Here is a 56,648-nt window from a genome sequence, read left to right as displayed (position 1 = left end):
GGTCCAGCGGGCCCAGGATGCTCAGCACGAATCCGCTGCCGGTCATCAGGGCCACCACCGTGTTGATGGCGCGCTGGTCACGGAACCGCGCCGCCAGGGCCGGGGCGAACAGGGAACCCAGCATCTGCAGCACGATGCAGACGGCAACGATGAGGCCCGCCGTCGCGCCGTCAACACCCCGCTCGCGAAGGATGGGCGCCAGCCACGCGAAACCGCTGAAGGACATCATGGCCTGCAGCACCATGAAAATGGTTACCTGCCAGGCAACCGATGAACGCCACACATTGACCCCGTCCCGGACCGCCTGGTGCCGGACACTCCCCTGCCGGACAGCCACGGGAAGGAACAGGAGAAGGACGACGGCGGCGGGCACCGCCCAGACCCACAGCGCCTTGGTCCACTCCCCCGTCGCCGTGTAGACCGGGTAGGTAAAGCCGGCACCGAGCGCGGCGGAGGCGCAGATGGCGGTGGTGTAGAGGCCGCCCATGAGTCCCAGCCGGTGCGGGAAATCGCGCTTCACCAGGCCCGGAAGAAGCACGTTGCACAGTGCGATGGCGGCGCCGCAGGCTGCGGTGCCAACCAGGAGGGCAGGCAGGTGGCCGGCACTCTGGCCGGAACCGATGTCAACCGGGCGCAGCAGCAGCCCCGCGGTCAGCAGCGCCATGGCGCCCAGCAGCACCCGCTCCGCACCGAACCGGCGGGCCAGGACCGGGGCGAGCGGCGCGAACACACCCAGCAGCGTGACGGGGACGGTGGTCAGCACCACCACGGACCAGCCGGGCAGCGCTGCCTGGGAGGTAACCTCCGGGAGGACTGCGGAAAGGCTGGAAAAGACGCTGCGCAGGTTCAGCCCGATCAGGACAAGGCACACGCCCAGGTAGGCAAGGGCGCGGCGGCTGCCCACCCGGGTGGGTTCCGCCGGCGGCAGCTCATCGATTTCGGCATCCACCAGGGTGCCGGCTTCCACCAGGCTGCTGCCCGTCCGGGACCGTCCCTGCCCGTCCCCGGAGGCAGCTCCCCGCCGCCGCTTCACCGCTTCGGCATTCGTTGCGTCCGTCATGCGCCCATTCTTGCAGGAGAGCACCGCCGGCCTTGTGGGAGGGCACGGCCGGGACGTTTTCCACATACGGAACAGAGTGCCTTCCGCGCCCTCCCGCAGCTTCGTAGGTTGTAAGCAGCCGCCGCCCGGCAGAGGGCCGCACCAACCCACGGGAGCACCATGGAAACCACACCGCCGCCGGACTCACGCCCCGCGCCGCCGCAAACCAATTCCAGGAACGCACCCCCGGCCGGGACCAGCCCGCCTTCGGCCCTGCAGGGGCACCGTGACCAACCGCCCCCGGGCGCGCCCGGCAGCAACCTGCCCGGCAACAACCTACCCGGCAATAATCTGCCTGACAACGATGGGCCCGGGAACAAAGGAACAAACAGCCTGGTCCTGGCGATCCTTGCCCCGGCAAGCATGATCCTCACCGCACCTGCTTCCATGTTCGCCATGTTGATGACGTACTCAGATGACGGCTCCTCGAGCCGGCAATGGGTGACTCCCCTGGTGCTGTTCAGCCTGCCTCTTCTCTTCGCGTCGCTCTCCCTGCGGCAGGCAATCCCTGCACTGAAGCTCTCACCGCGGAGATCAGGCAACTGGACGGCGGCAGCGGTCGCCCTCTGTATCTGCGGCCTGGTCTTCGCCCTGGCGCTGGGTCCGGCGCTGGACAACGTGGGGGTGTTCTGACCCTTCCAGTCCCGGACTGGCCCCGCGGCGCTATTCTGGATGGGATGAGCGAATCCCCTGAAAACCCCCAGCAGCCGCATGTTCCCAGGCCTGTCACGCCCGGCACCCAGGCGTCCTTCGGCACCTACGGCGGCCGTCCTGTCAGCTTCGTGCGCCGCGGCACCCGGCTGCAGGGCCGGCGGCAGGCCGCCTGGGCCGAGCACGCCGAACGGTGGGCGGTCAACGTGCCACGGCACGTGGCCAACACCTCGGTCCACCCCGACTACACCTTCGACGCTACCGCGGAGTTCGGCCGCGAGGCTCCGCTCATCGTCGAGATCGGTTCGGGCCTTGGCGATGCCATCTGCCATGCGGCCGAACAGAATCCGGACACCAACTTCCTCGCAGTGGAGGTCTACACTCCGGGGTTGGCCAACACCATCATCAAGATCAACAGCCGGGGCTTGGACAATGTCCGCGTGGTGGAGGCAAATGCCCCGGAGGTACTGGCCACCATGCTGCCCGAAGGCTCGGTCAGCGAACTGTGGGTCTTTTTCCCCGATCCCTGGCACAAATCGCGGCACCATAAGCGCCGCCTCATCCAGCCAGAGTTCGCCGGGCTGGCGGCGCGCGCCCTGAAGCCGGGCGGCTTGTTCCGGATCGCCACCGACTGGTCCAACTATGCGGTCCACGTCCGGGACGTCATGGCGGGCTCACCCGACTTCGAAAACCTCCACACCGGCGAGCGCCGCGGGCCCGAAAGCCCGTTGACCCAGGTGTGGCAGTCCGGCGTCGAATCGGTGGTGGGCGGCGCCCCCGTCCGCGAGGGTCGTGCACCGGTGAGCACGGAGCATACCGGCCCCAACGAAGGCGTGGACGAAACGGGCGGCTGGGCTCCCCGCTTCGAGGGCAGGATCCGGACCAGCTTCGAGGCCAAGGCCCACGAGGCGGGCCGGTTCATCTTCGATCTCTGCTACCGCCGCCTCTGACCGCCGCCCCTGATGGGCCCCGCTGACCGGTGCCGCTGACCGGTGCCGCTCACGGGCGCCGGGCGGTGGGCGGTGGGGTCAGGCCACGCTGATTGAGGCAACAATCTCCTTGAGCATCTCCAGCCGGGGTTCCGCTTCGGGGTCCAGGTAGGGCCAGATGACCACCAGGCCAATGAACCGCCCGCTTTCCCACACGCCCACTGTGGCTGCCACCTGGGCCGGGCCGCCGTCGTCGCCATATCCCACCACCACCGCGTAGGCGGCCTTGCCGGGCAGGTTCAGCTCACCCTCCGCCAGGAGGGTGCCGCCGCGTTCCTCAAGGTAGAAGCCTGACATCAGGTGGGCCCAGCCATTGGCCTGCGGCGCATCCTGCACGGACGTGTCGTCCTTGATCACGGTCACCAGGACCCCGCCCAGCAGGCCGTACTGCTCGCTGTTAGGCCCGGCCGTGGAGTCCTCCAGGACCTGGGTGTGCTCGGGGAAGTCTGCAGTGAAGCCCAGCGGGGATTCGATGTGCACTGACATGGGTTTCAGAGCCTCTCGAGCTTGGTGTCGTTGGGGACTTTATAGTACGTGGACACATTGGTGGTGGCCTGGTTCTCAGTCTTGACCTCCACCTCACCCACCTTGACGTCGAACCCTGCCTCGTTCGTTGCGGTCACCACGGAGTTGACCTGGATGGTGGCCGAGCCGGCCTCGTACAGCCGGGCCGCGTCGCGGGTGGCGCCGGCCTCATTGCCCAGGGCAACATTGCGCAGGTAGCTGTCGATGACGGGCCGGTTTTCCGGTGAGTAGTCCACGTCGATCTTGACGGTGCCCTGGGTTCCGGCCGTTACGGTGGAATCGAACTTGGCGGCCTCGGATTTCACCCCCGAGGTCACGCCCTGGGCCACGGTGCCGTCCATGGAGACGGAGACGGAATCGATGTTGTTGCCCTTGTCCAGGTTGACCTGCAGACCACCCTTGCCGGAGGCTTCGAACACGCGGCCGTCCAGGTTGAGCTTGCCCTGGGCCGAGACCTCGCCGCTGGCTGTGGAGGTGCCGTCAGTGAGGTTCCGCTCGTAGGCAAGGTCAAGCTTGGCCCCGCCTGACGCGGTGCCGGACTCGGCCGAGGCATCGAGCGAGAACGTTCCCTTGGCTTTGTCCGCCTGCCCGGTAGCGCCATTGTCCTTCGCCGCATCGTTGATGGTGTCCAGGATGTACCCGGGCGGGTTGCCGGCCACGTCCTTGATTTCGCCGATGCTGTCCGGCGGAAGGTCGCGGTACATCTGTTCGCGCGCTGCCATGGCTTCTTCCACGCTGGCGAACGTGTACTCGCGGGAGACCTCGCCCGTCAGCGTGGCCCCGGCCGTTCCGGTGGTGTCGTTGACGCCCAGGCCCATGTTTCCGTACACCTTCATGGTGGCGGAGCCGTCAGCATTCTCCACCACTTCGGTCCCCACCTCGGCGCCGCCGTGGACCCAGGCGACCCGCGCCTCGATAGAGGCCTTGCCCGTCTCCGAATAAACCGGAATGTCAGCCCTGGCCAGTTCCTGCAGGTGCTGCTTGGCCAGTTGCTGCGCGGCCGCGGGAATGCCGCCATCCATGCGCATCAGGTCTTCGGCGAACGGGCCGTCGCTGCCCTCGCCTTCAATCAGGTATTTCCGGTCGGCATCGGACAGGCCAGCCCACCATTTTGCCTGTTCTTCCGGGGTGGCGTTAAGCATCCGGTCCAACCCGGACTCCAGCTCCCGGCGGTGTTCGGCGGCTGCCCGAGCTGCTTCGGCTTTTTCCGCGAACCACTCCCTGGCCTGGCCGGCCAGCGAGGTCAGCCCGTCCCAGGTGCTGCTGCCGGAACCGCCGGAACCGGCAGTGGACGCCTTTTCCTGTTCGTCGGCGTGCTTCAGCAGGATTTTTGAGTTCTCCCGCAGGCTGGCCACCACTTTGTCCAGGCTGGGCCGGTGGCTGGCGCTCCACTCCTGGCGGAAGCGTTCCCCGTCCCGGCCCTTCCACGGCGCCGACTGGATCTGGCTGTGCAGGGAGCCTGCCCGGCTGCTCAGCAGGGACGCTGCCTGGTCCGCCGCTTTGGCCAACGCCCGCAACTGGCTGACGTCTGCGCCGTAAAAAGTCATGGTGTCCCCCGGGAAAGAGTGCGATGCCTGTCAATCGCTGGTGCTTATGGTTGCACAGCTGATGGAACCCGGCCATGGGGATCCCTCCCCATAGCCGGCGACCGGTACCACGGGGCCCCGGCCGGGCATCCAGCGAAGCACCGCCGGCCCGGCTGTTCGGCACCCGGCCGGCGTGGGACGATTGCGGTGTACGAAGGGCACGCACAGCAGCGCACAACGCGCCTGTCCGAAGGAACGACAATTAAAGAAGAACTGAAACAGGCCGTTGACAAGGCCGAGGACGTCACCAATTCACGCGTCCTTGAGGTCTTTGCCCGGTCCGGATTCGCCGCCAGCGGCATCCTGCACCTGCTGGTGGGTGCCATTTCCATCCGCCTTGCCATGGGCGGCACGGGCCATGCCGATTTCAGTGGCGCGGTGGCGGAACTGGCCACCATGCCCGTTGGGCCCTTCCTGCTGTGGGGAAGCTTCGCGGCCTGCGCCGCGCTGTCGCTCTGGCAGGCGGGCGATGCCATCTTCGACTTCAACCATCAGGCCACCAAGAAGAAGCTCAAGAACAAGGCCAAGGCCGCGCTGCAGGCGATCGTCTACGCCGTCCTGGCCCTGACCCTGTGGCATTTCGCCATGGGCACCGGCTCGGGTGACGACAACCGAAAGGCCGCCAGCGACTTCACCATTTCCATGATGGAGGCCCCGGGCGGGGTGGCGCTGCTCGTCCTGATCGGAGTGGCAGTGGCAGTCACGGGCGTGGTGTACGGCATCCGGGGACCGAAGAAATCGTTCGAGAAGCAGTTGCGGATGCCTGCCCCCGGCCCGGCCCGGACAGCGGTAACAGCCCTGGGCGTAGCGGGCTATCTTGCCAAGGGAACAGTGCTGCTGCTGGCCGGGCTGCTCATCGCCATCGCCACACTCAAGGAACACCCGGAGGATTCCACCGGTCTGGACGGCGGTCTGCGGGCGCTTCGCGACCAGCCGCTGGGACCCTGGCTCCTGGCTGCGGTGGGCGCAGGCCTGATCTGTTACGGCGCCTACATGATCATGCGCGCGCGGCTGGCCAAAATGACCAGGTAACCTGCGGCAGCGTGGTTAGGTTGAACCATGCCCCAGGTACGTGCCGAACGTGTGATCCGCATCGACCCGGAGACGGCCTTTGCCTTCTCCCAGACCACCGGGAACTTCCGGCTCAAGTGGGACCCCTTCATTTCCGCCCAGGGCTTCCTTGACGGGGCGCAGGCGCCGGGAAAAGGCGTCCGCACCCGCACCAGGTCGCGGCTTGGCCTGGGCATGGTGAGCCAGTACGTCTCCTACGCACCGCCCCGCAACGTGGGCATGACCATGGTGTCCGGGCCGTGGTTCTTCACCACCTTCGGCGGCGGCTGGCGTTTCAGCGCGGACGACGCCGGCACCCGGGCAGTCTGGAAATACACCTTTTCATGCCGCCCGGCCGTGCTGCGCCCACTCATGGAGCGGATCGGCAGCCGGCTGCTGGGCTACGAGATCGAACGGCGGATCGAGGCCTTCGCCCGCGCCTGTGAGGACGAGGCCCTGGTGGCGGAGTTCAGGGCACTCAAACCCTAGGGAACCGTGATGACCGCTACGGAGCGCTGGGCGCCGTCGCGCAGTTCCACGCTGGAGATGCTGCCCAGCTGGAGGGGCGTCGCCCCGGTCACCTTGACCTTTCCGCTGGGTGTGGCCGTCCAGGCGCAGGCCCGGTCCTCTCCGCCGGCACGGTCGCGCACCCACAGGGAGAGAGTCCCTTCCGCGGGCAGGCTGCTGCCGCTCACCGCAAGCTCGGTTCCCCACGTCTTCCGGGCCATGTCGATGTTGACCTGCAGCCCTCCTCCTGACGCTACCGAGTAGGTGGCGTCCGGCTGGGGCGGCCTGGCGAGCAGGGGGCCGGCGGCCAGTCCCACGGCAAGGCACGCAGCGGCAAGGGCGCCTGCCAGCGCCGCCCACCGCCGTCGCAACGTCCTGCGCCGGCGGGCCAGTTCGTCAAAAAGACGGGCCGGGACGCTAAAGTCCGGGGCGTCGCTGCCGCCGGGAACGGCTGTAAGCGCCACAGCGTCAGGCACGGGAAGGGCGTCCAACAGCATGGGTATCTTCTCCAGCTCCGCCAGCTCCTTCCGGCAGGCGCCGCAGTCGTGGAGGTGCGCCTCGAACAGGGTGAGGTCGGCAGGATCCAGGCCGCCCAGAACGTATGCCCCCAACAGGTGGTGCGGGTTGGTGTTCACCGTTCCACCCCCATTTCATCGAGGATGGTGCGCAGTGCCCTCAGCGCGTAGAAGGCGCGGGATTTGACCGTTCCGCTGGGGATGTTGAGCTGGACGGCTGCCTCGTTGACCGTGAACCTGCGGTAATGCAGGGCCACCAGGACGTCCCGGTGTTCCTTGCTCAGCCGCAGCAGCGCCTCCTCCATCAGGACCCGGTTGAGCATCCCGTCAACGCGGCCCATCACCTCTGCGGGATCGGTCAGGCTGCTCTCCAGCGCCTCGGGCGGGCGGCGCTGGCTCCGGCGGTAGTTGTCGATCATGATGTTCCTGGCGGTGCGGTACAGATAACTGCGGAAGCTGCCGTTGATGTCAGGGGCATGCTGCCAGACGCGGAGCACGGTTTCCTGCACCACGTCCTCTGCCAGCTGCGGATCCCTGATGGCGCTGAGCACGAACCGCCGCAAGGCGCTCCCGTGGTCACGGTAGATGGCCTCCACCACGTCGTCGTCGAGCGGCATGCCACTCCTCCCGTCCTGGCCTTGCACAGCGTGGAACGCCACGGCGTCCTGCGCTCCCGGCTGTTACGACGTACGGAGGCAGGAAACGGTTCAATCGTGGAGTTCCACGGCGCACCTGTGAACCATTCTTCACCGGGAAGCGTCGTAGGGGTTAGCGTCCGGTGATTCGACGCCGGGTGCCCGCTCAAAGCATCAGCAAATACACCAACCGGGAAAGTTCAGCCAAGGAGCACACCATGAAACACCATGTCGGGCCAGGCCTTGCCATCCTGGCCCTCGCGGCAGCCCTCTCCGCCTGCGGCACCAGCACCGGCACCACCCCGGCGGCCACCAGCCCGGCCCCGGGTACCACCAGCACCGCCTCCGGCAGCGCATCCGGCGCGGCTTCTTCGTCCAGCACCGCTTCAGCCTCCGCGTCAGCAACGCAGCCAAGCGCCGCCGTCGACCTCAAAACAGCATCCTCATCAGCAGGCAACATTGTGGTGGATGCGAAGGGAATGAGCATCTACTTCTTCACCAAGGACACCAAGGACTCCGGCACCAGCGCCTGCACCGGCTCCTGCCTGGTCCAGTGGCCACCGCTGACCACCACCTCGGGTTCACCCGCGGCCGATGGGGTGACCGGGAAGCTGGGGACCATCACCACCCCTGACGGGAAGAAGCAGGTGACCTTGAACGGCATGCCCCTCTACTACTACGTGAAGGACACCAAGCCCGGAGACGTCCTGGGCCAGGGCGTCGGCGGCGTCTGGTACCTGTCGGATCCGTCCGGCGCGATGATCAAGCCGGCGGGCCAGGGCTACTAATTCCGGCTACTTTAGGGGAACGTCCGGCACCTTGCCGGGGAGCGGGACTTCCGTGGGCACGGAAACGGGCAGCTTGGAGCCTTGTTCCAGGCCCTTCCTGACGTCCTCCGGAACATTGGCGGGCAGTGACTGTTCGGCGGGTGCCTCCGCCGGTTTCCGGGCGGCGGCACCATGGCTGGGAGTGTTGCCCGGCGGCGCAGGAACGTCCGACGGCGCCGCTTCGGCGGGTGCTGAAGCCGGGGCGGGTGCCGCCGGGACGGCGTCCGGGTGGCGGGTTGCCGGCGGCTGCGGCGCCGCGGGCAGGGGCGCGGGCACCTGCGGGACCTCATGGCCGGTGCGCGCCGGACTGGATCCAGTCACGAACGAGGTGACGGCGTGGTTCAGCTGGCTGAAGGATTCGCGGAACCCCTGGTCGGAAGCGGCGGCAACAGCGCCGCCGGCCGCGAGCGACGCGGCTAGCGATAACGTGGTAAGCGTGACGCGGCGCTTGGCCTTGCGGCGTGCAGCGAGCTCATCGGCCGGACGGCCAGTGGGAAGCACGGTGGTGGCAGCGGGTCCTGCGTCGGGAAGCACTGCTGTGGAAGTCCCTGCCATCAACGCCGCGACTTCGGCGGAGGGCTCAGGGGTCTTTGCTGCCAGGGCACCCAGATTGGCCAGGGCGTGACGGAGCTGGCCGTCGTCGTCCATGCCTGCCTCCAGCAGGAGCTGGTCGATGGCCCCGTCATTGCGGGATCCTGCGGTGTCACCCATGATTCGCCTGGTTTCTTTTGAGTGTTTGGACCTTGAGGTTCTGCAGGGCGCGGCGCTGGAGCTGCTTGATGGCTCCGGCGCTCCTGCCCATGATGGCGGCCACCTGGTCAATCGACAGGTCCGCCACGACGCGCAGGGCCAGGACCTCCTGGTGTTCGTCGCTGAGGCCTTCGAGCATCGCCGCGGCGCCGCCGGTCAGTTCCACGGCGTGGTCCTCCGCGGACGGGGAGGTGCGGCCGTCCTGCTGGGGGTCGTACGGTGTCAGCTGCGGCCTGCGCTCCAGCCGGCGGTAGTGGTCCACCATCCGGGCGTGCGCGATGGAAAAGATCAGGGACTTCGCACCCGCCAGGCCTCCGGTGAGGGTGCCGATCCTGGGGTAGAACGCCAGGAAGACATCCTGGGTGACGGCTTCGGGGTCATCCAGTCCCCGTGCCCGGAGGTAGCCCTGCACGGGGCCCGCGAAGGTTCGATAGGCAGCGGCGAACAACACGGCCGGATCCGTTCCGGCTGCGTTGTCGAATATGTCGATCTCTTCTTGGGCCAAAGTGTCTAGCACCAGCGGCTCCTCCATCCCGGGATCCGGCCTGCGCCTTGTCCCGGTTTCCGGTGCGGACTGTCAGTCCCCGCGGTCTTCCAGCTGCCTCGTTGCATGCCTGGCAGGGGTGCACGCCCACTGGCGTGCCACCCCGGCCGGCTGCCTGGACTGCGGCCGCAGCCATAGCGGCGGCCGCAGTCCAGACTAGCCAATGTGCTTTAGCGGGTGGAAACCGACGGCGCGTGCACGGTGTTGCCGCCCGCGGCGGGAACGGCAGGAACGGCAGGAACGGCGGTCTCGCCGTCGACGCCCGGGACCGCCGGGACGGCGGGAACGGCGGGAGCGGACGGAACCTCAGGCTTTTCAACCGCAACGGCAGCCGAACCCTTGGTTTCGGTGCTGGCCTTGGCAGCGGCCTCGGCCTTGGCCACGACGTCGGCGCAGTAGCTCTCGATGTTCGCGTCACCCTGGGCTGCGATGGACAGCGAGGAGAACGCCTTGGAGGAGGCGTTCACGCCGCCGTGGGTGTAGGCAGTGCAGAGGCCCAGGGCTGCCGGACCGGCGGCGTCAACAGCGGTGTTGGCTGCCGCGGAGGCCGTTGCGTCGGCGGTGACCTTTTCGTCGGAGTCGTCAGCGGCGGCGGAAGCGGAGCCGGAGGCCTTGGCGGCGGCATCGGCGTCAGCGGTCTGCAGGGCGCCGGTCACGGCTTCGGTGGCGGTGGGGGCCGGGGTGGCCTGGGCGTCGGCGGCTGCTTCTGCTGCAAGCTTGGGGGCGGGAGCGCCGAAGAGTTCGTGGGCGGTCTGCTGGGCCTGGGCGGGAAGGACGCCCGAAACGGCTGCGGCGCCGGTTCCTCCTACGGCCAGGGTTCCGGCGGCCAGGACTCCGGCGGCGACTTTGCTGGTGGCGAGAACGGTGAACACAGACATCTAACTTCTCCAAACCTAGACAACACATCAGAGTGGGTCCGCCGTGCGGACCCATCACGGACTACATCGCCTGCGGTTGCGGAAAGGTTACGGGCGCCTGGATTTTTCTTTTTCTGCGCCCAAATCGCCGGAAACCCTTCGGGGTCGCCGGTCCGTTCCGGCTATTTCGCAGCGCTCCCGCGATCCGCGGAAGCAGCCGCGGAAGCAGCGGCGCCGGCGCGGGCCACCCGCCTGCCGGCCACGTCAGGAGCCAGTGCCGCCAGGCGCTGGATGTACGGCCCCACCTCCTCATCGTCCAGCACCAGCAGGTCCGGCTGGCCGCGCAGCCAGCGGGCGTTGAGGGCGGTGATGTTCTCGTGTTCCAGCAGCTCCTCGAACTCGCCGTCAAGCTCCTCCATCCGGAGGACGCCGTCGGGAACGGCTCCGCTGCCGACGGGCCCGTCCAGGTAGGCAGCAGCCGTTTCGGCGGTCAGTGCGTGGTAGGCGTCCACGGCGCGGTTGAACAGATCGAGGTGTGCGGCGGCGCCCATGCCCGCCATGCCCTCGCGGACCAGCGCGTCCGTGGCAGTGCGGGCGGCCGCCATGACGGCATACTGCGCGAACCCGCCCTCCAGCGCCTGGCAAAGGTAGAAGTCAACGAAGTAGCTGCGGACGGCCACCGACGACATGTGCTCGGCTCCCACCAGGGCGTTGTGCATGGCGTCGATGATGGCCACATTGGCCTCCACCACCTCCTCATCCCTGCCGTCGATGCTGCTGCTGGTCAGGACAACGGGCTGCTGGCTGGTGGTCATGGCACTCCTTGCTGGGGGGTGGCGGTACGCCGGACGGTTTCACGCTACGGCGGCCTGGTCACGGCAGCATGGGGCAGGAAATGAACGTCGCGCGAAGTTTTCGGGGCCAGCTGGGAGGGCACCCGGCATGGGCCTGCCGCCGGGCGAACTAAGATGGATCAGATAACCACCCACCGGACCCGGCCCCGCCGTGACCTGCCGAAAGTAGCGCGTACATGCCATCCCAACCGGACGAAAGTGCGGAACTGGCAATACAGACACCCGCCATCAATGACCGCTCGCTGGCGGCGGGCTTGGCGTATGCCATGGCCAGCAGGGTCTCAGGCATATCGTTCGACGGCGGCACCGGACTCATGCTGGGAAAGGTCCGGGGCGGCGCCGAGGCACCGTATTCCACCACGGCCAAGCTGGTCCGGAAGGGCGGCGGCTGGAGCTGCACGGTGGGTGTGTGCAGCTGCCCGGTCCGCAAGGACTGCAAGCACGTGGCGGCCCTGCTCTTCGCGGCCGAGGACAACCCGGCCATCCGGGTGCAGCTGCTGGCACCGTCCACCTCCACGCAGGTGTCCCGCGCCCCCTCGGCGGCACTCTCCGACTGGGAGCAGGCCCTCAGCCCGCTGATCTCCCAGCCCGGCTCCGCCCCGTCCACCAGCGGAGTTCCCCTGGCCCTGCAGTTCGAGGTGGAGGAACCGCCGCCGCATTTCTCCTACACCGGCCGCCGGGACCCGGTGCGCGGCGTGCGGCAGCTCAAGGTGCGGCCCGTGATCATGGGGGCCAAGGGCAAGTGGATCCGCGGCGATGTCTCCTGGAACACCCTGAGCTACCTGAACTTCCGGCGCGAATCGAACCAGGCGCACGTGGAATGGCTGCAGGAGTTCCTTGCCGGCCACTCTTCCTCCGCCAGCCGGATGCACAACTCCGCCGGCCTGTGGCTGGGCCTGAACTCCTATGCAGGCAGGAACCTGTGGAGCCTGCTGTCTGACGCCACGAAGATCGGGCTGGCCCTGGTCCACTCGCGCGGCACGGAGCCGGTCCGGTTTGTAGAGGCCCCTGCCGCCGTCGGGCTTTCCCTGAGCCGGTACGGCACGCCCGTGGGCGAACCTTCCGCGGCGGAGCCGGGCGCACAGGCCAGGGATGCAGAGTCCGACGGCGGCCTGGAGCTTTCGCCCACCATCACCGTGGAGGGGGCTGAGGTTGATCCGGCGTCCGTGGGCACCATCGGCAGGCCAGCGCACGGGCTGTTCTTTACCTCCGGCGAGGCCACGCTGCCCGGTGTTCCCGACCCCAACGGCACCATCACCCTGGCACCGCTGGAAAACGGGCTGAGCGAGGAACTGCTGGCGTTCGTCACGGCAGCCAGCACCCTGCACATTCCGGCCAGGGACGAGTCCCGGTTCCTCACCGGCTTCTACCCGAAGCTGAAGCAGACGGCCCGGGTCACGGCGCGCGATGAATCCGTGGAACTGCCCGAACTGGCCGTCCCCACCCTGTCGCTGCTGGCCAACTACGGGGCGGACCACCGGGTGCGGCTGCACTGGGAGTGGCACTACAAGACCGGCAAGCTGGTCACCGCGCAGCCGTTGTGGCGGCACCCCGGCGATGCCGGCTACCGCGACGACACCGCGGAATCCCGCATCCTCGAGGGCATTGGCCGGCCGTGGGACGTGGTGCCCGCGCTGGGCGAGTCCGCCACGGGCGGCTGGGGCACTCCCCGGCTGGCCGCCTCTGCCGAACTGACGGGCCTGGACACGCTGGCGTTCACGGAGGAAGTGCTGCCCCGGCTGCGCGAAGCCCCGGACGTGGACGTGGAGACGGTGGGCGACATTGCCGACTACCGCGAGGCCGAGGAGGCACCGGTGGTGTCCATCTCCACCAAGGCCACCGAACAGCGCGACTGGTTCGACCTGGGCATCCAGATTTCCCTGGAAGGCCAGCCCGTTTCCTTCGCCGCCGTGTTCTCCGCGCTCGCTGCCGGACAGACCAAGATGCTGCTGCCCAGCGGCGCCTACTTCTCCCTGGACCTGCCGGAGCTGCACCAGCTGCGGGCACTGATCGAGGAAGCCAGGTCGCTGCAGGACAACAAGGACGCGCCGCTGCAGATCAGCCGGTTCCAGGCCGGGCTGTGGGATGAGCTGGCGCAACTGGGAATTGTGGACGAACAGGCTGCGGCGTGGCGGTCCGCGGTGGGTGGCCTCCTGGAGGGCGGCACGGACGGGCTGCCGCTGCCGGCCTCACTCAACGCAGAGCTGCGCCCCTACCAGCTGGAGGGCTACAACTGGCTCAGCTTCCTCTATAAACACGGGTTGGGCGGGATCCTGGCCGACGACATGGGCCTGGGCAAGACCGTGCAGGCGCTGGCGCTGATGTGCGCCGCGAAGGAACTGGCTCTTGAAGCCGCAGCGGCACTGGAAAGGTCCGACGACGGTGCTGCCGCCGCCAGTGTTGTGGACGGCGCAAACCAGCCCGCCGCCGTCGCGCCTTTCCTGGTGGTGGCGCCCACCAGCGTGGTGGGAAACTGGGCCGCCGAAGCCTCGCGCTTTGCTCCTGGCCTTACCGTCAGGACGGTCGGCGAAACCTTTGCCAAGAGCGGCCAGGCGGTGGCGGAGGCGCTCGGCGGGGCCGACATCGTCATCACCTCCTATGCCTTGTTCCGCATCGATTACGAGTCCTATGCCTCCCGTACCTGGTCCGGGCTGGTGCTGGATGAGGCGCAGTTCGTGAAGAACCACCAGTCCAAGGCGTACCAGTGCGCGCGGAAGCTGCCGGCGGCGTTCAAACTGGCCATCACGGGTACTCCCCTGGAGAACAACCTCATGGAATTCTGGGCGCTGACGTCCATCGTGGCCCCCGGTCTGTTTTCCAGCCCGAAACGCTTCGCCGAGTACTACCAGAAGCCGGTGGAGAAGAACGGCGACAAGGGGCAGCTGGAGAAGCTCCGCCGCCGGGTGCGGCCGCTGATGATGCGGCGCACCAAGGACCAGGTGATCAAGGACCTGCCGCCCAAGCAGGAGCAGGTCCTGGAAGTGGTGCTGAACCCGCGGCACCAGAAGGTGTACCAGACGCACCTTCAGCGCGAGCGGCAGAAGATCCTGGGGCTGATCGAGGACGTCAACAAGAACCGGTTCACCATCTTCCAGTCGCTGACGCTACTGCGGCAGCTGAGCCTGGACGTGTCCCTGGTGGATCCGGCACTGTCCGCCGTTCGGTCCAGCAAGCTGGACGTGCTGTTCGAACAGCTCGAGGACCTGGTGGCCGAGGGGCACCGTGCCCTGATCTTCAGCCAGTTCACCGGATTCCTGGGCAAGGTCCGGGAGCGGCTCGACGAGGAGGACATCGAGTACTGCTACCTCGACGGCAGCACCCGCAACCGGGCCGACGTGGTCAGCGAATTCAAGAACGGCAGCGCACCGGTCTTCCTGATCTCGTTGAAAGCCGGCGGGTTCGGGCTCAACCTCACGGAGGCCGACTACGTGTTCCTGCTCGACCCCTGGTGGAACCCGGCGTCCGAAGCGCAGGCCGTGGACCGCACGCACCGGATCGGCCAGGCCCGGAACGTCATGGTCTACCGGCTGGTGGCCAAGGACACCATCGAGGAAAAGGTCATGGCGCTGAAGACCCGGAAGTCGCAGCTCTTCGCGGACGTCATGGAAGGCGACGCCCTGGCCGGTGGTGCCATCACGGCCGAGGACCTGGCAGGGCTGTTTAAGGAGTAGGCTCCCCCCGTTTGGACCTATGCTGGTCTCCAACACGAAACTACAACGTTGGAGAAGAGATGACGCGACAGGCCGCCGATGCGGTTTTTGAAACTTCAGCCCCGCCCGCACTTGCTCCCCTGCGCCCGGACGCCTTCACCGTTCCCTACCGGGATCCCGTGTGGGACGGCCCCACCGATCCCGTCCTCGTCGCCGACCACCTCAAGGGCGAGTGGGTCCTGTTCTACACCCAGCGCCGCGCCACCGCACCGGGACTGACGGGGGTCGAATGGGTGCACGGAACCGGCATCGGCGTCGCCAGGTCTTCCGACGGCGGCGCCACCTGGCGCTACCAAGGCACGGTGGATGGACTCATCCCGCCGGGAACGGAACTGCCCGCAACCCTCTGGGCGCCCGACGTCGTACGCATTGGAGACCGTTGGATCATGTACCTCACGGTCCTGGGTGGCCGGCGGACGGACTGGACCGGCACGGCGGAAATCGTCCAGTTCGCCAGCCGTGACCTTGAGGCGTGGGAGTACCTGGGCCGCATCAACCTGGACTCGCCGCGGGTGATCGATGCCGCCGTGGCCAGCTGCGGGGACGGCCGGTACCGGCTCTGGTACAAGGACGAAGCCCGCGGATCGAACACCTGCAGCGCGGTCAGCGACAGGCCGGACGATCCGTCGTCGTGGCTGCTGGAAGGCGTTGCCATCCCGGGCCGGCCGCACGAAGGACCCAAGGTCTTCCGGCTCGGCGGCAGCTTCTGGATGATCGTGGACGAGTGGCGCGGCCAGGCCGTCTACCGCTCCCCCGACGCAACGGGCAACTGGGTCCGGCAGGAGCAGCGTGGCGGGCTGATACTCACGGCGCCGGAATCCGTGAACGGAAGGCCCGTCGTCGGGCGCCATGCTGACGTGGTGCCCCTTCCGGACACGGGGGCCGGTGAAATGTCCGACGGCGGCACGCAGCGTGCGCTGCTGGTCTACTTCACGCATCCGTACTGGGGCGGCGAGGACATCGACACGATGGCGCCGGACCCGCGCACCCGCCTCAGTCATGTGCGCGCCGCGGTACTGGAAGTGCGCGATGGGAACCTGGTCTGCACGGAACATTAGCCGGACACTGGGCCCTGCCCGGGCACGACGAAGGGCCAAACCCCGGAACTATAAGCCGGCTGATGCCGGCACCGGTCCGAGGTTTGGCCCTGATTCATGCGCTGCAGCTAGACCCGCTGCGGCGAGCCCAGTTCCACCGGATCCTCGTCCGTCAGGTAGGCCAGCTCGGAGTGGGCGGCGAGGTCGATGCCGCGCAGTTCGTCCTCGGGCTTGATGCGCAGGCCGATGGTCTTGTCCAGGATCTTTGCCAGGACCCAGGTGATGCCGAAGGAGTAGACCAGCACCGTAATGGTGGCCAGCGCCTGGACGCCCAGCAGTTCGAAGCCGCCCCCGTAGAAGAGGCCGGTAACGGCGTTGGGTGCTGCGTCCGTGGCGAAGAGTCCGATGAGCAGGGTGCCCAGGATGCCGCCCACGAGGTGGACACCGACGACGTCGAGGGAATCGTCGAAGCCCAGCCGGAACTTCAGTTCAATGGCCAGGGAGCAGACGGCCCCAGCGATGGCGCCGATCGCCACGGCGCCCAGCGGGCTGACGGCACCGCAGGCGGGCGTGATGGCCACGAGTGCGGAGATCAGGCCGGATGCGGCGCCCATGCTGGTGGCAGCGCCGTGGCGGACCCGCTCCACCAGGGCCCAGGCGAGCAGGCCGGCGGATGCGGCTACGGCGGTGTTGAGGAACACCACCGACGCCGACTGGCCGGCGGAGAGTGCGGAACCGGCGTTGAAGCCGAACCAGCCGACCCACAGCAGGCCTGCGCCCACCAGGACCAGCGGCCGACTGTGCGGCTTGGCATGTTCCACTTTGGGCCAGCCGGAGCTCTTGCCCAGGACCAGGGCCAGGGCAAGGGCGGCCGCGCCGGCATTCATGTGGACCGCGGTGCCGCCGGCGAAGTCGATGGCCTTGATGCCGTTGGCGATCCAGCCGCCCATCGTGCTGCCGTCAGCGGAGTCGAACGCGAACACCCAGTGCGCGATGGGGAAGTACACGACCGTGGCCCAAATGCCGGCGAACAGCATCCAGGCGCCGAACTTCATCCGCCCGGCCGCTGCACCGGCCACCAGTGCCGTGGTGACGCAGGCGAAGAACAGCTGGAACGCGGCGAACAGGATGACCGGGATGGACGCCGAATCGTCGGCGGCGAGCAGCTGGCCCATGCCGGGGAACTCGGTCACGTCACCAATCAGCCCCAGCCCCCCAACCGAGTTGCCGAACGCCATCGAGTACCCGAACAGTGCCCACAGGACAGCCACCAGGCTGGCGCCGCCGAAGCACATCATCATCATGTTCAGAATCCGCCGCGACCCCACCATGCCCCCGTAAAACAGGGCCAGGGCGGGGATCATCATGCAAACCAGCGCCGAGCTGGCCAAAATCCAAGCGACATTTCCCGAATCCATGGGAAACCCCTTTCAAGATGCGAAGAGAGAACGGTGGGTTGCCGTTAGAGCCGCTCCGTGGGAGGGACGTGGACGGAGGGGCCACGTTCAGCGGAGAGGCGGCCGGCGCCCTCTGGTTCCAACTGTATGGCCGCTGTTTTGGGGTGGGTTTCCGCTGTGTTAAATGATCGTTTCGGTCATCCGCCACCGAGTTTCAGGCGTCCCACTGCACCCAGATACAGGAGCGCGTCACGCCCAGCATGCTTTCAGGGAGCGGCCGACGGCGGGAGGCCGGGTTTCCGCGGCACCGCGCACCAAGGTGGGTCGAAAGCGTGCCCTGCGTGACGCCGTCGAGCGGTTGTTCCGCCTTGCAGCACCTATCTGGAGGCTAAGCTGAAAAGCCGGTGGAGGGCAGCTTTGGCCAGTGGCCGCGGAAGGACAAACGAAAATGGCTCGAGCAACCGTGCAGGACGTCGCCAAAACGGCGGGAGTGTCCGTCGGCACGGTGTCGCGTGTCCTGAACGGCAGCCCGGCGGTGAGCGCGTCGAGCAGGGAAAAGGTGGCGGGCGCCATCCGGCAACTCAACTACCGGCCACTCGCGTCCGCCCGCGATCTTCGCCGTGACCGCACCATGCGCGTCCTGGCCCTCTCCAAGAACCTTGACTCCCCCGTCATCAGCGAGGCCTTCCGGGGCTTCGGGGATGCGGCCGCAGAAGCCGGCTATGTCAGCCTCATCGCCCCCACATCCGGAGACCTTGAGCGTGAACAGCAACTGGTGGACATGCTGCGCAACGGATCGGTGGACGGGCTGATCCTGTTTTCGCCCACCATGCCCGATGAAGATGTTGAAGCGCTGGCCGAGCAGCTGAGCGTTGTCCAGGTCTGCGAAATCGTCGATTCCGAAGCAGCATTCGGCGTATCCATCGACGACCGGCAGGCCGCGTACGACATCACGCGGCACCTCATCCGGACCGGCGCCCGGCGGCTGGCCATGATCGGCAACCAGGCCGCCCGCTCCGGCCGCCTGCGCGAACAGGGGTTCCGCGAGGCCCTGTCCGAGGCCGGCCTCACCGCGGAACAGACCCTGTTCGCCACCGGCACTTTCGACTTCCACGCAGGCCGGCGCCTCGCCCGGGAACTGCTCGCCATGGACCGGCTGCCCGATGCCGTGTTCTGCGGCAGCGACACGGTGGCGGCGGGGTGCGTCCGGGAACTCACCGACGCAGGCTTGCGCGTGCCGGACGATCTTGCCGTTGCCGGTTTTGACGATTCCATCCAGGCAGAGATGTGCGTCCCGGAACTCACCACCATCCGGCAGCCCGCCTACGACATGGGCCGGGTGGCCTTTCAGGCACTCTTGGAACGGATGACCGGACCGGGGGCGCACCGCCGCGGCCGGACCTTCCTCCCTCACGAGCTCGTCATCCGGGATTCCACAAAGATCGAATAAGGGGTTGACGTCCCCCAGGCATGCCTGAAATGATTTTGGAATCGATTCCAAAGCTCCGAGCACATTGTCTCCCGCCGTCAATGGAATCGATTCCAGCAGACCTCTACCCGGACCCCCACATGGAAAAGGAAGCACCCCTTTGAACAACGAGCAGCCCATCGCCCGGCAGGCACCCACGCCCGCAGACAAGCCCCGGGAACTGCGGGTGGGCGTGGTCGGCATCGGCTGGGCCGGCCAGCAGCACCTGAAAGCCTATTCCGAGCTGGACGGCGTCCGCATCGTGTCGGTGGCAGGAATGGAACAGGAACTCCGTGACTCGCTGGAGGCCGAGTTTTCCATTCCCCACGGCTTTGCCGGTTGGGAAGAGATGCTGGACCACGGCGGCCTGGACGCCATCAGCGTGGCAGTGCCCACCTTCCTCCACGCCCCCATCGCCATCGCCGCTTTAGAGCGGGGAATCCACGTGCTGAGCGAGAAGCCCATCGCGCGCAACGCTGTCGAGGGCCAGGCCATGGTGGACGCAGCCCGGAAGGCCGGACGCGTCCTGGACGTCGCCTTCAACCACCGGCGCCGCGGCGACATCCAGGCCCTCAAGGAAGTGATCGACGACGGCGGGCTGGGCCGGCCCTACTATGCCAAGGCGTCCTGGCTGCGCCGCTCCGGCATCCCCACCCTGGGCAGCTGGTTCACCAACCCGGAACTCGCCGGCGGCGGACCGCTGGCGGACATTGGCGTGCACGCGCTGGACTACGCCCTGCACCTCCTCGGCGAACCGAAGGTGGTGGCGGTCTCCGCCGCGACGCACTCGGAGCTGGGCCCGCAGGGCAGGGGCGGCGGAAACCGGTACTCGGCGCAGGCCACCAGCCACGCGTTCGAGGTGGAGGACTTTGCCTCAGCGTTCCTCCGGCTTGAAGGCGGCGGGACACTGCTCATCGAGGCAGGCTGGGCCACCTACCGGGAGACGGATGACCTGCTCGATTTCACCGTTTACGGCACCGACGGCGGTGCAGAACTCAAGGTGAAGGGCGCACCGTTCCCGCCGGTAGGCCAGCTAAGGGTCTTCACCGATAAGGAGGGCGAATCCGCCGATTACGTGCCAACCGTGCTGCCGGGCCGCGCCCATGACGCAGTGGTGGAAGACTTCGTAACGGCGGTGCGCGGCGGCGAAACAGTGTGGGCCGGGCACGACGGCTCCCTGGCCCTGTACCGTGCACAGATCATTGACGCGTGCTACCAGTCCGCGCTGGAGCAGAGGGAGGTTCGACTTTAATGAACGGCAAACTGAGGATCCGGGTGTGGAACGAGGGCGTCCACGAGGCCATCAACGAGCCCTCCCACATCGGGGAGATCTACCCGGAAGGCATCCACGGCGCCATCGCCGCAGGCCTTCGTTCCTACCTTCCGGATGCAGAGATCACGACGGCGGTCCTGGCCACCGACGACGAGCACGGCCTTGACGAGGAGGTGCTCGCTGAGACGGACGTCCTGCTCTGGTGGGGCCACATGGCCCACGCCGAGGTGAGCGACGCCGTCGTCGAACGCGTCCACCGGCACGTGCTCGGCGGAATGGGGCTGATCGTGCTCCATTCCGGACACTTCGCGAAGATCTTCACCAAACTCCTGGGCACCAGCTGCTCCCTGGCCTGGCGCAATGACGGCGAGCGCGAGCTGGTGTGGACCGTCAAGCCATCGCACCCCATCGCCGAGGGCGTGGACAGCCCCATCGTCATCCCCGAGCAGGAGATGTATGGGGAACTGTTCGACATCCCGGATCCGGACGACCTGATCTTCATCAGCTCCTTTGCCGGCGGCGAGGTGTTCCGCTCCGGCGTCACCTTCACCCGCGGCAAGGGCCGCATTTTCTACTTCAGCCCGGGTGACCAGGAGTACCCCGTGTACCACCACCCGCAGATCCAGCGGGTGCTGGCCAACGGGGTGAAGTGGGCGGCGCAGCCGGATCTGGACCGTTCAGTCCCCGAAGTGACCAACCCTGCCCGGGAGTGGTTCCAGGAGCAAATGCATCATTGACATCGGGTCCGGCCGGGAGCACATTGAGAGCGTCGCGCACGCGGTTCGGCAGGTTCTGGACGGGCACACCCTCCCTGGCGGACTACCTCCCGGCGCCGCCCCGGCCCGCCGGATGAATTAACAACCACTCCTTACCGGGAGCCAGAAATGCCTGCAGTAACGGTCACGAACCTCGAATCCAAATCCTTCAACGAACCCGATGAGAAGCGCCGCCCGCCCAAGACCGAGGTGGATGTGGTCAACATTGGCGGCGCCACCCTGGGCCGCTTCACCTTTGAGCCCGGCTGGCGCTGGTCTGAAACCGTCAAGACCGTGGTCCACACGGACAGCTGCCAGAACAACCACCTGGGCTTCTGCACGTCCGGCACCCTGACAGTGCAGCTCAATGATGGAACGCGGAAGACCATCCATGCCGGCGACGCCTATTCCATCCCGGCCGGGCACGACGCCTGGGTAGAAAACGACGAAACGTTCGTTGGCTATGAAGTCATGAGTGCAGCCGAGTACGCCAAGCCCGCCTGATCACGCAGAAGACCAAGGCGAACCAGCAGGAAAGGGAGGCCCGCCAGGACCTCCCTTTCCTGTGCCGGCGGCCCTACGGTTGAGGGAACACAACGATCGGAGAGCAATGAAAGTCACCGTCATCGGCGGCAGCGGCCACATCGGTTCGTTCCTGGTCCCGAGGCTGGTCCGGGCAGGCCACGAGGTCACCTCCATCAGTCGCGGCACCAGCAAGCCCTACATCGACTCGCCCGAATGGCAGCAGGTCCACCAGGTCACCGCGGACCGGCAGGCGGAAGACCGGGACGGAACGTTCGGGGACCGGGTGGCCGGGCTGAAGCCGGACGCGGTGGTGGACCTGGTCTGCTTCACCCTCGAATCTGCGGCGTCACTGGTGCACCGCTTGCGCGGGGAGGTGGGGCACCTGTTGCACTGCGGCTCCATCTGGCGCTACGGGCAAAGCCTTAAGCTGCCCATCCGGGAAGGCTCTGATTCAGCGGCCGAGCCCTTTGGTGAGTACGGCGTCCAGAAGAACCGCATCGCGGTGATGCTGCAGGAGGAGACCGCCAGCGGTGGCCTTGCAACCACCTCGCTGCATCCCGGCCACATCGTCGGACCGGGATGGCACCCGGTCGGCCCGCTCGGAAACCTGGACCCCGCCGTCTGGCAGGCACTCTCCGCCGGCCAACCCCTTCGGATCCCCGGCAGCGGCGCGGAACTGATGCACCACGTGCACGCCGACGACGTCGCCCAGGCTTTCGAAAAGGCCCTCACACACCGCGAGGCAGCCGCCGGCGAGGACTTCAACATCGTTGCCCCCACGGCGCTGACCGTCCGCGGGTACGCCGACATCGCGGCCGCCTGGTTCGGGCACGCCGCCGTCCTGGAGACGGTGACCTGGGACCGCTTCCGCGAAAACACCTCCCGCGAGTATGCCGACTCCAGCTGGGAGCACCTCTACCGCAGCCACTGCTTCAGCATTGAGAAGGCCGCGTCCGTGCTGGGGTACGCGCCGCGGTACGAACCGGAGCAGGCCGTCTTCGAATCCATCCAGTGGCTTGTGGAGCATGAGCGGCTGCACGTCGCGCGGCCCCTGGGAGTCTCCGCGGGGTGAGGTCGCCTAGGCTGGCCCACGCCGCAGCCGTGACAGCAGCGAGGCGGCCAGCAGGGCAGTAACCAGTTCCAGCGCGATGACCAGCAGCAGTTCCGGGGCGCCGTTTGCACCGGCAGCGGACGACGGCGGCCGCGCACCATGTGCGTGCCCGGCACCGCCGGCGCCGAGCAGGAGGGCGGCATGCACGACAGCCATGCCCACGGCAGCAACCGTGACCTGGTGCAGGGCGCCCACACGGCTGTGTCGCCAGATGTGCACCGCGCAGGGCAGGCAGACGGCGGCAAGCGCCAGCATGAGCACGCTCAGCCAAACGCCGTGGCGCCCGGCTGCGCCCAGCCACAGGTGCGCAGCGCAGCCCGCGGCGGTGACCACGGCGACCAGCCGGGAATGCAGGACCGGCCCCTTGGCACCGGGCCGTCCTGCCGCCGTCGTACTCCCTGCCCTGTCCCGGGCGAGGCTAGTGGCAGGAGCCACCGCTGCCACCCTCGGTATGGCAGGCCGCGGCCTGCTTGTTGGGATTGGCCGGAACATCCAGGACCGGGCTGCGGTCGAAGAAGCCCTCGGGGCGGAGCTTGAAGCCCACGGTGTCCACCGGCATGATGGGCCAGTCCTCCACCCGCGGGAAGTGGGTCAGGCCAAAGGTGTGCCACACCACGATGTCCTGCCCGTCGATGTCCCGGTCCTGCGCCACGTAGGCCGGCAGCCCCGCTCCCCCGGCATGCTGGTTCACGAAGTCGCCCGTGGGGTAGCGCTCGTCCTCGGCGTAGCGGGTCACCCAGAGATCCTTGGTGGCGAACGCGGCCCGGCGCGCAATGGACGAGTCCGGGTCCGCCAGCAGCGTGGGCTGGTTGTGGGAGTGCAGCTTGTAGCCCACCGGCTCGCCCAGCCGGTTGCGGGATTCGGGGTTGGAGATGATCCACGTCCGGCCGCTGCGGGCATCAGCCTCGCGGACTGCCCCGGATTCACGGGCCAGGACGGTGCGCTTGCGGGAGAAGGCGTTGCCGCGCTCATTGCCGGGGCCCATCGCCTGGCGGACCACGTCCTCTTCCTCCACCCGGTTGGTGAACCCGTCGATGGCCATGTCCAGCCGGGCGCTGAAGAGGTGCTGGTGGAAGGGCGCGCCCAGGCCGGGGGCCAGTTGGGAGATGTTGTCCGAGCCGTCTTCCGGGAAGGCGGACGTAAAGACGATTCCCGTGGCTTTGGCCTCGAATTCGATGGTGCCGTCCAGGTACAGGTACCAGTAGAAGCCGTAATCGTAGTTGCCGATGGTGGTGAAGAAGGAGATGACCAGGCGACGGTTGCGGCGGGTGTAGGTGACGCCGCTCCACAGGTCCGAGTGCTTGGACAGGATGCTCCAGTCCTCCTCGTGCATGCAGATCCCGTTGCGGATTTCCCGGGGGTTGCCGAACGCGTCGGAGATGACGGGGCTCAGGTACGTGATGTCGCCAAGGCAGTCGCAGCCCAGTTCCAGTGAGTTGGCGTACTGGCCCACCAGGTATTCGCCGGTGTCGAAGTAGTTCTGCCAGGACCGGATGGGTGAAGGGTCACCGTACGGGACCACCATCTCGGCGATGGAGGCGCGGTTGATGATGGGCCGCACCCGGTCCCCGTCACGGAAGCCGAGGTTGTGGAGGACCACGCCTTCACGGACATCGAAGCCGACGTCGACACTCCACTTTTCCCACTCCACGTGGTTGCCGCCGGTGACGGTGAAGCTGGGACCTTCGGGCTGGGTGATGCTGATGGGCTTTTGGGTGGTGCGCAGCGGCCCGGTCAGTTCCGGGTCCGTGTAGTTGCCGTGTTCGGCAGGGATGGGCATCACGCCCAGGTCGATCACCTGCGTGACCTCTTTGCTGACCACATCCACGTAGGCCACCAGCCCGTCCACGGGGTGCGCCCACGCGCTGTCCTGGGGGAACTCCTGGACGAATGCCAGCCCGCGCAGGATCCGCCGGCCCTTCTCTTCGGCATATTCGAAGACACCGGCGGAGAGCGGGGCCACGCGAACTTTTTCGACGGCGAGTCCACGGTCCGCGAGCGCCTTGAGCCAGCGGTCATCGGCGGCCAGGAGGGTTTCCACCACCTCGAATTCCTCCTCCAGGACCGGCAGTTCTCCGGTCACCGCTGTGTCCAGTTCGACGGCGGAGTCCACCCTTTGGTGCGTGACGGAGACAAGGACGTCGTGTGGGGCAGCGCCGGAGACATCGTGGATGAACACCCGGAAGCGGCGGTCCGCCGCCCCGGGATCGGAGCCGCGGGGCGGGTCCTGCAGGCCCAGGTAAGCGATACGGTGCTGCGGACCCAGGTGGCCTTCTTCCTGCAGGATGGACCGCACCTGCAGGATTTCAGCGGCGGTTGCCAGTCCGTATGCGGAGGCAGTTTCAGTTGGAGCAAGCGTCACGGGTTCAACCTTTGTCCGGGCCGTTTTTGGCCGCTGGCGTTTATTTTCTATAGTTGTAGAGAATAAACGTACGTAACATGGCTCACAAGAGTCAGGACCAAAATATTTTCCGGGGAGTGGCCACAGTGCCCAAGATTGTTGACCATGACGAGCGGCGCCTGGAACTGGTGGATGCCACCTGGCGGATCATTGCCCGACAGGGGCTGGAAGGCGCCACCATGCGAGAGATCGCCATGGAGGCCGGCTTTGCCAACGGCGCCCTGAAGCCCTATTTCCCCACCAAGGACACCCTGCTGGAGTTCGCCTTCAGCCACGTCTTCAACCGCACCAACCAGCGCATTGCCGAGGTAACTGAAGGCAAATCCGGCCTGGCTGCCCTGCGGGCCTTTTGCCTTGAAGTACTGCCCCTCGATGAGGAACGCATCAACGAGGCGCGGATCGTCATCCCGTTCTGGCAAAGGGCCGTGAATGACGCCCAGAAGGCCGGGGTCCACCAACGTTCCATGGACGAATGGCTGGCCGCCATCCGCCGGCACCTGCAGGAGGCGAGGGACAGCGGGGACGTGACTGCGGCCGTCGACAACCATGTCCTGGCAGGCCAACTGCTGAACATGCTGCTGGGCGCGCAGATCGAAGCGGCGCTTGCGCCGGAAGGCCGGACGGACTTCGGCCACGCGGCGCAACTGGAGGGCTACCTCGCCCTTCTGGGCAAAATTCCCGGCGGTAAATAGGCACCAAACTCGAAAGTATGCTTACTATTGAGGGGTCAGGTTCTGGTTCACGCCGGAGCGAGCACGAACTGTAAGGAGCATCTCCATGGGTTTGGATGACAAGATCGGTAACGCAGCAGAGAAGCTCGGCGGCAAGGGCAAGGAAGCTGCCGGCAACGCCACGGGCGATGAGAGCCTGAAGGCCGAAGGCCAGACGGACCAGTCGAAGTCGGACCTCAAGCAGGCCGGCGAGCACGTCAAGGATGCCTTCAAGAAGGACTAGTCGACGCTCGCATAATGGGTGCAGCTCCAGCCGGAGTTGCACCCATTGTCGCGTTCAGGGCCGCTGCTCCCCCACAGTGCCGGCCTGGACCTGGCCGCGCATGTCCCGCAGTTCCTGCAGCAGCTTCAGTTGTTCAGCGTTGATGTTCATGAGCATCTCGATGTGCGCCGCGGCGCGCACATCCGTCTCGTAGTCATGCTGAGCCATGGCCGAGGCGATTGCGTCCTGGCGCTTGGCCGCGATCAAAAGGATGGCCCCCTGCAGGCCGGCCAGCATGGACAGGAAGAGATTCAGGAGGATGTAGGGATAGGGATCCCACGCGTTGGCTGCGAGGACATAGCTGTTCAGCGCAGCCCACGCCGCCATGAACGCCAGGAAGATGCCCACGAAGGGCCAGCTGCCCATCCCGTTCCGGAGGGTATCCGCGGCCCTCTCACCGGCGGTGAGGCCTTCCTTGTGCCGCCGGTGCCAGTTGCTTCTGATGTCCGTCATGGCCCCAGACTATGTCCTGGCTCAGGGGCGGCGGGGCTAGTGGATCAGCCCGGAAAGAAGTTGGCCCCGGTTTTATTTTCGCCAACCGTTGAAAAAAGACGGTAGTGGCACTAACCTGAACTTACTGTGTCGCAGGACACAGTGCGGGGGAACGTCGAGTTGCATTCCGTTACGAGGAAGATCCATGCCACCAACAACTCCAACCCGGACGTCGTCCCGGCAGGCGCCCCAGGACCTCACCTCCAGGGTGGCCGGCTCCTTCGACCACTGGAAGCACCTGGTGGCCGAATCCTTCGTGCCCCTCACGGCACGGACCGATGACGTGGAGGGCTTCCGCGGACAGATGCGTTCGCGCGTGCTGGACCGGATGTCCATCGTTGAAGTCACCGCCACCTCCCACGAGGTGCACCGCACCCCGGCACTGATCGCCCAGGCCCACGAGCGCTACTTCAAGCTGAACCTGCAGCTGGAAGGAACCGGCCTGCTGATCCAGGACAACCGGGAAGCCGTGCTTCAGCCCGGGGACCTGGCCATCTACGACACCAACCGCCCCTACACCCTGGCTTTCGAGGACCAGACCCGGATCATGGTGCTCATGTTCCCCTGCGACGCCCTGTCGCTGCCCGCGGACTACGTGGGCCAGCTTGCGGCCGTGCGGATGGGCAGTGGGGGCCTCAGCGGGATCGTGGGCCAGTTCATCCGGGAGCTGTCGGCAAACCTGGATGTCCTGAACGGCCCCAGCGGATCAAGGCTCGCCACGAACGCGCTGGACCTGGTGTCCACCATGCTGCATGCGGAAATGGACATTTCGCCGGACAGGATGAAGCCCCAGGCACTCCTGGCCGTATCGATCCGCGAGTATATCGAGGCCAACCTCTCCGATCCGCTGCTGTCGCCGGCCGGCATCGCCGCTGCGCACTTCATCTCCACCCGGCACCTGCACAATGTCTTTCACGAGTCGGGCAGCACCGTTGCCGGCTTCATCCGGAGCCAACGGCTGGACGGGGCCCGCCGCGACCTGCGCGATCCGCTGCATGCCGGAAAGTCCGTAGGTGCCGTGGCCGCCGCCTGGGGATTCCTGGACGCCGCCCACTTCAGCCGGACGTTCCGGGACGCCTTTGGCGTCTCCCCCACCCAGTGGCGCCGCGGCAGCTAGATCAGAGCCTCCGCAGAAGCCGCCGCTAGATCAGACCCTGGGCCAGCATGGCATCTGCCACCTTGACGAAACCGCCGATGTTGGCGCCGAGTACGTAGTTGCCCGGCTCGCCGTATTCCGCGGCCGTTGCCGCGCACCGGTCGTGGATGCCCACCATGATGTCGGTCAGCCGCGCCTCGGTGTGTTCGAAGGTCCAGGAGTCCCGGCTGGCGTTTTGCTGCATTTCCAGGGCGGAGGTGGCCACGCCTCCCGCGTTCGCCGCCTTGCCCGGGCCGAACAGCACCCCCGCCTCCTGGAACACCGAGACGGCGTCGCGCGTGCAGGGCATGTTGGCACCTTCCCCGACGGCCACCAGACCGCCCCGGACCAGCCGGGCGGCAGCACCGCCGTCGAGCTCATTCTGGGTGGCGCACGGCAGCGCCACGGAAGCATCCACGTCCCAGACCGAGCCGCCGTCCACATAGGCAACGCCGCCCCGCCGTTCGGCGTAGTCCTTGAGCCGCGCCCGCTGCACCTCCTTCACCTCGCGGAGCAGGGCAACGTCGATGCCCGCCTCGTCCACCACGTAACCGGAGGAATCCGAGCAGGCCACCACGGTGGCGCCGAGTGCTTGCGCCTTGGCGATGGCGTTGATGGCCACGTTGCCGGAGCCGGACACCACCACGCGCTGGCCGTCAAAGGACGTGCCCCGGGTCCGCAGCATCTGCTCGGTGAAGATCACGGTGCCGAATCCTGTCGCTTCGGGCCGCACCAGTGAGCCGCCCCAGGAGATGCCCTTGCCGGTGAGGACCCCGGATTCGTAACGGTTGGTGATCCGCTTGTACTGGCCAAAGAGGTAACCGATCTCGCGCCCGCCCACGCCAATGTCGCCGGCGGGAACATCGGTGTATTCGCCGATGTGGCGGTACAGCTCGGTCATGAAGGACTGGCAGAACCGCATGACTTCGGCGTCACTGCGGCCGCGGGGATCGAAGTCGGAACCGCCCTTGCCGCCGCCAATCGGCATGCCGGTCAGGGCATTCTTGAAGATCTGCTCGAAACCGAGGAACTTGACGATGCCGAGGTACACGGACGGGTGGAAGCGGAGGCCGCCCTTGTAGGGCCCCAGGGCGGAGTTGAACTCCACCCGGAAGCCGCGGTTGATCCGCACGCGGCCGGAGTCGTCCGTCCACGGGACCCGGAAGATGATCTGGCGCTCCGGCTCGCAGAGGCGCTCCAGGATGGCGGCTTCGAGGAATTCTGGGTGGCGGTCATGCACGGGGCCCAGGCTTTCGAAGACCTCCACCACCGCCTGGTGGAATTCCGCTTCGCCGGGGTTCCGCGCCAGGACCGTGTCCCTGATGGCTTCCAGCCGTGCATCCATAAATATATTCCTTACGTGGAGCCGGGATGGGAGCGGCCGCCAGCAGGCAACGTCGCCCCGATAGGTTTACACTTCAACCTATCGGATTGCGACTGGGCACCGTTAGCCGGGCACTCGCATCTGCACTAATCTCCGTATTGTGACAGCACAATTCCGGTTTATGAGATTTTTTCCCTCGGCCCGCGCAGTGGGGACACCCTGATGCCGTATATCTGTCTCCTCCTCTCCGGCGCGGCGCTGCTGGTCAACGGCCTCGCCACCCTGGGGCACCTTCCCCGCCGCGACGCCGCGGTGTTCAGCCTGGTGGTCGGAGGCACCCAGCTGGCGCTCGGCGTCGTCCATGTCTCCACATCAGGGGAATCCCCGGCGGCGCTCCTGACGGCGGCCGGCATGTTCCTCTTCGGGGTGACGTACCTGTACTCAGGCCTGGACCTGCTGCTGGCACTCGGGGGCCGCGGCCTGGGCTGGTTCTGCGGGATGGTGGCCTTCTGCGGGCTGCTGCTGGCGGCCGCCTGGCTGGGCCCGGACCCGCTGCTGGCGGTTCTTTGGCTGTGCTGGTCGGTGCTGTGGGCACTGCTGTTTGCCGGCATGGCCCTCGGCGCAGCGCGGCTGGGACCTTTCACCGGCTGGGCGCTGGTGCTCACCAGCCAGGCGTCCGCCACAGTTCCGGCGGTTCTCGGCCTGGCCGGACTCTGGCCCCGTTCGGCTGCCGCCGCCTGGCCGGCTGCGCTGCTCCTGGCCGGCCTGTTCATGGCAGCACGCACACTGGCCCGGCGCGGACCGAAGGTTCCACGCCGGGCCCGTGCCGGAGATCCGTTGCCGGCTAAGTAAGCGCGTGGCCCAGGGCGGCGACGTGGAGCCGGCGCTGGATTACCGACTCCACGAGCACACCGGCCAGGAAGACCGCCGGGACAGCCACCAGGAGGGCCGCGGCGGTCTCCGCGCTGCCGCCAATGAGGGCCGTGAAGTTGCTGACCACCAGGTACAGGACCCAGGCCAACAGGATCACCGCCAGGATGGGAGCCACGCGGGTTTGCCAGAGGAGCGCACCCGCACGTTCCCGCCGGAAGAACGCCACGACGGCCGCCGAGCACAGCATGTACAGCACCAGCAGCGCCGCCACTGCCAGGCCGCTGAACCAGGAGAACAGGGTCAGCACGGGGTCCAGCGCCAGGATGGCGAAGGGCACCACCAGCACGACGGCGGTGGCGGACTGGACCCAGGCTGCAACGGCAGGTGCCCGGTGCCGGTTGGTCCGGGCCAGGACGGCGGGCATGGAACCGCGCAGCGCCAGGGAGTGCAGGTAGCGGTTGATGCCGTTGTGGAACGCGATGATCCCGGCGAGCAGCGAGGTGACCAGGAGGATGCCGGCCACGATGCCAGCCCAGGGGCCGAACAGGTCCACCAGCGGACCCATGACGAAGGAGGTGGCGTCCCCTGATTCCAGCGCGGCGCCGGCGGCACCCATCACCTGCGAGGGCCCGTAGTAGCTGACCAGCATCCAGGAGATGAAGGCGAAGAACACCGAGATCACGCCGACGGAGAGGTAGGTTGCCCGGGCCACGGTCCGGTGCGGATCCTTGGCCTCCGCGGAGTAGATGGCGGTCGATTCGAACCCGAACATGGAAGCCACCGCGAACATGATGGCAACACCCGGAGCTCCTGCGCCGATGGCTTCCGGGGAGAAGGAAGCGGCAACGCTGATGCCCTCCGGGCCGCCGCCGTGGAACAGCACGGTGAACCCGAACATCAGGAGGATGGCCACCTCGAGTCCCACCAGGACGGCCAGGACGCGGGCGCCGAGTTCGATGTTGAGGGAGCCCAGCACCTGGACGCCGGCCATGGTGGCCAGGGACAGCAGCCACCAGGGAATTTCGAGTCCGGCAGAGGCGAGGAGCCCGGAGAAGGCTGCGCCGTAGAGGCCGTACATGGCGGCTTGGACGGTGCTGTAGGCCAGCAGGGCCAGCCAGGCCGCGCCGGCGCCGGTCCTCCTGCCGAACGCTGCCGTCACATAGGCATAAAAGGCGCCGTTGGCCTGGATCTTCCGGCTCATGGCCACGAAGCCCACGGCGAAGACCACGATGACGATGCCGACAATCAGGTAGGCGCCCGGGGCGCCGGCACCGTTGCCCAGCGCTGCCGCGAGCGGTGCCGCGCCCACGATCCCCGTCAGGGGCGCCTGGGCGGACAGAACAAAGAACAGGATGCCCAGCACGCCGATGCTGCCGGCGCGGAGGGCCGTGGAATGCTCCTTGGCCGGAGCGTCAGTGGTCCGGGTCTCGGAATTAGAAATACTCATTGGATCCTTCTTAACGGTCATGAGCTCGGGAAAAATGCTGTGGGATCCAGCCTGGCAGCGGCCCGCGCTGCAGCTTTGTCCGCCAGCGATCAGTTGTTGTCGGTCAGCGCAGTGCCGGTGGGCACAACAAAGCGCGGCCGGCCGCCCCCGGAAGGGGCAGCCAGCCGCGCTGGCAGTATTCAGTTAGATCCGGCTAGCGCAGCACCACGGTGCGGTTGCCCTGCAGGATGACCCGGCCCTCGCAGTGCCATTTCACGGCGTTGGAGAGGGCCTTGCATTCGGTGTCGCGGCCGGCGGCCACCAGGTCCTCCGGTCCGTACGTGTGGTCCACCTCCACCACCTGCTGGGCGATGATGGGTCCCTCGTCCAGCTCTGCGTTGACGTAGTGTGCCGTGGCGCCCACGGTCTTGACGCCGCGTGCGTACGCCTGGTGGTAGGGCTTGGCACCCTTGAAGCTGGGCAGGAACGAGTGGTGGATGTTGATGGCCCGGCCGTCCAGCTGCCGGGTCAGCTCATCGCTGAGCACCTGCATGTAGCGGGCCAGCACCACCAGTTCCACGTCCAGCCCGTCCACCAGTTCCATGAGTTTCGCCTCAGCCTCGGGCTTGGTGCCGGCCGTGACCGGGATGTGGTGGAACGGGATGCCGTGCCACTCCACCAGTGCCTGGTGGTCCCGGTGGTTGGACACCACCGCCACCACATCGATGGGCAGTTCGCCGATCCGGGCGCGGAACAGCAGGTCGTTGAGGCAGTGCCCGAATTTGGACACCATGATCAGCACCTTGCGCTTGGAACCCTGGCGTTCCAGCTGCCACCGCATGCCGAACTTCCCGGCAACGGGGGTAAAAGAGGACCGCAGGAGCTCCAGCGTGGATTCGTCCCCTTCGGAGACGAAGTGCACGCGCATGAAGAAGTGGCCCTCGGAGCGTTCACCGAACTGCTTGTTGTCGATGATGTCGCAGCCGTGCTCCAGCAGGAAACCGGAGACGGCATGCACAATGCCGGGCCCTTCCGGGCAGTCAAGGGTCAGGACGTGCTCCACGGTGGTGGGCGCCTTCAGTGCGGGGATATGGGTTTCAGTAACAGTCATGGCTCAGCACTCGATCACATTCACGGCGAGGCCTCCTCGGGAGGTTTCCTTGTATTTGGTTTTCATGTCGGCTCCGGTGTCGCGCATGGTCTTGATCGCCTTGTCCAGCGAGACCTTGTGGCTGCCGTCCCCATGCAGGGCCAGCCGGGCCGCGTTGATCGACTTCACACTGGCGATCGCGTTCCGCTCGATGCACGGGATCTGCACCAGGCCGCCCACCGGATCGCAGGTGAGGCCCAGATTGTGCTCGATCCCCACCTCTGCGGCGTTTTCCACCTGTGCCGGCGTTCCGCCGAGCACTTCGCAGAGCCCGGCCGCGGCCATCGAGCAGGCGGAGCCCACCTCACCCTGGCAGCCCACTTCGGCGCCGGAGATGGAGGCGTTAGTTTTGAAGAGGATTCCGACGGCGGCCGCCGCCAGCAGGAAGCGGACCACACCGTCGTCGTCGGCTCCTGGAACAAACTTGATGTAGTAGTGCAGCACGGCCGGCACGATTCCGGCCGCCCCGTTGGTGGGCGCGGTGACGATCCGGCCGCCGGCCGCGTTCTCCTCGTTCACGGCGAGCGCGAACAGGTTGACCCATTCCATCGCCAGCAGCGGGTCGGCCGGCGCCTGGACGGGCGACGGCGTTGCTGCCGCGGCTTCGGCGCTAGCCGCCGAGGCGGTCAGGGTGCGGAACAGTGACGGCGCCCGCCGGGTGACATTCAGGCCGCCCGGCAGGATGCCTTCGGCGTTGCAGCCGTTTTCCACGCATTCGCGCATCACGGCCCACAGGCCCAGCAGCTTCTCCCGCAGTTCCGCTTCGCTGTGCCAGGTGAGCTCGTTGGCCAGCATGACGTCGGAGATGGACATGCCTTCCCGGCTGCAGATCTGCAGCAGCTCATCGGCGGTGGAGAACGGATAGGGCAGGACGGTGTCATCCGGCACCACCTTGTCAGCGCCCGCCGCGTCGCCGTCCACCACGAAGCCGCCCCCAATGGAATAGAAGCTCCGTTCGCTCAGCACGGCTCCGGTGTGGTCCAGCGCGCGGAAGGTCATCCCGTTCGGGTGCGCCGGAAGGGACTTGCGCCGGTGGAGCACCACGTCCTCTTCCCAGTTGAAGTCCACCCGGTGGGAGCCGGCGACATGCAGTTCGGCGTTCAGCGCGGCAGCCGCCACCTGGTCATCCGCCGTGAAGGTGTTCACCGTTTCGGGTTCCAGGCCCTGCAGCCCCAGGACCACCGCCTTGTCCGAGCCGTGGCCCCGCCCCGTGGCACCCAGGGAACCGAAAAGTTCCGACTGGACGCGCACCGTGGAGGCCAGCTGGCCGTCGCCCTTCAACCCGTCCGCGAAGAGCTTGGCCGCCCGCATCGGGCCCACCGTGTGTGACGACGAGGGCCCGATGCCAACAGAGAACAGGTCAAGGACGCTGAGCGCCATCAGGGGACCTCTGGCGAGGCGTACTCCCGCATGGCGTCCAGCAGCCACCGGCCCAGGAACTCGGCGAAGGATGCGCGGGGGAAGATCCGGAAGGACTCCTCCCCCGTCTTCCACAGGATGGCCGGGATGTTGGCGATCTCCGTGGAGAAGGCGGTGCCGGCCTTGAACACCCGGGGGTGCAGGTCCAGCGAGTTGCCCTTTTCCAGGACGTCGCGGGCCCGGGGGCCGCTCAGTTCAAACGTGGTCCGGTTGGCGGAAAGGTCCACCACCTGGCCCGCGTCGCCGCCCAGTGCATCCCGGAGTGCGGGGATCAGGCCGCCGCCCAGGGATTCGTGTGCCTCGGTGGGTGCCACCACCAGGAATTCGCCCGGGCCCAGCCAAAGGACGGAGGTGTCGCCGCTGCCTGCCACGGCGCCGGACGCGGCGGGAAGGCCGCCGGTGACGGCGGCCAGGCGCGTTGCCTCGTCCGAGCCTGCGGCAACCCGGAGCCCCACCATGGTGAGGAAGGGCAGCTCGGAAAGCTCAACGGTGCCGGCCAGGGAACCGGCCGCGAACGCTTCGGCGAGCTGTTTGGCGGGGCTGACTCGGGCTGCGAGGTTCTTGTCTGCGGCGGTCTTTGCGGAGATCGGGGATGCTGCTGTTTCAGCCATCTTTACGGGTCCCTTCAGGGTCAAAAAGCACTGTTTCTGCAACAACCACGTCAACCAGCTGGTCGCCGGCGGCGGCCACCAGCGTTTCGCCGATGCGGTTGCGGCCGTTCTTGATCAGGGCCAGGCCGAAGGACCTGCCCAGGGCTGCACTGTGGTAGCTGGAGGTGACAAAGCCTTCCATCGGCACCGGCCCGTAGGCCGGGTTCGTGGAGCGGCCCTTTTCCACCAGCTGCGTGCCTTCCGGGAGCCGGAGCGACCCGTCAACGGGAAGGACGCTCACCAGGTGCTTGCGGTCCTCGCGCTGGGCGTCGGCCCGCGAGTAGGAGCGCTTGCCGATGAAGTCCTTGGCCTTGGAGACGATCCACTCCATGCCCGCGTCCTGCGGGGTGACGGTGCCGTCGGTGTCCTGCCCAACGATCGGGTAGCCCTTTTCGGCGCGGAGCACGTGCATGGTTTCCGTGCCGTAGGGGGTGATGTTGAACTCGGCACCGGCGGCAGCAACGGCTTCCCAGGTGTTAAGTCCGTACCAGGCCGGAATGTTGATTTCGTAGGCCAGCTCACCGGAGAACGAGATCCGGCAGATCCGGGCGCGCACGCCGGAGGCAAGGGTGGTTTCGCGGAAGGTCATGAACGGGAACGCCTCGGCGTCCAGCCCACCGTTGGCTGCCAGTTCCGGGGCTACCTTGGCGATGACCTCGCGGGACTTGGGACCGACGACGGCAATGGTGCTCCACTGCTCCGTCACCGAGGTGCACTGCACATCCAGCTCCGGCCACTCGGTCTGCAGCCATTCCTCCAGCCAGTCCAGGACCTTCGCGGCGCCGCCGGTGGTGGTGGTCATGAAGTAGGTGTCATCGTCCACGCGGAGGGTCACGCCGTCGTCGAAAATCATCCCGTCCGGCGTGCACATGACGCCGTAGCGTGCCGAACCCGGGGCGAGCTTCTTGAACGCGTTGGTGTAGACCCGGTTCAGGAACTCCCCCGCGTCCTTGCCGCGGATTTCGATCTTGCCCAGGGTGGTGGCGTCCATGAAGCCAACGGACTCGCGCACGGCGGCGCATTCGCGCAGCACGGCGGCGTCCATGTCCTCCCCGTCCTGCGGGTAGAACCAAGGCCGCTTCCACTGTCCAACGTCCTCGAACAGGGCGCCCTTGGCGACGTGCCAGGGGTGGATGGAAGTGATGCGGGCGGGGTCGAACAATTCGCCGCGCTGGCGTCCGGCCAGTGCCGCGAAGGCCACGGGGGTGAACGGTGCACGGTACGTGGTGGTGCCGATGTCGCCGATCCCGCGCGATGCTTCCCCAGCCGTACGGAGGGCCGCCGCGATCACGCCGATGGCGTTGACGCCGGAGGTCTTGCCCTGGTCGTTGGCGGTGCTGATGGAGGTGTACCGCTTGATGTGCTCCACGGAACGCATGCCTGCCCCGGTGGAGCGCAGCACGTCGGCTACGGACTGGTCGCGCTGGAAGTCCACGAAGTGGTGGTGCCAGTCGTCCGGGGTGCCGTTCTCCCCCGGCACCAGCCAGAGCTGGCGGGTGGGGGCGGCTGCCTTCGGCTCGGCGAGCGGGGAGGGTTCGACGGCGGACGCGAAGCCCGCGGCGATGGCCGCCTTTGCGCCGGCGGAGATGCCCTCGGCAAGGCAGTCGGCGGTGGCGAAGGAGCCGCGGCCAGAGCCGATGGTCTGCTGGCTGGGAACTTCGGTGCTGGGCACGAAGGCGGCCAGTTCGTCATCCCAGCGCAGCTTGCCCTGCCGCTGCGAGTGCAGGTGGACCAGCGGGCTCCAGCCACCGGACACAGCCAGCAGGTCGCAGGCGATCTGCTCGACGCCCGAGGTGAGTTCGCCGTCGTCGTTAATGCTGCGGACGGTGACGCCGGCCAGGCGGCCTGCGGAATCGGCGGAGGTGTTGGCCACCGCGCTGCCGATCAGCACCCGGATCCCGGATTCGACAGCGGCAGTTGCCGCGGCGGTCAGCGCGGAACGGGCGTCCACCACGGCGGCAACCTTGACGCCCGCGGCGGCGAGGTCCGCTGCCACAGAGTAGGCGCTGTCGTTGGTGGTGCTGATGACCACGCGCTTTCCGGCGGCCACCGCGTACCGGTTGAGGTAGGTGCGGACGGCCGAGGCGAGCATGATGCCGGGACGGTCGTTGTTCTCGAACACCAGGGGTCGTTCGTGCGCGCCGGGGGCCAGGACCACCTGGTTGGCACGGATGTGCCAAATCCGCTGGCGGGACACACCCGGCGCAGCAGGGCTGGTGAGGTGGTCGGTGCGGTTCTGGACGGCGATGACGTAGTTGGCGTCGTAGGCGCCGAACGCGGTGGTGCGGTTCAGGACAGTCGATTCCGCGCCGGACACGAGCTCCGCCTCGACATCGGCAACCCATTCCAGGGCCGGCTTGCCCTCGATGGTCTCGGCCAGGCCGGGAGCCGTGGAACCGGAGAGCAGCGAGCCGCCGAGTTCGGGCTGGTCATCGAGCAGCATGACCCGGGCGCCGGTGCGGACGGCTTCGCGGGCCGCGGCAAGGCCCGCGGGGCCGCCGCCGATCACCAGGACGTCGGTGTGGACATACTTCTTGTCGTACTCCGCGCGGTCATCCTCCGGATCCAGCTTGCCCAGCCCGTTCAGCAGGGTGGCCTGCAGCCCGTCCACCAGTGAGACGGTAGTGGCGGGGAGCATGGACTCGGCCACGTGGCCGGGGAACCGGGCCTCCACGCGGACCAGGGCGTTGGCTTCCTCCACCCCGGCGGACATGATGCCGCGGGCGCGGTCCTCGTAAAGGGAATTGCCGGCGGCGATGCGGCCGTTGGCAAGCAGGGCCGAGGCCAGGGTGTCACCGGGGTGTCCGGTGAACTCCTCGCCGTCGAGGGTGAAGCGCCAGGAGATGGTGCGGTCGATGCGGCCGCCGGTTGCCAGGCGGGCGTTCTGGGAAGTCACTTGGTCGCTCCTTCCGGGGCGGTGCTGCTCTGGATGCTCGTGGTGGAAATGCTGGGTCCAGCGCTTCCCGTGGTGGTGCTGTCAGGGGCGGTGCTGGCTGTCCCGGTATCGGGTGTGACGGCGCGGGAGCTGTCCGGCCGCGGCACTCCCATCGGATAGACGGCCTGGATGTCGTAGGTCACGGTGTCGCGGAGCATGTTGAACCACTGGCGGCAGCCGGTGCTGTGGACCCAGCGCTCGGCGAAGATGCCCTTGGGGTTCTCGCGGTAGAAGAGGTAGCGGGACCATTCGGTGTCGCTCAGCTCGTACGGGTTCTCCGGGTACGGGACATGGGCCTGGCCACCGTAGTGGAATTCGGTTTCGTCCCGCGGGCCGCAGTTGGGGCATGGGATCAGCAGCATGTGCGTTAGTCCTTTTCTGGTGGCGGCGGCTAGTGGGCCACGGCGGCGGCGCCGTGTTCGTCGATCAAGGCGCCGGTTTCGAAGCGTTCCAGCGAGAACGGCTTGTTCAGCGCGTGCGGGGCGCCGGTGGCGATGGTGTGCGCGAAGGTGAGGCCGGCGGCGGGGGTGCCCTTGAACCCGCCGGTTCCCCAGCCGCAGTTCACGAACATGTTCTCCACCGGGGTCAGGCCCACGATCGGGGAGGCGTCCAGGGTGGTGTCCACGATCCCGCCCCAGGTCCGGAGCACGTGGGCACGGGCAAAGATGGGGAAGAGTTCGACGGCGGCCGCCATCTGCTGCTCGATCACGTGGAAGGAGCCGCGCTGGCCGTAGCCGTTGTAGGAGTCAACGCCGGCGCCCATGACCAGTTCGCCCTTGTGGGCCTGGGAGACGTAGACGTGGACGTGGTTGGACATGACCACGGTGGGGTGGACGGGCTCGTGCAGTTCGGACACCAGGGCCTGCAGCGGGTGGGACTGGATGGGCAGCTGGAAGCCGGCCATCTCGGCCAGGACCGAGCTGTGGCCGGCGGCGGCCAGGCCCACCTTCTCGGTGTTGATGGTGCCGCGGTTGGTCTTGACGCCCACCACGCGGTTGCCGTCCTTGAGGAAGCCGGTGACCTCGCAGTTCTGGATGATGTCCACGCCCATTTCGTCGCACTTGCGGGCGAAGGCCCAGGCCACGTGGTCGTGCTTGGCGATGCCGGCGCGGGGCTGGTAGGTGGCGCCCATGACCGGGTAGCGGATGTTGTCGCGGATGTTCAGGATGGGGCAGAGTTCCTTGACCTGCTGCGGGTCCAGCCATTCGGCGTCCACGCCGTTGAGTTTGTTGGCGCCCACGCGACGGATGCTTTCGCGGACATCGCCCAGGGTGTGGGCCAGGTTCATCACGCCGCGCTGGCTGAAGAGGAAGTCGTATTCGAGTTCCTCGGGCAGGATCTCCCAGAGTTTGAGGGCGTGCTCGTAGATGGCCGCGCTCTCGTCCCAGAGGTAGTTGGAGCGGATGATGGTGGTGTTGCGGGCCATGTTGCCGCCGGCCAGCCAGCCCTTTTCCAGGACGGCGATGTTGGTCATGCCGTGGTTCTTGGCCAGGAAGTAGGCGGTGGCCAGGCCGTGCCCACCGCCGCCCACGATCACGGCGTCGTAGGAGGACTTGGGTTCCGGGTTCCGCCAGAGGAAGTCCGGGTGCTCGGGGAGGAGGTCTGCGCTCACTGGGCTGCTCCAATCAGGTCTGCTTCAGCTTCGGCCAGGCCGGCGTCGGCTGAGAGGTGCGGGTAAAGGGGGAACTTGTCAGCCAGGGCCGTCACACGGTTGCGGAGTTCCACGGCGGTGTCCCCGGGCAGGGTGCCCGTGCCGGCCGATGCGATCAGTGCGGTGGCAATGATGTCAGCAACCTCGGCGAACTCGGCGGCGCCGAAGCCGCGGGCGGCGAGGGCAGGGGTGCCGATCCGGAGGCCGGAGGAGACCATCGGCGGGCGGGGGTCGAACGGTACGGCGTTGCGGTTGACGGTGATGCCAATCCGGTGGAGGGCGTCCTCGCCCTGCTGGCCGTCGAGTTCGGAGTTCCGCAGGTCCACCAGGACCAGATGCACATCCGTGCCGCCGTTCACTACGGAGATGCCGGCGGCCTGGACGTCTTCCTGGAGGAGGCGTTCGGCCAGCAGCTTGGCGCCCTGCAGGACGCGTTCCTGGCGTTCCTTGAATTCAGGGGCTGCGGCGAGCTTGAAGGCCACGGCCTTGGCGGCGATGACGTGCTCCAGCGGACCGCCCTGCTGGCCGGGGAACACGGCGCTGTTGATCTTCTTGGCGTATTCCTCCTTGGCCAGGATCACACCGCCGCGGGGTCCGCCCAGGGTCTTGTGGGTGGTGGTGGTGACCACGTCCGCGTACGGGACGGGGTTGGGGTGCAGGCCTGCGGCAACGAGGCCGGCGAAGTGGGCCATGTCCACCATGAGGTAGGCGCCCACGAGATCGGCGATGCGCCGGAATTCGGCGAAGTCCAGCTGGCGGGAGTAGGCGGACCAGCCGGCCACGATCAGCTTGGGCTTGTGTTCCAGGGCCAGGGCTTCCACCTCGGCCATGTCCACGCGGAGGTCGGATTCGCGGACGTGGTAGGGCACCACGTTGTAGAGCTTGCCGGAGAAGTTGATCTTCATGCCGTGGGTGAGGTGGCCGCCGTGGGCCAGCGAGAGGCCCAGGATGGTGTCGCCGGGGTTCAGCAGCGCGAACATGGCGGCGGCGTTGGCCTGGGCGCCGGAGTGCGGCTGCACGTTGGCGAATTCGGCGCCGAACAGTGCCTTCACGCGGTCGATGGCGAGCTGCTCGATCACATCGACGTGCTCGCAGCCGCCGTAGTAGCGCTTGCCCGGGTAGCCCTCGGCGTACTTGTTGGTGAGCACCGAGCCCTGGGCTTCCATCACGGATGACGGAGCGAAGTTCTCTGAGGCAATCATTTCCAGGGTGGACTGCTGGCGGTGCAGTTCCTGTGCCACAGCGGCGGCGACGTCGGCGTCTACCGTGGCGAGCGAGGCGTTGAGTACGTCCTGCATTGTTCTCCTTTTGAGCCCTTGGGAGTTACTGATCCATAACTGATCTGTAACTGATATATTAGAACTGACGCAATAGTATGTTGTAGATCACGCGGCAGTCAATAGCTACCTTGGGAGAGCTGGCAATGAGCGTAATGACAGAGAACCAATTGGCCGGAGAAGGCGAGCTCTCGCTTGCGGAGCAGGCCTACCGGCACCTTCGCGATCGCCTGATCATGCTGGACATCCGGCCGGGTGAGGCGATCAACGACGGCAAGCTCGCCGCCGAGCTGGGGATCGGCCGCACGCCGGTCCGGGAAGCGCTCAAGCGCCTGGAAGGCGACCACCTCGTGGTGTCGTACCCACGCCGCGGGACGTTCGCCACCGTCGTCGACATCACCGAGCTTGCGGACGTCTCGGAACTGCGCGAGTCGCTGGAACCCCTGGCCGCGCGCCGGGCCGCCAAGCTCGCCACTCCTGCCCTGCGCAAGGAAATCAGGGAAACCGCGGCGGCCATTGCGGACATGGGTGATGAGGACGACCCCTATGACCTCATGCGGTACGACATCAAAGTCCACCGCCTGATCTACCGGGCTGCCGCCAATACGCACCTCGAGGACGTCCTGATCCGGTACGACAACCTGGCCACCCGCATCTGGTGCATGGTGCTGGAGAAGGTGCCGTCCGTGGCGGCGCACATCGCCGAGCACGTGGAACTGCTGGAAGCAGTGGCCGACGGCGATTCGGACCGGGCGGGCAAACTCGCCCTTGAGCACGTGACCAGTTTCGAACAGGCCATCCGCAGCGTCCTGTAGGTTCCAGGGCCGTCCTGGGGTCAGGAACGGACGGGCCGGGGGATGAACCCCGAAGGTTCGCGCCTGATCCTTAGCAGTGCCGACTCGATAGCACCCTTGACGACGGCTTCCGCCCCGAGGGTGCTCGCCACGAGTTCCGGCAGCGGTAGGCCGGAATCCCTGGGCAGCAGGCTGCGGGCGTGTTCCAGGACAGGTTCGATCGCGCGTGAAATCGCACCCGCGATGACGACACGCTCGATGTCGAGAAGGCTGGAGAGCACTTCCGCGATCCGCGCCAGCCGCACGCCGAGCCTGGCAATAATTTCCCGCGCCAGCGGATCTCCCCCGCCGGCGGCCCGGAAGACATCTTCAGCGCTGATGTCCCCTTCAGGTATATTGCGCAGCACCGTTGTTCCATCAAAGGAATGGATGCCCGCGCGTGCCCACTTCCGCGCAAGGGCGCCAAACCCGTCCGAGCCGCCCTCGTCGGGCACGAACTTGCTGTCCAGGGCATCCAGGAACCGCATCTCACCGGCGCCGCCCTGCCGGCCGCGAAGCAGAGACCCATCGACAATCAGGCCGGCGCCAAAGCGCTCTCCCGACAGCAAGGTGGCCACGTTGCTGACGGCTCCTGTGCCTGCTCAGCTATTGCGGCGAGATTCGCGTCGTTTTCGACGATGACATCGCCCCAAAGATGCCCGGCGAATCCCGAATTCATTAACTGCCAGAATTCCCCTCCCGCGGGGGACTGGCCGTTGGCGTCGATCGGCGCCGGGACTCCGACGGCTGTCAGCAGGACATCTTCCGGGGTGCGCGAAACATCCTCGAGAGTCAGGCGGATCAGCTCCCGTGCGCTCGCGACGCGGCCGGAGCGTCCGAGTGCATGCGAATCAATTCCCAGGCGGCGCTTGCCCAGTTCGCGGCCCCGCAGGTCGGCGACGATGGTCGTATAGTAGCCCTCCCCGGCGTCCAGGCCCACCACCACACCGGCAGCTTCGCGCAACTGATACCGCCGCGCCGGCCTGCCCTTGAGCCTGCCGGCGTCCGCGCGCGCGTCATTGAATTCCTCCAGCCAGCCGGCGTCAACAAGGCCGTCACAGACCCCAAGCACCGTGGCACGTGTCAGTCCGGTCGCAGCCATGGCCTCTCCTGCCGTGAACACCTGTTCCTGCAGGGCAAAACGCAACAGTGCCCCTGAGTTGATCTGCCGTAACAGTTGGGTCGAGCTCGCCGTAGTTCCGTCCACCCCTTGACGATAGACCCTGCGTCCCCCATCCTCGTATAGGACCTAAATATAAGATCCATATAAATTCTTAGAGAGCCCATGAGGAGCCGACGTTGCCACCTTTGCCGCCCGCCGGGAGACCACTCTCCCGACGCACCTTCCTCGCTGCTGCCGGAGGTGCGCTCACCGCTTTCGGATTGGCCGGCTGCGCCCCGTCCGGTACTGCGCCGACCATCACGTTCCACCAGTCAAAACCGGAGGCAGTTCCCTACTTTCGGGACCTGGCCGCCAAGTTCACCGCCTCACAGGACCGCGTCCGTGTCCTGCATGACATGGCCACGAACCTCTCTGCCAGCTTCGTCCGCAGCAGTCCCCCGGACCTCGGATGCCTCAACTACAACCTCGAGATGGCCCGGTTCATGGAGCGGGGGGCACTTTCGGATCTTTCCGACCTCCCGGCCGCGGCTTCCATCCGGGACGACGTCCTCGACCTCACCAACTGGTACCCGACCTACGCGGGGCGCACCAGCGTGATCCCCTATTCGGTCATGGCGGCCTCCGTGATCTACAACCGCCGCATCTTCGAAGAGAACGGGCTGGCCGTCCCTACAACGTGGGATGAACTGATCGAGGTCTGCGAGCGGCTCAAGGCGGCCGGCATCACGCCGATCTACGGCACCTTCCGTGATCCCTGGACAGTGGCACAGGGTTTGTTCGACTACACGGTGGGCGGAATGATCAACGTGCGTGACTTCTATAAGTCAATGCACGCCGCTGGCACGAACGTGGGACCGGACTCGGAAGTGTCGTTCCAAAAGACGCTGCTTGAGCCGGTGAAGCGCATGGTCGAGCTGACCAAGTACGTCAATCCCGATGCCGCGAGCCGCGGCTACGGAGACGGCAATACCGCCATGGCGCAGGGCCAGGCAGCCATGTACTTCCAGGGACCGTGGGCCTTCGGGGAGATCGAGAAAGCCGGCAAGGACCTGGATCTGGGAACCTTCCCGCTGCCCATGACCGGTGATCCCGCAGATCTGAAGGTCCGGGTCAACATCGACCTCTCGCTCTGGGTACCCGAGGTGGCCAACGGGCAGCAGGGAGCCCGCGACTTTCTTCAATACCTCATGCAGCCGGAGATCCAGAACCCTTACAACGCCAAATTCCTGGGTTTCGGCACCACCAAAGACGCACCGCCGGTAACCGACCCCCGCATCGTTGAGATGCAGAAGTACTACGACGAAGGCCGCTTCTACATGGGTGCCTCACAGTTCATTCCGAACTCCATCCCGGCGGCGAACTACATCCAGTCGATCATCGGCGGCGCCGACGCCGAGGGCACGCTGCGCAGGATGGACGCCGACTGGGCGCGCCTGGCGTTCCGGGCATAACCACACTTTTCGATTCACAGCATGAAACGAGGACCATCCATGTCATCAATGACGAGACCTTCCATCAGGGCGGAGGTGGCGCCACCACCGGCAACTGAAGCGGCTAGGGCAGGCAGGAGCCGCGTCGATCCGCTCTACTACCTCTTCCTGTTGCCCTCCCTGGTAATCTTCACGCTCGCCGTCACGCTGCCTGCCGTGCTCGGGTTCATCTACAGCTTCACGAACTCCGTGGGCTTCGGTGACTTCGATTTCATCGGCGTCCGGAACTTCATCGCGGTGTTCCGCGATGAAGGCGTCCTGGGCGCTTACGCCTTCACACTCACCTTTTCGCTCGTCACGGTCATCGTCGTGAACGCCGTGGCTTTCCTCCTGGCCCTGGGCCTGACGTCCCGCGTGCGGTTCCGTGCTGCGCTGCGCACGGTATTCGTCATCCCGATGGTGATCTCCGGCATCGTCATCGCCTTCGTTTTCCAGTACCTCTTCTCGAACTCGCTGCCCCTGTTCGGCCAAAGCACCGGTATAGAGCCGCTGGCCACCAGCCTCCTGGCCAACCCCAACCTCGCGTGGCTTGCGATCGTCTTCGTCACGGCCTGGCAGTCCATTCCGAGCGCCATGCTGATCTACATCGCGGGGCTCCTCACGGTCCCTCCCGAGGTTTACGAGGCGAGTTCCATCGACGGGGCATCGCCCTGGCAGAACCTGCGGCACATCACCCTGCCGCTCATTGCCGGATATGCCGTGATCAATACGGTCCTCGGCTTCAAGAACTACCTCAACGCCTACGACATCATCATCGGCCTTACCGACGGCGGTCCAGGCGTCGCCACACGGAGCGTCGCCATGTCAATCTTCCGCGGCTTCGAAGGCGGCGATTATGCCTACCAGATGGCCAATGCCGTGATCTTCTTCCTCATCAGCATCGTCATCGCACTCATCCAGCTTCGCTTCACCCGTGGCAAAGGAGGGATCGCAGCATGAGCAGCGCACCCAGCACCATCCCCGTAAAACCCGTCGCGGCAGGAAAGGGACAGCGGATCCCCGCCGGCCCGGAACGTACCCAGTGGCCCGCCACCATCATCCTCATCGTTTGCACGCTCAGTGTGCTCGTCCCGCTGTATGTCACCATCAGCATGGCATTCAAAACCACTGGCCAGGCCGTGGACGGCAACGCCTTCTCACTGCCAAGCCCGCTGACCTTCGACAGCTTTGCCCAGGCGTGGACGCTCACGAACTTCCCCCGGGGCTTCGGGATTTCCGTGTTCGTGTCAGTGATCGCCGTTACAGGCGAAATCATCGTTTCGGCACTGGCGGCCTATGCCATCGTCCGCAACTGGGACCGGCGGCTCTTCCGCTGGTCCTTCTTCTACCTGCTGGCGGCGATGTTTATCCCGTTCCCGGTGGTGGCGCTGCCGCAGATCCAGCTCACCGGCCTCGTCGGGCTCGATAACCCACTGGGCGTGGCCATCCTGCACATCGTTTTTGCCCTGGCATTCAACACCATGCTGTTCACTGCTTTCCTGCGGTCGATCCCCCTGGAGTTGGAGGAAAGCATGCGCATGGACGGCGCCGGAACCTGGCAGGTGTTTTGGAAGCTCATCTTCCCCCTGCTCGGACCAATGAGCGCAACCGTGGGCATCTTCGCCTTCATCGCATCATGGAACGACTTCATGATGCCCTCACTGATCATTTCCGACCCGGAACTGCAGACCATCCCGGTACTGCAGAAGATCTTCCAGACCCAGTTCAGCAACAGCTACAACGTTGCCTTCGCCTCCTATCTGATGGCCATGGCCCCCGCCATCATCGTTTACCTGTTTACCCAGCGTTGGGTGATGTCCGGCCTTACCCAGGGCGCCGTCAAGTAACTCCTGACCAAAACACCGAACTCCAGATGAAACTGAAGGAACCGATCTTGCCCACCATCACCACCCAGGCAACGCACAGCAATGCCAGCATCATGGCCGACCCCAACTGGTGGCGGCAGGCCGCGGTCTACCAGATCTACCCCCGCAGTTTTGCGGACTCCAACGGGGATGGCATCGGCGACCTGAAGGGTATCACCGCCAGGATTCCATACCTGAAGGACCTGGGCATCGACGCCGTCTGGCTGAGCCCGTTCTACCCCTCCGCCCTCGCCGACGGCGGCTATGACGTGGACGACTACCGCAACGTGGATCCCAAGCTGGGCACCCTGGACGACTTCGACGAAATGGCCAACGCCTTAAAGACAGCCGGCATCAAGCTGATCGTGGACATTGTCCCCAACCACTCCTCCAACCGGCACCAGTGGTTCCAGGAAGCCCTCGCCTCGCCCAAAGGCTCCGCAGCGCGCAACCGGTACATCTTCCGTGACGGGCTGGGCGACAATGGCGAGCTGCCGCCGTCGGACTGGGATTCGGTGTTCGGCGGTCCCGCGTGGGAGCGCATCACCGAGCCCGACGGCACCCCGGGGCAGTGGTACATGCACATATTTGCCAGGGAACAGCCCGACTTCAACTGGGACAACCCCGAAGTCCGCGCAGACTTCCTGAAGACTTTGCGATTCTGGGCGGACCGGGGCGTGGACGGCTTCCGCATCGACGTCGCCCACGCACTGACAAAGAACCTCGAAGAAACCCTGCCCACCAAGGCGGACCTCGAAGCCCAGGGCGAGGCGCTGTATCTTGCAGGACAGCATCCGTATTGGGACCGCGATGAGGTTCATGGGATCTACGCCGAATGGCGCCGGCTGTTCAACGAATACAACCCGCCGCGCACCGCCGTCGCCGAAGCCTGGGTGCATGCTGACCGCCGTGCGCGCTACGCCAGCCCGGAGGGTCTTGGCCAGGCCTTCAACTTCGACCTGCTGCAGGCGGACTTCGACGCCGGGCAGTTCCGGACGACCATCGTCAAGAACCTGGCAGAAGCCCAAGCATCAGGCGCTTCGTCCACTTGGGTGTTCTCAAACCACGATGTAGTCCGGCATGCCACGCGCTATGGCCTTCCCGCGTCCGAGCCTTCGGCCGGCGGCGAGATCATGGCCGGGCAGGCGGGCAAGCGGTGGCTGCTGGCCGGCGGCAGGCAGGATGACGTCGACGTGGAGCTCGGCCTGCGCCGCGCCCGCGCTGCATCGTTGTTGATGTTCGCCCTTCCAGGTTCGGCATACCTGTACCAGGGCGAGGAACTGGGACTGCAGGAAGTCGGCAGCGAAATCCCCGACTCTGCCCGGCAGGACCCTGCGTTCTTCCGGAACAAGGGCGTGGACATCGGCCGCGACGGCTGCCGGGTCCCCCTGCCGTGGACCTCCGGGGGCGGCTCGTTCGGTTTCGGCCCCGGCGGCTCGCACTTGCCGCAGCCGGAATGGTTTGCCGGCAACTCAGTGGAAGCCCAGGAAGGCCAGGAAGATTCAACCCTGTCCCTCTACCGCCGCGCGTTGGCCCTGCGGCGGCAACTCCAAACCGCCGAGACGCTGGAATTGCTGGAATCCGGCAGGGACGATGTCCTTGCTTTCCGTCGCCCCAACGGCTGGACCTCCGTGACGAACTTCGGCACGGAATCCTTCGAACTGCCCTCCGGCAGGCTGTTGGTCTCCAGTTCCCCGTTCAAGGGAGACCTCCTGCCGGGCGCGACCACTGCCTGGATTCAGGCGTAGCACTATCAGGTTGGGGAACCATACCCACCACAGGGCCGGTTGGCCGGGACCATATTCCGCGGAAATGGTCCCGGCCGGCCGCGCCATCCACAACGTATTCCCTCCGTCCCCACCCCTTCGAGTGTGGCGTGGGATACTTCCGTAAAATATCGCCGGAGGAGCCGGCGGGCGTTGGAAAGGGCCGGTCAACATGCAGGGATCCGTTAATGAGGACGAAGAGGCGCGCCGGTCAGTGCTCGCAACACTGGCGCGGGAGCGGGACCTCGGCCTCCATACGGATCCGGACTTCGACCGGCGGCTTGAGGAGCACTTCCCCACGCTTCGCAGTCTCTTCCACTCGCTCTACGGCGCCCGGCAGGACTGGCTGGAACAGTTGTCCGCGCTGGTGGTCCAGAGCGCACGGTCGTGGCAGGAGCGCTCCCCGGAGCTGAAGGCGCTGGACGCCGAACGCGAGGAGACGCCGGAGTGGTTCCAGTCCAACGGGATGCTGGGCGGTGTCTGCTACGTGGACCGCTACGCTGAAAGCCTGGAAGGGGTGCGCAGCCGCATTCCCTACTTCAAGGAACTGGGCCTGACCTACCTGCATCTGATGCCGCTGTTCCTGGCGCCCGAACCGCACTCGGACGGCGGCTACGCGGTGTCCAGCTACCGTGAGGTCAACCCGAAACTGGGCACCATGGACCAGCTCCGGGATCTGGCGGCGGAACTGCGCGCCAACGGGATCAGCCTGGTGGTGGACTTCATCTTCAACCACACCTCGGACGAACATGTGTGGGCGCGGAAGGCTGCCGCGGGCGACCCGGAGTACAGCGATTACTACTGGATATTCCCTGACCGGACCATGCCGGACGCCTTCGAGGCGGACGTGCGCGAAATCTTCCCCGAGAACCACCCCGGATCCTTCATCCAGATGGACGACGGCCGGTGGGTCTGGGCCACGTTCCACACCTACCAGTGGGACCTGAACTACTCCAACCCGGAGGTCTTCCGGGCCATGGCGGCCGAGATGCTGTTCCTGGCAAACCAGGGCGTGGACATCCTGCGCATGGACGCAGTGGCCTTCATCTGGAAGCAGCTGGGCACCCCCTGCGAAAACCTTCCCGAGGCCCACACGCTGCTCCGGGCCTTCAACGCGGTCTGCCGGCTGGCCGCACCGTCGCTGCTGTTCAAGTCCGAGGCCATCGTGCACCCGGACGAGGTGGCGCTCTACATCGATCCCAAAGAGTGCCAGCTTTCCTACAACCCACTTCAAATGGCGCTGATCTGGGAGTCCCTGGCCACCCGGGACGTTTCCCTCCTGTCCCAGGCGCTCGAACGCAGGCACAACATCCCCGACGGCACCGCCTGGGTGAACTACGTCCGCAGCCACGACGACATCGGCTGGACCTTCGCCGATGAGGACGCGGCAGAACTGGGCATCAACGGCTTTGACCACCGCCGCTTCCTGAACTCCTTCTACGTCAACCGGTTCCCGGGCAGCTTCGCGCGCGGCGTCCCGTTCCAGGACAACCCCAAGACGGGTGACTGCCGGATTTCCGGCACGACGGCGTCCCTGTGCGGCATGGAGGTTGACCCGGCTGAGGCGGTGGAACGGATCCTCCTGGCCCATTCGGTGCCGTTCAGCACCGGCGGCATCCCGCTGCTGTACCTGGGCGACGAAGTGGGCCAGGTCAACGACTACTCCTACGCGTCCGAGCCGGGCCACGAGGCGGACAGCCGCTGGGTGCACCGGCCGCACTTCCCCGCCGAACAGTACGCCCGCCGTGACGATCCCACCACCCCGGAAGGCGCCGTGTACGCGGGATTGAAGCGGATGATCGAGGTCCGGGCCGGCACCCCCGAACTGGCAGGAACCGAAATGGTCGATTTCCGCACGAATAACCGCTCGGTGCTGGCCTACCAGCGCCCGGGCGAGGAAGAAAGCATCGTCCTTGCCCTCGCCAACTTCGGCGACTCAGCCCAGACCCTTCCTGCGGAAACCTTTGCTGGTTTCGCTGCCGCCGCCGTCGACCTTCTCTCCGAGGCCACCCTGCAGCTGGACGACGGCGTCACCCTCCTCCCCCGGCAATACCTCTGGCTCCGCGTCACCCCCGCCTAACCCCAACTAAGTAGCGCCAAGTGTCGTTATGGGCGCCCATAACGACACTTAGCGCTACCCAGTTGGGCGGGTGGGGGCGGGACGTGAAACCATACGGATCATGGCCTCCAAGATTGCGTACCAGGGTGAGCCCGGCGCCAACTCCAATATCGCGTGTCAGCAGATGTTCCCGGACATGGAAAGCGCGCCGTGCGCCAGCTTCGAGGACGCCTTTGAACTGGTCACCACCGGCGAGGCGGACCTGGCCATGATCCCCATCGAGAACTCCATCGCCGGCCGGGTGGCGGACATCCACATCCTGCTGCCCCAGTCCAACCTGCAGATCGTGGGCGAGTACTTCCTGCCCATCCACTTCGACCTGCTGGGCATCCCGGGCAGCACCATCGAGGGCGCCACCGAGGTGCACAGCCACATCCACGCATTGGGCCAGTGCCGGAAGCTGATCCGCGAGCATGGCCTGAAGCCGGTCATCGCCGGCGACACCGCCGGGTCCGCCCGGGAAGTGGCCGAGTGGAATGATCCGCGCAAGCTCTCCCTCGCTCCCCCGCTGGCCGCGCAGATCTACGGCCTGGAAGTGCTGGCCTCCCGCGTGGAGGACGATCCCTCCAACACCACCCGCTTCGTGGTCCTGGCCCGGGAAACGGCGCTGCCGGCCCGGGACGAACTTCCCGGGCCGGCAGTCACCAGCTTCGTGTTCCGTGTGCGCAACGTTCCCTCCGCCCTGTACAAGGCGCTGGGCGGGTTCGCCACGAACGGCGTGAACATGACCCGGCTGGAGAGCTACATGGTGGGCAACGAGTTCGCCGCCACCATGTTCATGGCCGACGTGGAAGGGCACCCCGAGGACCTGCCGCTGAAGCTGGCCCTCGAGGAACTGGACTTCTTCACCACGGAGGTACGGATCCTCGGTGTGTACCCCGCGGCTGACTACCGGGCGGCAGCCACCGCCTGACGCGGCTGTGCGGGTGCCGCCTTGGTGAGGGGCTTGAGCAGCGGCCCGAAGAACGCGCCGAGCTCCGCCGTTGCCGTCAACGGCAGGACGTTGGCCACGTACTGGTCAGGGCGGACCACCACCACGGCGCCGGCACGGTCGATGCCGCGCAGTTCGAAGATGTCCGCAGTGGGGTCCGTTGCGTACACCTTTTCGTAGTCCGTGAGCTTGAACGGGCCCACCTGCGGCTTGAACACGGCAGGCACGGCACCGATGTCGACGGCGGTGTGCGGCTGCTGGTAGATGACCTTCAGGTCGAACCACGCATCCGGGTCGGCGCCGGCAGGCGTGGCAGCCAGCGGAGATTCGGGTGCGTTAACAAACCACTCGGCAAGCTTGTCCGCGGTGGAATCCGTGCCGGGCAGGGCCTGGTCCGCGAAGACGTAGATCCGCCAGCGGCCGTCAGCCGTGGCGTGGTGGCCCAGGTGGATGGGGTTGGTGTCACCCACGCGGACGGCGGGTGCGGACTTGAACCGCTTGCCTACGGGGAAGCCGGTGGCAAGGCCCTGGTGGTCCGCCGAACCGATAATCAGGGACGGCGCGTACTGGGTCATGAAACCTGCGGGGAACTCGGCGGTCTGCACATAGAAGTCCTCGAGGTCTGAGGGGTGCTCGAACTCCTCCGGCTTCTTGGCCATCATGGTGGACCACTCCTTGTCGAAATCGATCAGGTTCTTGGCCACCACCTGCCGCTCCTCCGAGTAGGTGGACAGCAGGCTTTCCGGGCTCCGGCCCTCCAGCACGTGCCCCAGCTTCCAGGCGATGTTGAATCCGTCCTGCATGGACACGTTCATGCCCTGCCCGGCCTTGGCGCTGTGGGTGTGGCAGGCGTCGCCGGTGATGAACACGCGCGGGGTGCGGGTGCCGCGCTCCGCCGGCAGGACGTCGTCGAACCTGTCCGTCAGGCGGTGGCCCACCTCGTACACGCTGTGCCATGCCACGTTCCGCACATCCAGCGTGTACGGGTGCAGGATTTCGTTGGCCTTGGTGATGATCTGCTCGATGCTGGTGTTGCGGACGTCGTGGTGGGTGGCAGGATCCACTTCGCCCAGGTCCACGTACATGCGGAACAGGTAGCCGCCCTCCCGCGGAATCAGCAGGATGCTGCCTTTTTCGGCCTGGATGGCGCACTTGGTGCGGATGTCAGGGAAGTCGGTGACGGCCAGGACGTCCATGACGCCCCAGGCGTGGTTGGCCTGGTCCCCCGCCAGCGTGCAGCCGATGGCCGTGCGCACCTTGCTGCGGGCTCCGTCGGCCCCCACCACGTACTTTGCACGGACTGTCCGTTCCTGGCCCTCGTTGGGTCCGGCGGTGTGAAGCAGCGTCACGGTGACCGGGTAGTCGCCCTCGGTGCCGACCGTGAGGCCCTGGAAGTCATAGCCGTAGTCGGGCTTGAGGCGGGTGGGTGAGTTGGCGGCAAACTCCGCAAAGTAGTCCAGCACCCGCGCCTGGTTGACGATCAGGTGCGGGAATTCGCTGATCCCCGTCTCGTCGTCCACGGCGCGTGCGGCGCGGATGATGTTCGCGTGGTTTGCGGGGTCCGGCTTCCAGAACGCCATCTCCGTGATGCGGTAGGCCTCGGCGATGATCCGCTCTGCGAATCCGAAGGCCTGGAAGGTTTCGACGCTGCGCGCCTGGATCCCGTCAGCCTGTCCGATGGCAAGGCGGCCGGGACGGCGGTCGATGATCCGGGTGGAGACATTGGGGAACATGGACAGCTGCGCGGCGGCGAGCATTCCGGCGGGGCCGGTGCCGACGATGAGCACGTCCACTTCCTCCGGGAGCTCCTCGGGGCGGTTCAGGCCGACGCCGGCCGCCGGCTGGACGCGCGGGTCACCGGATACATATCCGTGGTGGTGGAACTGCACGGGCTTTCCTCACTTCTTTGTGGATGACTCTCGCTGAATGTGTTCTATATCAGAACAACTGATTCGATAATCGAAAACAATAAACTTGATCTCCACTGTACGCCGGATGTGACGGGGACGACAAGTGGCTCCGAAGACGCCATAAAAACGCCGGAAATCCGGGGGTTGACGGGAGCTGGAAATCGATGGATAGTGATCGTATACGATTTCGTACCTGATGAGGAGATGCTTTGGAGCAGGTCAACGGCGACACCCTGGCAGCAGCACGCAAGGTGGTCGCAGTGCACATCAACTACCCCAGCCGGGCTGCCCAGCGCGGCCGCACTCCGGCGCAGCCGTCCTACTTCCTTAAGCCTTCCAGCTCGCTGGCTGTCAGCGGAAGCCCCGTCGAGCGCCCGGCAGGCTGCGAACTGCTCGGCTACGAAGGCGAAATCGCGCTCATCATCGGCAAGGCCACGCGCCGCGTTTCCATGGAAGACGCCTGGAGCCACGTTGCCGCCGTCACGGCCAGCAACGACCTCGGCGTGTACGACCTCCGGTGGGCGGACAAGGGCTCCAACCTCCGGTCCAAGGGTGGCGATGGCTTCACCCCTTTGGGCCCGGCACTGATTCCGGCAGACGCCGTCGACCCTGCCAACCTCCGGATCCGCACCTGGCACAACGGCCAGCTGGTCCAGGACGACACCACGGAAGACCTCCTCTTCCCGTTCGCCCGGCTGGTGGCTGACCTTTCCCAGCTGCTCACCCTGGAGGAGGGGGACATCATCCTCACCGGCACCCCGGCCGGCGCCTCCGTGGCCAAGCCCGGCGACGTCCTGGAGGTGGAAGTCTCCGCGGGTGACCTCACCACGGGGCACCTGGTCACCACGGTTGAGCAAGGCACGACGGCGTTCGCTGAGTTTGGTGCCCAGCCCAAGGTGGATGACCTGCAGCGGGAGGAGGCCTACGGGTCCCGCGAAGCCGCAGGGCTCCCCGCACCCCAGCCCGCCCTCTCCGCCGAGTTGAAGGCCAAGCTCGAGTCGGTCGCCACGGCCACCCTGTCCTCACAGATGCGCAAGCGCGGCCTTAATAACGTCAGCATCGACGGGCTGCAGGCCACCCGGCCGGACCGCCGCGTGGTGGGACTGGCCCGGACGCTGCGCTACGTGCCCAACCGCGAGGACCTCTTCAAGACCCACGGCGGCGGATTCAACGCCCAGAAGCGCGCCATCGACTCCGTCAACGAGGGCGAAATCCTGGTCATGGAAGCCCGCGGCGAAAAAGGAACCGGCACCGTCGGCGACATCTTGGCCCTGCGCGCCCAGGTCCGCGGCGCCGCAGCCATCATCACCGACGGCGGTGTCCGCGACTACACCGCGGTGGCCGGGCTGGAGATGCCCACCTACTTCGCCAACCCGCACCCCGCCGTGCTGGGCCGCCGCCACATTCCCTGGGACACGGACATCACCATCGCCTGCGGCGGCGCCACGGTCCAGCCCGGCGACATCATCGTGGCCGATTCCGACGGCATCCTGGTGATCCCGCCGGCCATCGCCGAAGAACTCGTGGCGGACTGCATCCAGCAGGAAAAGGAAGAAACGTTCATCTTCGAGATGGTCAAGCAGGGCAACAGCGTGGACGGCCTCTACCCCATGAACTCCGATTGGCAGGCGAAATATAAGGAATGGGCTGGCAGTAATGACTGAAACCATGGCCGAGCTCTCTGAGGCCACTCCCGGCAGCAAGTCCGAACAGGCCTACCAGGCCGTCAAGGCGCGCATCGTGGAGGGCACCTACACTCCCGGTTACCGCCTGGTCCTGGGCACCATCGCCAAGGATCTCGGCTTCAGCGTGGTGCCGGTCCGGGAAGCGATCCGCCGGCTGGAAGCCGAAGGCCTGGTGACGTTCGAACGCAACGTCGGCGCCACCGTGGCGGGGATCGATCCCACCGAATACCTCTACACCATGCAGACCCTCAGCATCGTGGAGGGTGCCGCAACAGCACTTTCGGCACCGTTGATCGATAGCCAGTCCATCGCCCGGGCCCGTGCCGTGAACCAGGAGATGCGCGAGTGCCTGGAGCACTTCGACCCGGTGCGCTTCACCCAGCTCAACCAGGACTTCCACAGCGTCCTGTTCGAACACTGCCCCAACCCGCACATCCTGGACCTGGTCCACCGCGGCTGGAACCGGCTGGCCGCGCTCCGCTCTTCCACCTTCCGCTTCGTCCCCGGCAGGGCACGCGACTCGGTGGAGGAACATGAAAACCTGCTGCACCTCATCGAGACCGGGGCGGATGCAGACGACATCGAAAAGGCGGCCCGCCGGCACCGCACCGCCACCCTGGACGCTTACCTCGCCCAAACCACCTAGTACGCAAAAGACCACTTGTACGGACAGAACCCAGTTAGGACTTCAACGATGACGACCTCGGTAGAAACCACCAAGCACCACGTTCCGGATGACCTGCCCACCCACATCCAGCACTACATCAACGGCCAGTTCGTGGACTCCGTCTCCGGCAAAACCTTCGACGTCCTGGACCCGGTCTCCAACCGGAACTACGCCACCGCCGCTGCCGGCCAGAAAGAGGACATCGACCTCGCCGTCGCCGCCGCGCGCGAAGCGTTCGTGAGCGGCCCCTGGCCCAGGATGAAACCCCGCGAACGCGCCCGGGTCCTGAACAAAATCGCCGACGCCGTCGAGGCCCAGGAAGCCCGGCTCGCCGAACTGGAAACCTTCGATACCGGCCTGCCTATCACCCAGGCCAAGGGCCAGGCCCTGCGCGCGGCGGAGAACTTCCGGTTCTTCGCGGACCTGATCGTGGCCCAGTTCGATGACGCCATGAAGGTTCCCGGCTCCCAGATCAACTACGTGAACCGCAAGCCCATCGGCGTCGCCGGGCTCATCACGCCGTGGAACACCCCGTTCATGCTGGAGTCCTGGAAGCTCGCCCCGGCCCTGGCCACCGGCAACACCGTGGTCCTCAAGCCCGCCGAGTTCACCCCCCTCTCCGCATCGCTCTGGGCCACCATCTTCAAGGACGCCGGACTGCCCGACGGCGTCTTTAACCTGGTCAACGGCCTGGGCGAGGAAGCCGGCGATGCCCTGGTCAAGCACCCCGACGTGCCGCTGATTTCCTTCACCGGCGAAACCACTACGGGGCAGACCATCTTCCGGAACGCGGCGGCCAACCTCAAAGGCTTGTCCATGGAACTCGGCGGCAAGTCCCCCTGCGTGGTGTTCGCCGACGCCGACCTCGACGCCGCGATCGACTCCGCACTCTTCGGTGTCTTCTCCCTCAACGGCGAGCGCTGCACCGCCGGTTCCCGCATCCTGGTAGAGCGCGCCATTTACGACGAGTTCTGCGAAAAGTACGCCGCCCGGGCCAAGAGCATCGTCGTCGGCGACCCGCACAATCCCAAGACCGAGGTGGGCGCCCTGGTCCACCCCGAGCACTACGAAAAGGTGGCCTCCTACGTGGAGATCGGCAAGTCCGAAGGCCGGCTCCTGGCCGGCGGCGGACGGCCGGAAGGCCTCCCCGAAGGCAACTACATCGCACCCACGGTGTTCGCCGACGTCGCCCCCGACGCCCGGATCTTCCAGGAGGAGATCTTCGGGCCCGTCGTTGCCATCACCCCGTTCGAGAACGACGACGAAGCCCTTGCCCTGGCCAACAACACCAAGTACGGCCTCGCCGCCTACATCTGGACCCAGAACCTGACCCGCGCCCACAACTTCTCCCAGAACGTGGAGGCCGGCATGGTCTGGCTGAACAGCCACAACGTCCGCGACCTGCGCACCCCGTTCGGTGGCGTGAAAGCCTCGGGCCTGGGCCACGAGGGCGGTTACCGCTCCATCGACTTCTACACCGACCAGCAGGCCGTGCACATCACGCTCGGCAGCGTCCACACCCCCAAGTTCGGCAGCATCGAAGACTCCGCCGCCAACGAAGGCTGACCCCTTACTTCCTGAAGAACCTGCTCAAAGAAGAGAGACCATCATGACCAACTTCGTTCCCACCCCCACCGTCCCGGCACCGGACATTGTCCGCTGCGCCTACATGGAAATCGTGGTCACCGACCTCGCCAGGTCCCGCGAGTTCTACGTGGACGTCCTGGGCCTGCACGTCACCGAGGAAGACGACAACGCCATCTACCTCCGCTCCCTGGAGGAGTTCATCCACCACAACCTGGTGCTCCGCAAGGGCCCGGTGGCCGCCGTCGCCGCCTTCGCTTACCGCGTGAAGTCCCCCGCCGAAGTGGACGCCGCCGAGGCCTACT

The 56,648-nt window shown here is 66.5% G+C and carries 52 protein-coding genes (2 of these 52 cut by a window edge); 27 read left to right on the top strand and 25 right to left on the bottom strand.

What is annotated here, in order from left to right; translation table 11 throughout:
- Nucleotides 1-1,060, bottom strand: partial view of an MFS transporter gene (locus ACR65K_RS10955; protein WP_440152800.1) — the 5' portion only. The gene continues 284 nt to the left of window position 1, outside the view; the window shows 1,060 of its 1,344 coding nt (coding positions 1-1,060); it begins with the start codon at nt 1,058-1,060; its stop codon lies off the left edge, out of view.
- A gap of 159 nt (nt 1,061-1,219) precedes the next feature.
- Here ACR65K_RS10955 and ACR65K_RS10950 point away from each other — a divergent pair, with 159 nt between their 5' ends.
- Nucleotides 1,220-1,732, top strand: coding sequence for a hypothetical protein (locus tag ACR65K_RS10950; RefSeq protein ID WP_440152798.1), 513 nt, complete (start codon nt 1,220-1,222; stop codon nt 1,730-1,732).
- A 44-nt stretch (nt 1,733-1,776) separates the two neighbouring features.
- A complete protein-coding gene (gene trmB, locus ACR65K_RS10945; RefSeq protein ID WP_440152796.1) occupies nt 1,777-2,700 on the top strand; it encodes a tRNA (guanosine(46)-N7)-methyltransferase TrmB in 924 nt (307 codons plus the stop codon).
- 78 nt (nt 2,701-2,778) lie between these two features.
- Here trmB and ACR65K_RS10940 read toward each other — a convergent pair whose 3' ends face one another.
- The gene (locus tag ACR65K_RS10940) at nt 2,779-3,225 is read right to left on the bottom strand and encodes a hypothetical protein (protein ID WP_440152795.1); all 447 of its coding nucleotides are present in this window, start codon (nt 3,223-3,225) and stop codon (nt 2,779-2,781) included.
- Between the two features lie 5 nt (nt 3,226-3,230).
- On the bottom strand, nt 3,231-4,811 hold the full coding sequence (locus ACR65K_RS10935; protein WP_440152794.1) for a fimbrial protein: 1,581 nt from the start codon (nt 4,809-4,811) through the stop codon (nt 3,231-3,233).
- Between the two features lie 252 nt (nt 4,812-5,063).
- On the opposite strand from ACR65K_RS10935, the gene ACR65K_RS10930 reads away from it, so the two are divergent.
- A complete protein-coding gene (locus tag ACR65K_RS10930; RefSeq protein ID WP_440152887.1) occupies nt 5,064-5,882 on the top strand; it encodes a DUF1206 domain-containing protein in 819 nt (272 codons plus the stop codon).
- A 27-nt stretch (nt 5,883-5,909) separates the two neighbouring features.
- On the top strand, nt 5,910-6,389 hold the full coding sequence (locus ACR65K_RS10925; protein WP_056330921.1) for an SRPBCC family protein: 480 nt from the start codon (nt 5,910-5,912) through the stop codon (nt 6,387-6,389).
- On the opposite strand, the gene ACR65K_RS10920 is transcribed toward ACR65K_RS10925, so the two are convergent.
- Both ACR65K_RS10920 and ACR65K_RS10915 read right to left on the bottom strand, forming a co-directional pair.
- Complete coding sequence (locus ACR65K_RS10920) at nt 6,386-7,042, bottom strand: anti-sigma factor family protein (protein WP_440152792.1); 657 nt, start codon at nt 7,040-7,042, stop codon at nt 6,386-6,388. The genes ACR65K_RS10925 and ACR65K_RS10920 overlap by 4 nt on opposite strands.
- Nucleotides 7,039-7,539: a sigma-70 family RNA polymerase sigma factor gene (locus ACR65K_RS10915; RefSeq protein ID WP_440152791.1), complete on the bottom strand. Its 501-nt coding sequence runs from the start codon at nt 7,537-7,539 to the stop codon at nt 7,039-7,041. The genes ACR65K_RS10920 and ACR65K_RS10915 overlap by 4 nt, the downstream gene beginning before the upstream one ends.
- A gap of 236 nt (nt 7,540-7,775) precedes the next feature.
- On the opposite strand from ACR65K_RS10915, the gene ACR65K_RS10910 reads away from it, so the two are divergent.
- Nucleotides 7,776-8,345 (top strand): COG4315 family predicted lipoprotein, encoded by a 570-nt coding sequence (locus ACR65K_RS10910; RefSeq protein ID WP_440152789.1) that lies wholly within the window; start codon nt 7,776-7,778, stop codon nt 8,343-8,345.
- Between the two features lie 6 nt (nt 8,346-8,351).
- On the opposite strand, the gene ACR65K_RS10905 is transcribed toward ACR65K_RS10910, so the two are convergent.
- From ACR65K_RS10905 to ACR65K_RS10890, 4 genes are all read right to left on the bottom strand, one after another.
- Nucleotides 8,352-9,095, bottom strand: coding sequence for a hypothetical protein (locus ACR65K_RS10905; RefSeq protein WP_440152788.1), 744 nt, complete (start codon nt 9,093-9,095; stop codon nt 8,352-8,354).
- Nucleotides 9,088-9,666: an RNA polymerase sigma factor gene (locus tag ACR65K_RS10900; protein WP_440152787.1), complete on the bottom strand. Its 579-nt coding sequence runs from the start codon at nt 9,664-9,666 to the stop codon at nt 9,088-9,090. The genes ACR65K_RS10905 and ACR65K_RS10900 overlap by 8 nt, the downstream gene beginning before the upstream one ends.
- Nucleotides 9,667-9,848: 182 nt before the next feature.
- A complete protein-coding gene (locus ACR65K_RS10895; RefSeq protein WP_440152785.1) occupies nt 9,849-10,556 on the bottom strand; it encodes a protein tyrosine phosphatase in 708 nt (235 codons plus the stop codon).
- Nucleotides 10,557-10,717: 161 nt separating this feature from the next.
- Nucleotides 10,718-11,350 (bottom strand): DMP19 family protein, encoded by a 633-nt coding sequence (locus ACR65K_RS10890; RefSeq protein ID WP_440152783.1) that lies wholly within the window; start codon nt 11,348-11,350, stop codon nt 10,718-10,720.
- 215 nt (nt 11,351-11,565) lie between these two features.
- Between ACR65K_RS10890 and ACR65K_RS10885 the strand changes: the two genes are divergently transcribed.
- Together ACR65K_RS10885 and ACR65K_RS10880 are read left to right on the top strand one after the other, a co-directional pair.
- Nucleotides 11,566-15,060 (top strand): DEAD/DEAH box helicase, encoded by a 3,495-nt coding sequence (locus ACR65K_RS10885; protein WP_440152782.1) that lies wholly within the window; start codon nt 11,566-11,568, stop codon nt 15,058-15,060.
- A gap of 59 nt (nt 15,061-15,119) precedes the next feature.
- The gene (locus ACR65K_RS10880) at nt 15,120-16,157 is read left to right on the top strand and encodes a glycoside hydrolase family protein (protein ID WP_440152781.1); all 1,038 of its coding nucleotides are present in this window, start codon (nt 15,120-15,122) and stop codon (nt 16,155-16,157) included.
- A 107-nt stretch (nt 16,158-16,264) separates the two neighbouring features.
- On the opposite strand, the gene ACR65K_RS10875 is transcribed toward ACR65K_RS10880, so the two are convergent.
- Entirely contained in the window at nt 16,265-17,554 is a 1,290-nt protein-coding gene (locus ACR65K_RS10875) for an ammonium transporter (protein ID WP_142118017.1), read from the bottom strand.
- A 427-nt stretch (nt 17,555-17,981) separates the two neighbouring features.
- Between ACR65K_RS10875 and ACR65K_RS10870 the strand changes: the two genes are divergently transcribed.
- The 5 genes from ACR65K_RS10870 to ACR65K_RS10850 all read left to right on the top strand — a co-directional run bounded on the left by ACR65K_RS10870 (nt 17,982) and on the right by ACR65K_RS10850 (nt 22,626).
- Nucleotides 17,982-18,983, top strand: a complete 1,002-nt coding sequence (locus tag ACR65K_RS10870; protein ID WP_440152779.1) for a LacI family DNA-binding transcriptional regulator — start codon at nt 17,982-17,984, stop codon at nt 18,981-18,983.
- Nucleotides 18,984-19,122: 139 nt separating this feature from the next.
- Nucleotides 19,123-20,253: a Gfo/Idh/MocA family protein gene (locus tag ACR65K_RS10865; RefSeq protein ID WP_440152777.1), complete on the top strand. Its 1,131-nt coding sequence runs from the start codon at nt 19,123-19,125 to the stop codon at nt 20,251-20,253.
- The gene (locus tag ACR65K_RS10860) at nt 20,253-21,011 is read left to right on the top strand and encodes a ThuA domain-containing protein (protein WP_440152776.1); all 759 of its coding nucleotides are present in this window, start codon (nt 20,253-20,255) and stop codon (nt 21,009-21,011) included. The genes ACR65K_RS10865 and ACR65K_RS10860 overlap by 1 nt, the downstream gene beginning before the upstream one ends.
- Nucleotides 21,012-21,158: 147 nt before the next feature.
- Nucleotides 21,159-21,533 carry a cupin domain-containing protein gene (locus ACR65K_RS10855; RefSeq protein WP_440152774.1) on the top strand — a complete coding sequence of 125 codons (375 nt, stop codon included), beginning with the start codon at nt 21,159-21,161 and terminating at the stop codon, nt 21,531-21,533.
- A gap of 106 nt (nt 21,534-21,639) precedes the next feature.
- Entirely contained in the window at nt 21,640-22,626 is a 987-nt protein-coding gene (locus ACR65K_RS10850) for an NAD-dependent epimerase/dehydratase family protein (protein WP_440152772.1), read from the top strand.
- A gap of 6 nt (nt 22,627-22,632) precedes the next feature.
- Here the strand turns inward: ACR65K_RS10850 and ACR65K_RS10845 are convergent, their stop codons facing one another.
- On the bottom strand, nt 22,633-23,100 hold the full coding sequence (locus ACR65K_RS10845; RefSeq protein ID WP_440152770.1) for a hypothetical protein: 468 nt from the start codon (nt 23,098-23,100) through the stop codon (nt 22,633-22,635).
- Entirely contained in the window at nt 23,084-25,027 is a 1,944-nt protein-coding gene (locus ACR65K_RS10840; protein ID WP_440152769.1) for a primary-amine oxidase, read from the bottom strand. The genes ACR65K_RS10845 and ACR65K_RS10840 overlap by 17 nt, the downstream gene beginning before the upstream one ends.
- A gap of 125 nt (nt 25,028-25,152) precedes the next feature.
- On the opposite strand from ACR65K_RS10840, the gene ACR65K_RS10835 reads away from it, so the two are divergent.
- Nucleotides 25,153-25,758: a TetR/AcrR family transcriptional regulator gene (locus tag ACR65K_RS10835; RefSeq protein ID WP_440152767.1), complete on the top strand. Its 606-nt coding sequence runs from the start codon at nt 25,153-25,155 to the stop codon at nt 25,756-25,758.
- A gap of 85 nt (nt 25,759-25,843) precedes the next feature.
- Complete coding sequence (locus tag ACR65K_RS10830) at nt 25,844-26,020, top strand: CsbD family protein (protein ID WP_056330981.1); 177 nt, start codon at nt 25,844-25,846, stop codon at nt 26,018-26,020.
- Nucleotides 26,021-26,074: 54 nt separating this feature from the next.
- Here the strand turns inward: ACR65K_RS10830 and ACR65K_RS10825 are convergent, their stop codons facing one another.
- Nucleotides 26,075-26,512 carry a DUF1003 domain-containing protein gene (locus ACR65K_RS10825; RefSeq protein ID WP_056330982.1) on the bottom strand — a complete coding sequence of 146 codons (438 nt, stop codon included), beginning with the start codon at nt 26,510-26,512 and terminating at the stop codon, nt 26,075-26,077.
- Between the two features lie 184 nt (nt 26,513-26,696).
- Here ACR65K_RS10825 and ACR65K_RS10820 point away from each other — a divergent pair, with 184 nt between their 5' ends.
- Nucleotides 26,697-27,668, top strand: coding sequence for an AraC-like ligand-binding domain-containing protein (locus tag ACR65K_RS10820; RefSeq protein ID WP_056330985.1), 972 nt, complete (start codon nt 26,697-26,699; stop codon nt 27,666-27,668).
- Between the two features lie 25 nt (nt 27,669-27,693).
- On the opposite strand, the gene gdhA is transcribed toward ACR65K_RS10820, so the two are convergent.
- Complete coding sequence (gene gdhA / locus ACR65K_RS10815) at nt 27,694-29,031, bottom strand: NADP-specific glutamate dehydrogenase (RefSeq protein WP_056330987.1); 1,338 nt, start codon at nt 29,029-29,031, stop codon at nt 27,694-27,696.
- Nucleotides 29,032-29,232: 201 nt separating this feature from the next.
- On the opposite strand from gdhA, the gene ACR65K_RS10810 reads away from it, so the two are divergent.
- Complete coding sequence (locus ACR65K_RS10810; protein WP_440152764.1) at nt 29,233-29,862, top strand: AmiS/UreI family transporter; 630 nt, start codon at nt 29,233-29,235, stop codon at nt 29,860-29,862.
- On the opposite strand, the gene ACR65K_RS10805 is transcribed toward ACR65K_RS10810, so the two are convergent.
- The 8 genes from ACR65K_RS10805 to glyA all read right to left on the bottom strand — a co-directional run bounded on the left by ACR65K_RS10805 (nt 29,855) and on the right by glyA (nt 40,412).
- Complete coding sequence (locus ACR65K_RS10805) at nt 29,855-31,330, bottom strand: APC family permease (RefSeq protein ID WP_440152762.1); 1,476 nt, start codon at nt 31,328-31,330, stop codon at nt 29,855-29,857. The two genes, ACR65K_RS10810 and ACR65K_RS10805, sit on opposite strands and share 8 nt — an antisense overlap.
- 193 nt (nt 31,331-31,523) lie before the next feature.
- Nucleotides 31,524-32,420 (bottom strand): formyltetrahydrofolate deformylase, encoded by an 897-nt coding sequence (purU, locus tag ACR65K_RS10800; RefSeq protein ID WP_440152761.1) that lies wholly within the window; start codon nt 32,418-32,420, stop codon nt 31,524-31,526.
- 3 nt (nt 32,421-32,423) lie between these two features.
- Nucleotides 32,424-33,839, bottom strand: coding sequence for an L-serine ammonia-lyase (locus ACR65K_RS10795; RefSeq protein ID WP_440152760.1), 1,416 nt, complete (start codon nt 33,837-33,839; stop codon nt 32,424-32,426).
- Nucleotides 33,839-34,489 carry a sarcosine oxidase subunit gamma gene (locus ACR65K_RS10790; protein ID WP_440152758.1) on the bottom strand — a complete coding sequence of 217 codons (651 nt, stop codon included), beginning with the start codon at nt 34,487-34,489 and terminating at the stop codon, nt 33,839-33,841. Before ACR65K_RS10790 ends, ACR65K_RS10795 begins: the two co-directional genes overlap by 1 nt.
- On the bottom strand, nt 34,482-37,424 hold the full coding sequence (locus tag ACR65K_RS10785) for a sarcosine oxidase subunit alpha family protein (RefSeq protein ID WP_440152757.1): 2,943 nt from the start codon (nt 37,422-37,424) through the stop codon (nt 34,482-34,484). Before ACR65K_RS10785 ends, ACR65K_RS10790 begins: the two co-directional genes overlap by 8 nt.
- The gene (locus ACR65K_RS10780; protein ID WP_440152755.1) at nt 37,421-37,825 is read right to left on the bottom strand and encodes a sarcosine oxidase subunit delta; all 405 of its coding nucleotides are present in this window, start codon (nt 37,823-37,825) and stop codon (nt 37,421-37,423) included. The genes ACR65K_RS10785 and ACR65K_RS10780 overlap by 4 nt, the downstream gene beginning before the upstream one ends.
- Nucleotides 37,826-37,854: 29 nt before the next feature.
- Nucleotides 37,855-39,075 (bottom strand): sarcosine oxidase subunit beta family protein, encoded by a 1,221-nt coding sequence (locus tag ACR65K_RS10775; RefSeq protein WP_056331017.1) that lies wholly within the window; start codon nt 39,073-39,075, stop codon nt 37,855-37,857.
- Nucleotides 39,072-40,412, bottom strand: coding sequence for a serine hydroxymethyltransferase (glyA, locus tag ACR65K_RS10770; protein WP_440152753.1), 1,341 nt, complete (start codon nt 40,410-40,412; stop codon nt 39,072-39,074). Before glyA ends, ACR65K_RS10775 begins: the two co-directional genes overlap by 4 nt.
- A gap of 134 nt (nt 40,413-40,546) precedes the next feature.
- On the opposite strand from glyA, the gene ACR65K_RS10765 reads away from it, so the two are divergent.
- Nucleotides 40,547-41,206, top strand: a complete 660-nt coding sequence (locus ACR65K_RS10765) for a GntR family transcriptional regulator (protein WP_082566672.1) — start codon at nt 40,547-40,549, stop codon at nt 41,204-41,206.
- Nucleotides 41,207-41,226: 20 nt separating this feature from the next.
- Here the strand turns inward: ACR65K_RS10765 and ACR65K_RS10760 are convergent, their stop codons facing one another.
- The gene (locus tag ACR65K_RS10760) at nt 41,227-41,802 is read right to left on the bottom strand and encodes an ROK family protein (RefSeq protein ID WP_440152752.1); all 576 of its coding nucleotides are present in this window, start codon (nt 41,800-41,802) and stop codon (nt 41,227-41,229) included.
- Entirely contained in the window at nt 41,760-42,326 is a 567-nt protein-coding gene (locus ACR65K_RS10755) for a hypothetical protein (protein ID WP_440152751.1), read from the bottom strand. Before ACR65K_RS10755 ends, ACR65K_RS10760 begins: the two co-directional genes overlap by 43 nt.
- A 197-nt stretch (nt 42,327-42,523) precedes the next feature.
- Here ACR65K_RS10755 and ACR65K_RS10750 point away from each other — a divergent pair, with 197 nt between their 5' ends.
- The 6 genes from ACR65K_RS10750 (at nt 42,524) to ACR65K_RS10725 (ending at nt 50,479) form a co-directional block, all read left to right on the top strand.
- Nucleotides 42,524-43,798, top strand: coding sequence for an ABC transporter substrate-binding protein (locus ACR65K_RS10750; RefSeq protein ID WP_440152750.1), 1,275 nt, complete (start codon nt 42,524-42,526; stop codon nt 43,796-43,798).
- Nucleotides 43,799-43,837: 39 nt separating this feature from the next.
- The gene (locus ACR65K_RS10745; RefSeq protein ID WP_440152749.1) at nt 43,838-44,776 is read left to right on the top strand and encodes a carbohydrate ABC transporter permease; all 939 of its coding nucleotides are present in this window, start codon (nt 43,838-43,840) and stop codon (nt 44,774-44,776) included.
- Complete coding sequence (locus ACR65K_RS10740) at nt 44,773-45,663, top strand: carbohydrate ABC transporter permease (protein ID WP_440152747.1); 891 nt, start codon at nt 44,773-44,775, stop codon at nt 45,661-45,663. Before ACR65K_RS10745 ends, ACR65K_RS10740 begins: the two co-directional genes overlap by 4 nt.
- A 47-nt stretch (nt 45,664-45,710) precedes the next feature.
- On the top strand, nt 45,711-47,429 hold the full coding sequence (locus tag ACR65K_RS10735; protein ID WP_440152746.1) for a glycoside hydrolase family 13 protein: 1,719 nt from the start codon (nt 45,711-45,713) through the stop codon (nt 47,427-47,429).
- A 190-nt stretch (nt 47,430-47,619) separates the two neighbouring features.
- Nucleotides 47,620-49,527, top strand: coding sequence for an amylosucrase (locus tag ACR65K_RS10730; protein ID WP_440152744.1), 1,908 nt, complete (start codon nt 47,620-47,622; stop codon nt 49,525-49,527).
- A gap of 100 nt (nt 49,528-49,627) precedes the next feature.
- Nucleotides 49,628-50,479 (top strand): prephenate dehydratase, encoded by an 852-nt coding sequence (locus tag ACR65K_RS10725; protein WP_440152743.1) that lies wholly within the window; start codon nt 49,628-49,630, stop codon nt 50,477-50,479.
- Here the strand turns inward: ACR65K_RS10725 and ACR65K_RS10720 are convergent.
- Nucleotides 50,455-52,386 (bottom strand): FAD-binding monooxygenase, encoded by a 1,932-nt coding sequence (locus ACR65K_RS10720; RefSeq protein ID WP_440152742.1) that lies wholly within the window; start codon nt 52,384-52,386, stop codon nt 50,455-50,457. The genes ACR65K_RS10725 and ACR65K_RS10720 overlap by 25 nt on opposite strands.
- Nucleotides 52,387-52,616: 230 nt before the next feature.
- Here ACR65K_RS10720 and ACR65K_RS10715 point away from each other — a divergent pair, with 230 nt between their 5' ends.
- The 4 genes in view from ACR65K_RS10715 to hpaD are tightly spaced (at most 48 nt apart) and all read left to right on the top strand, a layout consistent with a single transcriptional unit that may run on beyond the window.
- Nucleotides 52,617-54,071 carry a fumarylacetoacetate hydrolase family protein gene (locus ACR65K_RS10715; RefSeq protein WP_440152741.1) on the top strand — a complete coding sequence of 485 codons (1,455 nt, stop codon included), beginning with the start codon at nt 52,617-52,619 and terminating at the stop codon, nt 54,069-54,071.
- The gene (locus ACR65K_RS10710; protein WP_440152740.1) at nt 54,064-54,738 is read left to right on the top strand and encodes a GntR family transcriptional regulator; all 675 of its coding nucleotides are present in this window, start codon (nt 54,064-54,066) and stop codon (nt 54,736-54,738) included. Before ACR65K_RS10715 ends, ACR65K_RS10710 begins: the two co-directional genes overlap by 8 nt.
- Before the next feature lie 48 nt (nt 54,739-54,786).
- Nucleotides 54,787-56,325, top strand: a complete 1,539-nt coding sequence (gene hpaE, locus ACR65K_RS10705) for a 5-carboxymethyl-2-hydroxymuconate semialdehyde dehydrogenase (RefSeq protein WP_440152739.1) — start codon at nt 54,787-54,789, stop codon at nt 56,323-56,325.
- Between the two features lie 43 nt (nt 56,326-56,368).
- Nucleotides 56,369-56,648, top strand: the beginning of a protein-coding gene (hpaD, locus tag ACR65K_RS10700; RefSeq protein ID WP_440152737.1) for a 3,4-dihydroxyphenylacetate 2,3-dioxygenase. 806 nt of this gene lie beyond the right edge of the window; 280 of the gene's 1,086 nt are visible here — the first part of the coding sequence; it begins with the start codon at nt 56,369-56,371; its stop codon lies beyond the right edge, outside the window.

The sequence above is a fragment of the Arthrobacter sp. SAFR-179 genome, from assembly GCF_059414945.1.
This window is presented reverse-complemented; position numbering and strand designations above follow the sequence as displayed.

Excerpts from the sequence above, each read along its gene's own strand:
- ACR65K_RS10950 (WP_440152798.1), top strand. The coding sequence starts at position 1,220 with ATGGAAACCACACCGCCGCCGGACTCACGCCCCGCGCCGCCGCAAACC.
- trmB (WP_440152796.1), top strand. The coding sequence starts at position 1,777 with ATGAGCGAATCCCCTGAAAACCCCCAGCAGCCGCATGTTCCCAGGCCT.
- ACR65K_RS10940 (WP_440152795.1), bottom strand. The coding sequence starts at position 3,225 with ATGTCAGTGCACATCGAATCCCCGCTGGGCTTCACTGCAGACTTCCCC.
- ACR65K_RS10935 (WP_440152794.1), bottom strand. The coding sequence starts at position 4,811 with ATGACTTTTTACGGCGCAGACGTCAGCCAGTTGCGGGCGTTGGCCAAA.
- ACR65K_RS10925 (WP_056330921.1), top strand. The coding sequence starts at position 5,910 with ATGCCCCAGGTACGTGCCGAACGTGTGATCCGCATCGACCCGGAGACG.
- ACR65K_RS10915 (WP_440152791.1), bottom strand. The coding sequence starts at position 7,539 with ATGCCGCTCGACGACGACGTGGTGGAGGCCATCTACCGTGACCACGGG.
- ACR65K_RS10910 (WP_440152789.1), top strand. The coding sequence starts at position 7,776 with ATGAAACACCATGTCGGGCCAGGCCTTGCCATCCTGGCCCTCGCGGCA.
- ACR65K_RS10905 (WP_440152788.1), bottom strand. The coding sequence starts at position 9,095 with ATGGGTGACACCGCAGGATCCCGCAATGACGGGGCCATCGACCAGCTC.
- ACR65K_RS10900 (WP_440152787.1), bottom strand. The coding sequence starts at position 9,666 with ATGGAGGAGCCGCTGGTGCTAGACACTTTGGCCCAAGAAGAGATCGAC.
- ACR65K_RS10895 (WP_440152785.1), bottom strand. The coding sequence starts at position 10,556 with ATGTCTGTGTTCACCGTTCTCGCCACCAGCAAAGTCGCCGCCGGAGTC.
- ACR65K_RS10890 (WP_440152783.1), bottom strand. The coding sequence starts at position 11,350 with ATGACCACCAGCCAGCAGCCCGTTGTCCTGACCAGCAGCAGCATCGAC.
- ACR65K_RS10885 (WP_440152782.1), top strand. The coding sequence starts at position 11,566 with ATGCCATCCCAACCGGACGAAAGTGCGGAACTGGCAATACAGACACCC.
- ACR65K_RS10880 (WP_440152781.1), top strand. The coding sequence starts at position 15,120 with ATGACGCGACAGGCCGCCGATGCGGTTTTTGAAACTTCAGCCCCGCCC.
- ACR65K_RS10875 (WP_142118017.1), bottom strand. The coding sequence starts at position 17,554 with ATGGATTCGGGAAATGTCGCTTGGATTTTGGCCAGCTCGGCGCTGGTT.
- ACR65K_RS10870 (WP_440152779.1), top strand. The coding sequence starts at position 17,982 with ATGGCTCGAGCAACCGTGCAGGACGTCGCCAAAACGGCGGGAGTGTCC.
- ACR65K_RS10860 (WP_440152776.1), top strand. The coding sequence starts at position 20,253 with ATGAACGGCAAACTGAGGATCCGGGTGTGGAACGAGGGCGTCCACGAG.
- ACR65K_RS10855 (WP_440152774.1), top strand. The coding sequence starts at position 21,159 with ATGCCTGCAGTAACGGTCACGAACCTCGAATCCAAATCCTTCAACGAA.
- ACR65K_RS10850 (WP_440152772.1), top strand. The coding sequence starts at position 21,640 with ATGAAAGTCACCGTCATCGGCGGCAGCGGCCACATCGGTTCGTTCCTG.
- ACR65K_RS10830 (WP_056330981.1), top strand. The coding sequence starts at position 25,844 with ATGGGTTTGGATGACAAGATCGGTAACGCAGCAGAGAAGCTCGGCGGC.
- ACR65K_RS10825 (WP_056330982.1), bottom strand. The coding sequence starts at position 26,512 with ATGACGGACATCAGAAGCAACTGGCACCGGCGGCACAAGGAAGGCCTC.
- ACR65K_RS10820 (WP_056330985.1), top strand. The coding sequence starts at position 26,697 with ATGCCACCAACAACTCCAACCCGGACGTCGTCCCGGCAGGCGCCCCAG.
- gdhA (WP_056330987.1), bottom strand. The coding sequence starts at position 29,031 with ATGGATGCACGGCTGGAAGCCATCAGGGACACGGTCCTGGCGCGGAAC.
- ACR65K_RS10810 (WP_440152764.1), top strand. The coding sequence starts at position 29,233 with ATGCCGTATATCTGTCTCCTCCTCTCCGGCGCGGCGCTGCTGGTCAAC.
- ACR65K_RS10805 (WP_440152762.1), bottom strand. The coding sequence starts at position 31,330 with ATGAGTATTTCTAATTCCGAGACCCGGACCACTGACGCTCCGGCCAAG.
- purU (WP_440152761.1), bottom strand. The coding sequence starts at position 32,420 with ATGACTGTTACTGAAACCCATATCCCCGCACTGAAGGCGCCCACCACC.
- ACR65K_RS10795 (WP_440152760.1), bottom strand. The coding sequence starts at position 33,839 with ATGGCGCTCAGCGTCCTTGACCTGTTCTCTGTTGGCATCGGGCCCTCG.
- ACR65K_RS10790 (WP_440152758.1), bottom strand. The coding sequence starts at position 34,489 with ATGGCTGAAACAGCAGCATCCCCGATCTCCGCAAAGACCGCCGCAGAC.
- ACR65K_RS10780 (WP_440152755.1), bottom strand. The coding sequence starts at position 37,825 with ATGCTGCTGATCCCATGCCCCAACTGCGGCCCGCGGGACGAAACCGAA.
- glyA (WP_440152753.1), bottom strand. The coding sequence starts at position 40,412 with ATGCAGGACGTACTCAACGCCTCGCTCGCCACGGTAGACGCCGACGTC.
- ACR65K_RS10765 (WP_082566672.1), top strand. The coding sequence starts at position 40,547 with ATGACAGAGAACCAATTGGCCGGAGAAGGCGAGCTCTCGCTTGCGGAG.
- ACR65K_RS10755 (WP_440152751.1), bottom strand. The coding sequence starts at position 42,326 with ATGGCTGCGACCGGACTGACACGTGCCACGGTGCTTGGGGTCTGTGAC.
- ACR65K_RS10745 (WP_440152749.1), top strand. The coding sequence starts at position 43,838 with ATGTCATCAATGACGAGACCTTCCATCAGGGCGGAGGTGGCGCCACCA.
- ACR65K_RS10740 (WP_440152747.1), top strand. The coding sequence starts at position 44,773 with ATGAGCAGCGCACCCAGCACCATCCCCGTAAAACCCGTCGCGGCAGGA.
- ACR65K_RS10730 (WP_440152744.1), top strand. The coding sequence starts at position 47,620 with ATGCAGGGATCCGTTAATGAGGACGAAGAGGCGCGCCGGTCAGTGCTC.
- ACR65K_RS10725 (WP_440152743.1), top strand. The coding sequence starts at position 49,628 with ATGGCCTCCAAGATTGCGTACCAGGGTGAGCCCGGCGCCAACTCCAAT.
- ACR65K_RS10710 (WP_440152740.1), top strand. The coding sequence starts at position 54,064 with ATGACTGAAACCATGGCCGAGCTCTCTGAGGCCACTCCCGGCAGCAAG.
- hpaE (WP_440152739.1), top strand. The coding sequence starts at position 54,787 with ATGACGACCTCGGTAGAAACCACCAAGCACCACGTTCCGGATGACCTG.